The organism is Pseudomonas rustica (assembly GCF_049959085.1).
Taxonomy (GTDB): domain Bacteria; phylum Pseudomonadota; class Gammaproteobacteria; order Pseudomonadales; family Pseudomonadaceae; genus Aquipseudomonas; species Aquipseudomonas rustica.
Map to the genome: position 1 here is coordinate 2,374,851 of NZ_CP188200.1, position 57,671 is coordinate 2,432,521.

The 57,671-nt window shown below is 59.2% G+C and carries 38 protein-coding genes and 1 pseudogene (2 of these 39 cut by a window edge); 26 read left to right on the top strand and 13 right to left on the bottom strand.

The features are described 5' to 3' along the window. Window positions 1-1,116, top strand: partial view of an RHS repeat-associated core domain-containing protein gene (locus ACP3TY_RS11010; RefSeq protein WP_426619959.1) — the final stretch only. It extends 1,860 nt beyond the left edge of the window; the window shows 1,116 of its 2,976 coding nt (coding positions 1,861-2,976); its start codon lies beyond the left edge, outside the window; it ends in the stop codon at window positions 1,114-1,116. A 4-nt stretch (window positions 1,117-1,120) separates the two neighbouring features. On the opposite strand, the gene ACP3TY_RS11015 is transcribed toward ACP3TY_RS11010, so the two are convergent. The 3 genes from ACP3TY_RS11015 to ACP3TY_RS11025 all read right to left on the bottom strand — a co-directional run bounded on the left by ACP3TY_RS11015 (window position 1,121) and on the right by ACP3TY_RS11025 (window position 5,620). Continuing rightward, entirely contained in the window at window positions 1,121-2,791 is a 1,671-nt protein-coding gene (locus tag ACP3TY_RS11015) for an ATP-binding protein (protein WP_426619960.1), read from the bottom strand. Beyond that, window positions 2,788-4,290 carry an ATPase domain-containing protein gene (locus ACP3TY_RS11020; protein WP_426619961.1) on the bottom strand — a complete coding sequence of 501 codons (1,503 nt, stop codon included), beginning with the start codon at window positions 4,288-4,290 and terminating at the stop codon, window positions 2,788-2,790. Before ACP3TY_RS11020 ends, ACP3TY_RS11015 begins: the two co-directional genes overlap by 4 nt. Before the next feature lie 274 nt (window positions 4,291-4,564). Beyond that, window positions 4,565-5,620 carry a tetratricopeptide repeat protein gene (locus ACP3TY_RS11025; protein WP_426619962.1) on the bottom strand — a complete coding sequence of 352 codons (1,056 nt, stop codon included), beginning with the start codon at window positions 5,618-5,620 and terminating at the stop codon, window positions 4,565-4,567. A gap of 161 nt (window positions 5,621-5,781) precedes the next feature. Between ACP3TY_RS11025 and ACP3TY_RS11030 the strand changes: the two genes are divergently transcribed. From ACP3TY_RS11030 to ACP3TY_RS11040, 3 genes are read left to right on the top strand one after another with little or no spacing between them, the layout of a single operon-like run. Beyond that, entirely contained in the window at window positions 5,782-7,929 is a 2,148-nt protein-coding gene (locus ACP3TY_RS11030; protein ID WP_426619963.1) for an FUSC family protein, read from the top strand. Continuing rightward, the gene (locus tag ACP3TY_RS11035) at window positions 7,919-8,119 is read left to right on the top strand and encodes a DUF1656 domain-containing protein (RefSeq protein WP_053119922.1); all 201 of its coding nucleotides are present in this window, start codon (window positions 7,919-7,921) and stop codon (window positions 8,117-8,119) included. Before ACP3TY_RS11030 ends, ACP3TY_RS11035 begins: the two co-directional genes overlap by 11 nt. 4 nt (window positions 8,120-8,123) lie before the next feature. After that, complete coding sequence (locus ACP3TY_RS11040) at window positions 8,124-9,071, top strand: biotin/lipoyl-binding protein (protein WP_426619964.1); 948 nt, start codon at window positions 8,124-8,126, stop codon at window positions 9,069-9,071. Window positions 9,072-9,261: 190 nt separating this feature from the next. On the opposite strand, the gene ACP3TY_RS11045 is transcribed toward ACP3TY_RS11040, so the two are convergent. From ACP3TY_RS11045 to ACP3TY_RS11075, 7 genes are all read right to left on the bottom strand, one after another. Next, window positions 9,262-10,683, bottom strand: a complete 1,422-nt coding sequence (locus tag ACP3TY_RS11045; protein ID WP_053119925.1) for an efflux transporter outer membrane subunit — start codon at window positions 10,681-10,683, stop codon at window positions 9,262-9,264. Further along, a complete protein-coding gene (locus ACP3TY_RS11050; protein WP_053119927.1) occupies window positions 10,680-13,859 on the bottom strand; it encodes an efflux RND transporter permease subunit in 3,180 nt (1,059 codons plus the stop codon). Before ACP3TY_RS11050 ends, ACP3TY_RS11045 begins: the two co-directional genes overlap by 4 nt. 15 nt (window positions 13,860-13,874) lie before the next feature. Beyond that, window positions 13,875-15,128: a multidrug efflux RND transporter periplasmic adaptor subunit MexE gene (mexE, locus tag ACP3TY_RS11055; protein WP_053119928.1), complete on the bottom strand. Its 1,254-nt coding sequence runs from the start codon at window positions 15,126-15,128 to the stop codon at window positions 13,875-13,877. Between the two features lie 230 nt (window positions 15,129-15,358). Further along, the gene (locus ACP3TY_RS11060; protein WP_426620458.1) at window positions 15,359-17,695 is read right to left on the bottom strand and encodes a TonB-dependent siderophore receptor; all 2,337 of its coding nucleotides are present in this window, start codon (window positions 17,693-17,695) and stop codon (window positions 15,359-15,361) included. A gap of 175 nt (window positions 17,696-17,870) precedes the next feature. Then, window positions 17,871-18,836 carry a FecR domain-containing protein gene (locus tag ACP3TY_RS11065; protein ID WP_426619965.1) on the bottom strand — a complete coding sequence of 322 codons (966 nt, stop codon included), beginning with the start codon at window positions 18,834-18,836 and terminating at the stop codon, window positions 17,871-17,873. Then, window positions 18,833-19,354 carry a sigma-70 family RNA polymerase sigma factor gene (locus ACP3TY_RS11070; protein ID WP_159811317.1) on the bottom strand — a complete coding sequence of 174 codons (522 nt, stop codon included), beginning with the start codon at window positions 19,352-19,354 and terminating at the stop codon, window positions 18,833-18,835. Before ACP3TY_RS11070 ends, ACP3TY_RS11065 begins: the two co-directional genes overlap by 4 nt. 166 nt (window positions 19,355-19,520) lie before the next feature. Continuing rightward, the gene (locus ACP3TY_RS11075; RefSeq protein ID WP_053119932.1) at window positions 19,521-20,435 is read right to left on the bottom strand and encodes a LysR family transcriptional regulator; all 915 of its coding nucleotides are present in this window, start codon (window positions 20,433-20,435) and stop codon (window positions 19,521-19,523) included. A 270-nt stretch (window positions 20,436-20,705) separates the two neighbouring features. Between ACP3TY_RS11075 and ACP3TY_RS11080 the strand changes: the two genes are divergently transcribed. The 4 genes from ACP3TY_RS11080 to pgm all read left to right on the top strand — a co-directional run bounded on the left by ACP3TY_RS11080 (window position 20,706) and on the right by pgm (window position 26,940). Continuing rightward, window positions 20,706-21,728: a zinc-dependent alcohol dehydrogenase family protein gene (locus ACP3TY_RS11080; protein WP_053119934.1), complete on the top strand. Its 1,023-nt coding sequence runs from the start codon at window positions 20,706-20,708 to the stop codon at window positions 21,726-21,728. A gap of 545 nt (window positions 21,729-22,273) precedes the next feature. Further along, on the top strand, window positions 22,274-23,737 hold the full coding sequence (locus ACP3TY_RS11085) for a hypothetical protein (protein WP_426619966.1): 1,464 nt from the start codon (window positions 22,274-22,276) through the stop codon (window positions 23,735-23,737). A gap of 49 nt (window positions 23,738-23,786) precedes the next feature. Continuing rightward, window positions 23,787-25,187, top strand: coding sequence for a PLP-dependent aminotransferase family protein (locus tag ACP3TY_RS11090; protein WP_212549456.1), 1,401 nt, complete (start codon window positions 23,787-23,789; stop codon window positions 25,185-25,187). A gap of 106 nt (window positions 25,188-25,293) precedes the next feature. Next, a complete protein-coding gene (gene pgm / locus ACP3TY_RS11095; protein ID WP_282358184.1) occupies window positions 25,294-26,940 on the top strand; it encodes a phosphoglucomutase (alpha-D-glucose-1,6-bisphosphate-dependent) in 1,647 nt (548 codons plus the stop codon). A 286-nt stretch (window positions 26,941-27,226) separates the two neighbouring features. Here pgm and ACP3TY_RS11100 read toward each other — a convergent pair whose 3' ends face one another. Next, window positions 27,227-27,922 carry a pirin family protein gene (locus tag ACP3TY_RS11100; RefSeq protein ID WP_426619967.1) on the bottom strand — a complete coding sequence of 232 codons (696 nt, stop codon included), beginning with the start codon at window positions 27,920-27,922 and terminating at the stop codon, window positions 27,227-27,229. Between the two features lie 235 nt (window positions 27,923-28,157). Between ACP3TY_RS11100 and ACP3TY_RS11105 the strand changes: the two are divergent. Beyond that, a pseudogene (locus ACP3TY_RS11105) lies at window positions 28,158-30,639 on the top strand (UvrD-helicase domain-containing protein). 58 nt (window positions 30,640-30,697) lie between these two features. Here the strand turns inward: ACP3TY_RS11105 and ACP3TY_RS11110 are convergent. Further along, window positions 30,698-30,970 carry a DUF1652 domain-containing protein gene (locus ACP3TY_RS11110; RefSeq protein ID WP_053120469.1) on the bottom strand — a complete coding sequence of 91 codons (273 nt, stop codon included), beginning with the start codon at window positions 30,968-30,970 and terminating at the stop codon, window positions 30,698-30,700. Between the two features lie 264 nt (window positions 30,971-31,234). On the opposite strand from ACP3TY_RS11110, the gene ACP3TY_RS11115 reads away from it, so the two are divergent. The 14 genes from ACP3TY_RS11115 to ACP3TY_RS11180 all read left to right on the top strand — a co-directional run bounded on the left by ACP3TY_RS11115 (window position 31,235) and on the right by ACP3TY_RS11180 (window position 53,048). After that, complete coding sequence (locus tag ACP3TY_RS11115; protein WP_426619968.1) at window positions 31,235-32,050, top strand: helix-turn-helix domain-containing protein; 816 nt, start codon at window positions 31,235-31,237, stop codon at window positions 32,048-32,050. 52 nt (window positions 32,051-32,102) lie between these two features. Further along, complete coding sequence (locus ACP3TY_RS11120; protein ID WP_426619969.1) at window positions 32,103-33,509, top strand: NAD(P)/FAD-dependent oxidoreductase; 1,407 nt, start codon at window positions 32,103-32,105, stop codon at window positions 33,507-33,509. A 42-nt stretch (window positions 33,510-33,551) separates the two neighbouring features. Further along, window positions 33,552-33,896 carry a cupin domain-containing protein gene (locus ACP3TY_RS11125; protein WP_212549460.1) on the top strand — a complete coding sequence of 115 codons (345 nt, stop codon included), beginning with the start codon at window positions 33,552-33,554 and terminating at the stop codon, window positions 33,894-33,896. A 55-nt stretch (window positions 33,897-33,951) separates the two neighbouring features. Continuing rightward, window positions 33,952-35,037 (top strand): polyamine ABC transporter substrate-binding protein, encoded by a 1,086-nt coding sequence (locus ACP3TY_RS11130; RefSeq protein ID WP_053119952.1) that lies wholly within the window; start codon window positions 33,952-33,954, stop codon window positions 35,035-35,037. Window positions 35,038-35,511: 474 nt separating this feature from the next. Then, window positions 35,512-36,978: a serralysin family metalloprotease gene (locus ACP3TY_RS11135; RefSeq protein WP_282357843.1), complete on the top strand. Its 1,467-nt coding sequence runs from the start codon at window positions 35,512-35,514 to the stop codon at window positions 36,976-36,978. Between the two features lie 92 nt (window positions 36,979-37,070). Then, window positions 37,071-37,493: an AprI/Inh family metalloprotease inhibitor gene (locus ACP3TY_RS11140; RefSeq protein ID WP_282357842.1), complete on the top strand. Its 423-nt coding sequence runs from the start codon at window positions 37,071-37,073 to the stop codon at window positions 37,491-37,493. A 203-nt stretch (window positions 37,494-37,696) separates the two neighbouring features. Next, window positions 37,697-39,472 (top strand): type I secretion system permease/ATPase, encoded by a 1,776-nt coding sequence (locus tag ACP3TY_RS11145; protein WP_426619970.1) that lies wholly within the window; start codon window positions 37,697-37,699, stop codon window positions 39,470-39,472. After that, complete coding sequence (locus tag ACP3TY_RS11150) at window positions 39,469-40,818, top strand: HlyD family type I secretion periplasmic adaptor subunit (RefSeq protein WP_426619971.1); 1,350 nt, start codon at window positions 39,469-39,471, stop codon at window positions 40,816-40,818. The genes ACP3TY_RS11145 and ACP3TY_RS11150 overlap by 4 nt, the downstream gene beginning before the upstream one ends. A 2-nt stretch (window positions 40,819-40,820) precedes the next feature. Further along, the gene (locus ACP3TY_RS11155; protein WP_426619972.1) at window positions 40,821-42,191 is read left to right on the top strand and encodes a TolC family outer membrane protein; all 1,371 of its coding nucleotides are present in this window, start codon (window positions 40,821-40,823) and stop codon (window positions 42,189-42,191) included. 283 nt (window positions 42,192-42,474) lie between these two features. Further along, window positions 42,475-45,426 (top strand): autotransporter domain-containing protein, encoded by a 2,952-nt coding sequence (locus ACP3TY_RS11160; RefSeq protein WP_426619973.1) that lies wholly within the window; start codon window positions 42,475-42,477, stop codon window positions 45,424-45,426. A 165-nt stretch (window positions 45,427-45,591) separates the two neighbouring features. Next, entirely contained in the window at window positions 45,592-48,678 is a 3,087-nt protein-coding gene (locus ACP3TY_RS11165) for an autotransporter domain-containing protein (RefSeq protein ID WP_426619974.1), read from the top strand. Window positions 48,679-48,733: 55 nt separating this feature from the next. After that, window positions 48,734-50,422: a polyurethane esterase gene (locus ACP3TY_RS11170; RefSeq protein ID WP_426619975.1), complete on the top strand. Its 1,689-nt coding sequence runs from the start codon at window positions 48,734-48,736 to the stop codon at window positions 50,420-50,422. Between the two features lie 214 nt (window positions 50,423-50,636). Continuing rightward, window positions 50,637-52,490 carry a polyurethane esterase gene (locus tag ACP3TY_RS11175; RefSeq protein WP_426620459.1) on the top strand — a complete coding sequence of 618 codons (1,854 nt, stop codon included), beginning with the start codon at window positions 50,637-50,639 and terminating at the stop codon, window positions 52,488-52,490. A gap of 183 nt (window positions 52,491-52,673) precedes the next feature. Further along, window positions 52,674-53,048: a hypothetical protein gene (locus ACP3TY_RS11180; RefSeq protein WP_426619976.1), complete on the top strand. Its 375-nt coding sequence runs from the start codon at window positions 52,674-52,676 to the stop codon at window positions 53,046-53,048. Window positions 53,049-53,159: 111 nt separating this feature from the next. Here the strand turns inward: ACP3TY_RS11180 and ACP3TY_RS11185 are convergent, their stop codons facing one another. After that, on the bottom strand, window positions 53,160-53,384 hold the full coding sequence (locus ACP3TY_RS11185) for a YgdI/YgdR family lipoprotein (RefSeq protein WP_053119977.1): 225 nt from the start codon (window positions 53,382-53,384) through the stop codon (window positions 53,160-53,162). Window positions 53,385-53,579: 195 nt separating this feature from the next. On the opposite strand from ACP3TY_RS11185, the gene ACP3TY_RS11190 reads away from it, so the two are divergent. The 3 genes from ACP3TY_RS11190 to ACP3TY_RS11200 all read left to right on the top strand — a co-directional run. Further along, window positions 53,580-55,232, top strand: coding sequence for a VRR-NUC domain-containing protein (locus tag ACP3TY_RS11190; RefSeq protein WP_426619977.1), 1,653 nt, complete (start codon window positions 53,580-53,582; stop codon window positions 55,230-55,232). Continuing rightward, window positions 55,229-57,496 (top strand): helicase C-terminal domain-containing protein, encoded by a 2,268-nt coding sequence (locus tag ACP3TY_RS11195; RefSeq protein WP_426619978.1) that lies wholly within the window; start codon window positions 55,229-55,231, stop codon window positions 57,494-57,496. The genes ACP3TY_RS11190 and ACP3TY_RS11195 overlap by 4 nt, the downstream gene beginning before the upstream one ends. Window positions 57,497-57,657: 161 nt before the next feature. After that, window positions 57,658-57,671: the start of a zeta toxin family protein gene (locus tag ACP3TY_RS11200; RefSeq protein ID WP_159811297.1), read on the top strand. It continues 895 nt past the right edge of the window; only the first 14 of its 909 coding nucleotides appear in the window; its start codon is at window positions 57,658-57,660; the stop codon falls past the right edge of the window.

Genomic DNA, 57,671 nt, shown 5'->3' on the forward strand with positions numbered 1-57,671 from the left:
TACATGCCGTGGCGCCAGCGTTGGCTAAGTGTGGATCCGGGAGGTACGCACGACGGGTTGAATCTGTACCGGATGGTGGGGAGCAACCCCATAGGGTTCGTTGATACAAAGGGCCTTAAAAGGACTGAGGTTACGGCAACGGAGGCTACAAAGGCTGTCACAGCAGGAATGCTGCGTGGCGGCGTCAAAGGGGCGGCCGGGTTTGGTGCAAAAACGGTAGTGAAAATGGGCCTTAACGCTACGTTGGGGGAGGCCGCCAGATACCCTTTGATTGCCAAGACAAGCCTCTCAATGGGCTATTCGTCTGCCGCAGCATTCGCACATGTGCTGGATGAGCGTGGTACGACTGGTTTCAGTAAATACTGGAAAGTCGCTGCAATGGGTTCTGCTGGACTTATCATCGGTGGTTTGTCTGGCGCACTGGCTGGCGACCCGGTGGACAGCCTGGGTGACGTCACAAAAGATCTCGCTGTCGCATTCACGGGTAGAGGCATTTCTCGCTTCGGCCCATCTGTCCCGTACGATGCAAACGCTACCTTAGGATCACAAGCCTTCAATATTGTCGCTGACCTCACTGTCAATGCGGCGGAGGGAGCCTGGTTAGGGCCTCTATCAAAAGCAGCGGGTGTTGAAGGGTTTTGGAGATCGGTTGGCAACGGTGTAATCAAAAGTGCCACAGGTGATCTTATTCGTTCTCTGCCGGTCGTCCCGGCAAGCTACAACGAAAGTCGGCACTTCGACCCATTGAAGTTGCCGAGTGCCAAAGAGATTGCGCAAACCGTTTTTCACGATACGGCGATGACCCACTCCTACAATGTCATCAATACCGGGGTGGGCATTATTACCCAGCATTTAGCGGGTGACGGCAACTCGATCGCACGTGCTGCGTGGGATAATCTTCAGCTCGGCAATCAGGCCGACGCTCTCGCCGGTGAAATAGTGCTGTCTGGGGCTGGCTGGAATGACATCAATCCTATTCCCAACGAAACAACTCCGGGCACCAGCACAGAAGCCAATTTGCAAGCTGCAGAAGACAAACGAAATAAGAAAGCGCGAATCAAAAACTACGGCAGAAGCGACCCTTTTAGTTCGCAGCGCTTAAGCACTTCTGTGTGACGGGTCACTGCCGGATCATCTCCCTGACCTTCGCCGTCAGAAGGTCAAAGGTAAACGGCTTGGTGATCATCTGCATCCCTGGATCGAGGAACCCGCCGCGCACGGCCGCGTGTTCCGCATATCCAGTGATAAACAGCACCTTCAACCCCGGCCGATATTGACGACCAATCTCCGCCAACTGCCGACCATTCATGCCCGGCAAGCCGACGTCGCTGATCAGAAGATCAATACGCTGCGCCGAATTCAGAATCGGCACCGCACCGTCGGCATCCCCAGCCTCGACGAAGGCATAACCCAACTCGCTTAAAACCGCGCTGACCAGCACGCGAACGGCCGGGTCGTCTTCGACGATCAGCACCGTTTCACCGTTGATTGCATCCGGCGCTTGCTGAATATCGGTATCGGGTTGTTCCAGCTCTTCACCACGGAAGCGCGGCAGGTAGAGTTTCACCGTGGTGCCTTGATCGATTTCGCTGTCGATCGAGACATGGCCGCGTGACTGCTTGCTGAAGCCGTAAATCATCGACAGACCGAGCCCGGTGCCCTGGCCGATTGGTTTGGTGGTGAAGAACGGATCGAACGCGCGGTTGATCACGCTTTGCGGCATGCCGCTGCCATTGTCGGTGACGCTGAGCATCACGTAATCGCCGGGCTCAAGGTTGCTGTAGGCCTCGGTGAATTCGCGATGCAGCACCTGATTGCTGGTTTCGACGATCAATTTGCCACCCTCGGGCATGGCGTCGCGGGCGTTGATTACCAGGTTGAGCAGGGCGCTTTCCAATTGATTCGGATCGGCCTCGGCGACCCACAATTTGTCGTTCAGGCGCATGTCCAGCTGGATGCTTTCGTTGAGACTGCGTTGCAGCAGCTCGCCCATCGACAGCACAAGGGTATTCATCTGTACGGCTTTGGAATCAAGCGACTGCCGACGAGAGAACGCCAGCAGCCGATGGGTCAGGCCAGCGGCGCGGTTGGCAGAAGTCACGCCAAGATCGATCAGGCTGTCGAGATCATCCAGGCGCCCACGCGCAAGTCGCCGGCGCAGCAACTCAAGGCTACCGATGATCCCGGTGAGCATATTGTTGAAGTCGTGGGCGATGCCGCCCGTGAGCTGGCCGACCGCTTCCATTTTTTGCGACTGGCGCAACGCTTCTTCGTTGTGGCGAAGTTGCGCGGTGCGTTCCTCGACCTGTTGCTCGAGGGTTTCCAGCGTCGATTGCAGACGCCGTTCGCTTTCACTCAGATCGATCAAGCGGTCGCGGGCTTCATATTGTCGTCGTCGACCGCGCAGGGCGGCGGAGACCATACTGATCAGTGTCGCCGGGTGAAACGGGCGTTCAAGGAACGACACGTTTCCCAGCAAGTTGCTGAGTTGGGAGGAGGGGCCTTGTTCCTGCCCACCGTGATGGGTTAGCAACACGATCGGCAGATCCGACCACGCCGGCTGATTTTCCAGGTGTTGGAACAACGCTTCCATTTCCGGGCCGCGCAGGGCTTCGGCTGCAATCAACAACAGCCCTGCGCCGGGCTCCAGTTGCGAACACAGTTCGCCGAGATCCGGGGTGATCAGCCCTTCAAAACCTGCCTCATTGAGGATCATCAGCGCAATTTGGCTGTCGCGACCCACGGGCGCCAGAATCAGCGCCCGTTCGGCCAGCGGCGTAGTCACCGTCACAAGCTATCTTCCTGCAACAGCGGTTTGCTCGCGCCGAGGTAAGTCGGTACGCCACGAAGCACGCCCTGGAAGGCTTCCAGCGGTTCACCAATGGTCATGCCTTGCGTGGAAATGCGGTATTCGCGAATGGTCGATTCGTGGCTGCCGGTGCGTTTCTTGATGATGGAAATCGCCCGCCGGACTTTGCCGAGGGCTTCGAAGTAACGCAACAGAATCACCGTGTCGGCCAGGTAAGTGATGTCGACCGGCGCTTGCATATCGCCGACCAGACCATGTTGGGCGACCGTCATGAACGTCGCCGCGCCTTTGCGGTTAAGGTACAGCAGCAACTCGTGCATGTGCAGCACCAGGGCGTTTTCTTCCGGCATCGCGGCTTGATAGCCGTTGATGCTGTCGATCACCACGGTCTTGATTTCTCCTTCATCGACGCAGCGTCGCACGCGGTGGGAAAACTCGCCCGGCGACAGTTCGGCGGCGTCTACCTGTTCGATCAACAGATTGCCGGTCGCTTGCAGGGCCTTGAGGTCGATGCCGATATTTCTTATGCGCTCGAACAGCAAACCCAGTTCTTCATCGAAAATGAACAACGCAGCTTTCTCGCCACGCGTCACTGCCGCAGCGGCGAAAATCATCGAGATAAGCGATTTACCGGTACCGGCCGGGCCGAGAATCAGTGTGCTGGAACCGGTTTCGATGCCACCGCCGAGCAGGGCGTCCAGCTCTTTGATGCCGCTGGTGAGCTGCAGGCGTGCATATTCTCCACGGTGTTCGGCGGCGACCAGCCTTGGGAATACGTGAACGCCGTCACCCATGATGGTGAAGTCGTGGAAGCCTCCGCGATACTTCTGACCGCGGTATTTGACCACCCGCACGCGGCGGCGCTCGGCGCCATAGTTTGGGGTCAGTTCTTCCAGACGAATCACGCCGTGGGCTACGCTGTGCACGGTTTTGTCGAGGGACTCGGTGGTCAAGTCGTCGAGCAACAGTACGGTAGCGTTGTAGCGCACGAAGTAATGTTTGATTGCCAGAATCTGCCGGCGATAGCGCAAAGAGCTTTGCGCCAGCAAACGGATCTCCGACAGGCTATCGAGCACGACGCGGGTCGGTTTGAAGCGTTCGACCGCTTCGAAAATCTGCTTGGTTGCTTCGCCCAACTCCAAATCGGAGGAGTACAGCAGGCTCTGCTGATGCTCGGCATTGAGCAGGCTTTCCGGTGGCGTCAGCTCAAAAATCTTGATGTTCTCATCCAGCTCCCAGCCGTGGGAGAGCGCACCCTGGCGCAATTCATTCTCGGTTTCCGACAGCGTGATGTACAACGAGCGTTCGCCGGCTTTCGCGCCGGCCATCAGAAAATGCAAAGCGACCGTGGTTTTACCGGTTCCGGGTTCTCCTTCCAGCAGGAAAACATGCCCGCGCGATAAGCCACCGGCCAGGATGTCATCCAGGCCCACAATGCCGGTGGCGGCTTTTGCACTGATCAACTCGTTAGATGTAGACAAAAAATGCCCTCTCATGACTAGGGGAAGCGAGGCAGCTGACTCGATTGAGCTGCCTGATTACTTGACCTTGGGCCGTGATGGCAGTTCCGCTCTTTCTTCTTGAAAGTTTACGGCGAACACGAAAATCTGAGGCAGGCCTTTGTGGCGAGGGGATTTATCCCCGTTGGCGTGCGCAGCAGGCCCTGCTTTTGGTGAAGAGGGGCCGCTGCGCGACCCAACGGGGATAAATCCCCTCGCCACAGGCAGTGGTGAATTCGGTCAGGGTGCTTGAGGTTTAGAGGCCCTGTTGCAAAGCAGGATCATCCGGATTGAGTTGTTCCAGTTGTGCCAGCAAAACCTGCACGTTCTGCAATTGACCGCTTTCTTTCCAGTAATTGATCAGCAACACCCGCGCCTTGCGGTCGGCAGGATGGCGCTGAACGATTTCCTGCAACTGATTCTGCGCGGCTTCCAGTTCTTCGGCACTGTGCAGGGTGGTCGCGAGGTCGTAGCGATAATCCTTGTTGTCGGGTTCAAGTTCGACGGCTTTGGATAAGCCGAGCAAAGCAAATTCGAGCTGATCATGGTGCAGTAACCAGAGGCCGAGAGCATGTTGCAGATACGCCGAATCGGGCTGGGCTTTGAGCTGCTTCGCGAGCAATTGCCGGGCAGCGTCGCTCTGGCCTTGACGGTCGAGCACATCAATCTGCATGACCAGCGCCGGTAAGTTGCCCGGCTCCAGGCGCAAAGTGTTTTCCAGCGCGTCTTGCGCTTGCTTGAGTTCGGCATTGTGCAAGTGCAGGCGCGCCAGTTGCGCGTAGGTCGCAGCGCTCGGTGGTTGCTCCTTGAGGACTTGCTCCCAGCCGTCGATCGCTTGCTCCAGCGGCGCGAAGTACAACCCCAGCTCATCCGGGGTCAAACCGAGCAGGGCATTGATCGCGGCAAAGCGAACGGTTTGATCCTCGTCCTCCAGCAGCGGCCCGAGCAATAGGCTGCGCTGGCCGCCGGGTACCAGGCCCACGACACTTTTGATTGCCGCCAGGCGAACATCGGCCGCTTCGCTCTGCAAATCCGCATCGGCCAGTTTCAATGCCTGCGGGCTTGGGTAATTGGGTAATTCGGCATGCAGCCACACGCGGCGTTTCACCGACAGATCAGGCCGCCCCAATTGCTGATACAACTGCCGCGCCGCCCCCGGCTGACCGGCACGCGCCGCCGACAAAGCTTCGCTGTAGCCATGCTTGATCGCTTCGGGGACAACCGGAGTGGTGCTGCGCAGTGACAACCAGGCGACGATCACCATCAATGCGAGGCCAAGGCTGATGAGCAGGTAGCGGCGGGACTGGGGCATGCAGGTATCCGGAAACGTGCTGACTTGAGCAGAGCGGCAAGCTTCGGTCAGCTCGGCGCGGGAGTCAAACCTTGTCCTTGTGAAACGTCCTACAACACGCGTCGAATGCATTACTCGCCCGGCTTGCGATGCAGTGTCTACGCTTGCAGGAGTTGCTTTTAATGAGTGTGCCCATGCAAGCCCTGTTCAATTATTTCAAAGCGGTGATCCACCCGGGTCAGGCTGTGCTGCTGTTTGGCCTGCGCACCATCGCCGCCGGGTTGCTGACGTTATATCTGGCGTTTTTGTTCGATCTTGACCAGCCGAAGTGGTCAATCATGGCGGTGGTGATTGTCAGCCAGCCGCTGGCGGGGATGGCACTGGCACGCAGTTTTGGCCAGGTGATTGGCACCACGCTGGGTGCGGCGGTGGCAGTGCTGATCATGGCAATCTTCCCTCAGGCACCGCTGCCATTCATTACAACGCTCGCGTTGTGGTTGGCACTGTGTACGGCGGGCGGCACGTTGTTGCGTTACACCAGTTCACAGGCATTCGTACTCAGCGGGTATACAGCGGTGGTGGTGGCGTTGTTGGCGATTCCCGAACCGGACGGGACGTTTCTGCTGGCCGTCACCCGCGTCACTGAAACGTTATTGGCGGTAGCCTGCGTCTGTGTGGTCAGCCTGCTGACGGCGAGGCCCGAAGCGGTGGCCAAGGGTTATTTCGCCAAGGTTGATCAAGTGATCAAACTGGTCGCCGGCCATGCCGCCGCCGTGATTCGCACGGAAGAAAGCGAAGCCGATTTTCAGCGTCGGCAAATGCAGGTGCTCGCTGAAATCAGTGCGCTGGAAGGCCTGCGTCGGCATTTGTACTTCGATGCACCGCGCCTGCGCAGCGCTAACAATCTGGTGCTGTTACTGGGCAATCAACTGATGTTGCTAACGTCGCGGCTGACCGCACTGCGTCACCAGCGGCAATTGCTCACCGAGCGTTGGGAAGGTGATCTACCGCTGGATATCCAGCGATTACGCGCCGATGAACTGGCGTTTCTCGATCAATTGGCGCAGCAGGGCCGTGCCATGCCTGAGGAGGCCCGGCACCACTTCGTCACGTTGCAGCAACAGTTCGACGAAATGGCCTACAAGGCCGAGCAATTGACCGAGGACATGAGCGCCACTTTGCGCTCACTGGCGTGGGCGCTGCGCTGGGAGCAAGCGCGGTTGATGCAACAACTGGAGCAAATTCTTGAACTCAGCGATGCGATCCAGGAAGGGCGCGAGGCCAGTTGCATGTTTCGCGGTCAGCAGAGCCCGCTGCATCTGGATTTCACCCTGACCTCGATGAACGCAATTCGAGCGTTCACCGCTTTGCTGGTGGCCGGGCTGATCTGGATCGAAACGGCGTGGGACGGCGCTCGCGGCGGGATGATTCTGGTCGGCATCCTGTGTTCACTGATGGCGACGTTCCCGCGGCCGCTGATGGCCGCGCAAAGTTATGCGCGTGGCTTGGGCGTGGCGTTGCTGTTGTCGGCGCTCTATCAATTCATGATCGTGCCAGCGATCAGCAACTTCGAAATGCTGGCGTTGGTGCTCGCGCCATTGCTCTATGTGATCGCGGTGGGGTTATCCAGTCCGGCCACGGCGGGCATCGCGATGGGGTTGGGTTTGTCGAGTTTTCTGATGCTCGGCCCGCAGAACGCTGGTACCGGGCAGAACAGCGCAATTCAATGGTTTGAGTTCGCCGGCGCTTACGTCAGCGCGGCGATGCTGGCGCTGATTGTCTACGCGTGGATTTTCCCGTTTCGTCCGGCGTGGCGCCTGCGTCGCCTCTATAACGAAGCACGCGAGCAGGTCTATCAACTGACCAAGCTGCCGGCCACCGATGAACAGCAATTCGCTTTCGAAAGCCGCATGGTCGATCGCCTGACCAGCATGCAGGGTCTGTTGCCGGCGGTGAATGACCGAGCGATGCCGCAACTCTACGAAGTGACGCTGGCGTGTCTGGCGCTGGGGGTGGCGATGCAGCAACTACGGCTGCAAGCACAGAACAACACGCTGGTGACGCCTGCGTTCAGCCAGCATTTGTCTTCAGCGTTGCGCCACACCGGGCGGTTTGTGGCCGCGCGTGATGATGTGCAACTGGCGCCATTGCTGGAACGACTTCACGCATTAGGCGATGAGCTGGACGAATTGCACGTCGCCAGTCACGAACATCTAGGGTCGGTGTTCCGTATGCGTGTGGCGCTGCTGATCGTCGTGTCATTCCTGCAACGTCATGGCGAATATCTGCAAGCAGGAACCGTTGAGGGAGAACCGATCCTTGCCCATTGATTTCGAAGTTGGCGGCGTCTACCTGCCGCCCATTGCCCAGGCGCTGTTACTCGCCATTCCGATATTCCTGCTGCTGGATTGGGTGCTGCGTCGTCTGGGCGTGTTGCGCCTGGTTTGGCACGAGGCCCTGTTCGAAGGCGCGTTGTACGCCTGCGTCTGTGCCACGTTGATTTTGTTGATGGGAGCCTGAAGCCTTGAAAATGTTGTTGGTAAGACTGATGACCGTGGCGGTGGTGATATTGGCGATCGTTCTCGGCTGGTTCGCTTGGGAGTATTACACCCGCGCGCCGTGGACACGGGATGCCCGGGTGAGGGCGGATGTGGTGACATTGTCGGCCGATGTCTCCGGGCGCATCGTCAGTCTGGCAGTGCAGGACAACCAGCACGTTGATAAAGGCCAATTGCTGATGGAGATTGATCCGGCACGCTACAAACTGGCGGTGGAACATGCGCGACGTGAGGTCGAGGTGTCCAAAGCCACGCTGGGCCAATCGAAAGCTTCGATTGTTGCCAGTGAGGCATTGCTCAAACAGCGCCAAAGCGAAGAACGCAGGCGGCGCACGTTGAAACAGGGTTTTGCCATTTCCGGTGAGGAGTGGGAGAAGTCCAGCACCGACGTCGCGGTGGCCCAGGCCGATCTGTTGCGCAATCAGGCCAATCTCGGGCTGGCCGAGGCCAATGTGCAATTGGCGATTGCTGCACTGAGCCAAGCGGAACTGGATTTGCAGCGCACCCGCGTTGAATCCCCGGTCAGCGGTTTCGTCACCAATCTACTGACCCGCCAGGGCGATTACGCCGTGGCCGGTGGCGCGCTGTTGGCGCTGGTCGACAGTGATTCTTTCTACATCAGCGGTTATTTCGAAGAAACCAAACTGCCGAGGATCGAAGAGGGTGACCGGGTCAAAGTGCAGTTGATGAGCGGCGAAACCTTCGGTGGCACGGTGCAGAGCATCGCCTACGCCATTGCCGACCGCGAAAACGCCCCGGGCAGTCGACTGCTGGCCAACATCAACCCGAGTTACACCTGGGTAAAACTCGCGCAACGGGTACCGGTGCGGATCGAGATTGACGCGGATTACGCTGGCAAGAACCGCTTGCGTGCAGGCACAACCGCCACCGTCACGATCCTGGAATCACACTAACCCCTGTAGGAGCTGCCGAAGGCTGCGATCTTTTGATCTTGCCCATCCAAAAGCAACATCAAAAGATCGCAGCCTTCGGCAGCTCCTACATGTTGATTCGGCAGGCACAAAAAAGCCCCGCGACCGAATGATACGCGGGGCAAAAAATTTGGTTGGTTGCGGCCAACCAAAGGAGCTCTTTAACAATCGATTACTTGCTGGCAACAGTCTCCGGTTGCCAGCCACCGCCGAGGGCTTTGTAGATCGCGACAATGCCGCGATACAGATCGACTTCGGCCTGCGCCTGGGTGTCCTCGGCGTTCAGACGTTCACGCTGAGCATCAAGCAGCACGAGGAAGTCGGTAGTGCCTTCGCGATAGCGGATCTCGGCGAGGTCAGCAGCCTTGCGGCTCGACTCACTCTGACGAATCAGCGAGATCAGCCGTTGCTGACGTTTACCGTAATCGCTGAAGGCGTTTTCCGATTCTTCCAGGGCCAGCAGCACTTGCTGCTCGTAAGTCGCCAGTGCGCCTTCGGCTTCGGCATCGGCGCCGCGCAAACGCGCTCGCACGCTGCCAAGGTCGAACGCAGCCCAGGTGATGCTCGGGCCGAGTGCCCAGGCGTTGGCCGCCGAGGAACCGATTTGCGAACCACGCCCGGCCGTCCAGCCGAGGAAACCGCTGAGGCTGACCCGTGGGAACAGATCGGCTTTCGCCACGCCGATGCGCGCTGTGGCCGAAGCCAGGTTGCGTTCTGCGCTGAGAATGTCCGGGCGACGTTGCAGCAGTTCACCCGGATCGCCAATTGGCAGGGCCTTGGCAATCGCCGGCAAGTCTTTTGGGCTGAGGTCGACGGTCAGCTTGTCCGGACGCTCACCCAGCAGGGTGGCGATGCGGTTTTTCTGCCGAACCTGCTCGGCCTGTAATTGCGGCACGCTGGCTTCTACCGAGGCCAGACGCGCATCGGCACGTTCGACGTCGAGCTGATCGCCAACGCCGGCGTCACGCAGGCTGATGGTGATCTTGCGCGACTCCTGCTGGTTGTTCAGGTTGGCCACGGCGATCTTTTCCCGCAACTGAGCGCCGCGCAGTTGACCGTAAGCGTCGACCAGTTCGGCAATCATGGTGACTTGCAGTTGGTACAGATCGGCTTTGGCGGCCTCTTGATCGGCGTCGCTGGCTTCCAGATTGCGCTGGATGCGCCCGAACAGATCGAGCTCCCAGGCCATGTCCAGACCGAGATCATAGCGTTCGCTGTTGACCCGATCGGTGGTCTGGCCGGGGATTTGCCCCTTGGCCAGATCACTGCTGACGCGGCTGGTGATGGTCGGCATTGCATCGTTGCTGGCGTCGTCGCGGATTGCCCGAGCGGCTTTCCAGCGGGCGAACGCCACGCGCAGTTCACGGTTGCCTTGCAGCGATTGGGTCACCAACTGGTTGAGGGTCGGATCGTCGAATTGCTGCCACCAGATGCCTTCGAATTTCGAACGGTCGAAGTTCTTTTGCCCGGCGGCGCCGTCGGTGACGGCCGTGATGTTGGCCGCCTCCGTGGCTGGGGTCTTGTAGTCGGGGCCGACGGCGCAGGCGCTGAGGGCCAGCACCAGCAGGCTCGGCAGGAAGACTTTCAGACTCATTGTTGCGCCTCCAGTTTGAGGGCCTTAGCTGCTTTGCGGGCTTCGCCGCGCTCAACAAAGTTACGGATCAGCACGTAGAACACTGGCGTCAGCAACAGACCGAAGAAGGTCACCCCAAGCATCCCGGAGAACACCGCCACGCCCATGGCATGACGCATCTCGGCACCGGCACCGCTGGAGAACACCAGTGGCACCACACCCATGATGAACGCGAAGGAGGTCATCAGGATCGGCCGCAGACGCAGACGGCAAGCTTCCAGTACTGCGGCGAGCGGGTTGAGGCCTTCTTCCTGTTTATCCTTGGCGAACTCGACGATCAGAATCGCGTTCTTACACGCCAATCCGACCAGTACGATCAAACCGATCTGGGTGAAGATGTTGTTGTCACCGCCCGAGATGATCACGCCGGTGATGGCCGACAGCAGGGTCATCGGTACGATCAGGATCACCGCCAGTGGCAGGCTCCAGCTTTCGTATTGAGCGGCGAGTACGAGGAACGCCAGCAATACGCAGAGCGGGAACACGAACAGCGCGGTGTTGCCAGACAGAATCTGCTGGTAGGTCAGGTCGGTCCACTCGTAGGTCATGCCGTTCGGAAGTTCTTCCTTGAGCAGTTTCTCGATGGCTTTTTCGGCCTGCCCGGAGCTGTAGCCTGGGGCTGCGGCACCGTTGATTTCTGCGGTAATGAAGCCGTTGTAGTGCATCACGCGATCCGGGCCCGAGGTGTCGCTAACCTTGATGAAGGTCGCCAGCGGGATCATTTCGCCTTTGTTGTTACGCACTTTCAGCTGACCGATCTGATCGGATTCGAGGCGGAACTGCTGCTCGGCCTGAACGTTGACCTGATAGGTGCGCCCGAAGCGGTTGAAGTCGTTGGCATACAGCGAACCCAGGTAAATCTGCAGGGTGTCGAAGATGTCGCTGACGGCCACGCCGTGGGTCTTGGCTTTTTCACGGTCGATGGCGGCATCGACCTGCGGCACGTTCACGGTGTAGCTGGTAAACAGGCCTGCCAGTTCCGGCACGTTATGGCTCTTGTTGATGATGTTCATGGTTTCTTTGTACAGCTCGTCGTAGCCCAGGTTGCCCCGGTCTTCGATTTGCAGACGGAAACCACCAATGGTGCCCAGACCTTGTACCGGCGGTGGCGGGAAGATCGCCATGTACGCTTCTTGAATGTTGGCGAACTGGCCGTTCAAGGCCCCGGCGATCGCACCGGCGGACATGCTCGCGTCTTTACGCTCGTCGAACGGTTTCAGAGTCACGAAGACGATGCCGGCGTTCGGACTGTTGGTGAAGCCGTTGATCGACAGGCCCGGGAACGCTACAGCGCTTTCCACGCCTGGTTGTTTCAGCGCGAGGTCGGACATGCGTTTGATCACGTCTTCGGTGCGATCCAGGCTCGAAGCGTCCGGCAGTTGCGCGAAAGCGACGAGGTATTGCTTGTCCTGGCCGGGTACGAACCCGGTCGGGGTGCTGGAGAAGCCGAAGAAGGTCAACACCATCAGGCCTGCGTACAGCAGAAGGGCGATGCCGCTGCTGCGGATAACCCGGCCCACCGTGCCGACGTAGCCATGGCTGGCGCGGTCGAAGAAACGGTTGAACGGACGGAACAGCCAGCCACCGAAGATCTTGTCGAGCACTTTCGAGAAGCGGTCTTTCGGTGCGTCGTGGCTTTTCAGCAACACAGCGGCCAGCGCTGGCGACAGGGTCAGCGAGTTGAACGCCGAGATCACGGTCGAGATGGCAATGGTCAGTGCGAACTGCTTGTAGAACTGCCCGGTGAGGCCGGAAATAAACGCCGCCGGAATGAACACCGCACACAGCACCAGCGCCGTGGCAATGATCGGGCCGGTCACTTCACGCATCGCCCGTTTGGTCGCTTCGACCGGGGTCAGGCCGAGTCCGATGTTCCGCTCGACGTTCTCCACCACCACGATGGCGTCGTCCACCACGATACCGATGGCCAGTACCAGACCGAACAGCGACAGCGCATTCAGCGAGAAGCCAAACAGGTGCATCACCGCAAACGTACCGATCAACGATACCGGCACCGCCACCAACGGAATGATCGAGGCGCGCCAGGTTTGCAGGAACAGAATCACCACCAGAACCACGAGGATCAGTGCTTCGAAGAGGGTGTGAACCACCGCTTCGATCGAGCCGCGCACGAAGATCGTCGGGTCATAAACGATGCTGTAATCCATGCCTTGCGGGAAGCTTTTCTTCAGCTCGTCCATCTTGCCGCGAACTTCGTTCGAGATATCGATGGCGTTGGAACCTGGGCGCTGGAAGATCGGGATCGCCACGGCAGGCTGGTTGTTCAGCAGGGAACGCAGGGCGTATTGGCTGGAACCCAGCTCGACGCGAGCGATGTCTTTCAGGCGAGTGATTTCACCATTGTCGCCAGCGCGAATGATGATGTTCTCGAACTCTTCCTCAGTGACCAGACGGCCCTGAGTGTTGACCGACAGCTGGAAGCTCTGGGCATTCGGGGCAGGGGGCGCGCCCAATTGGCCGGCGGCGACCTGACGGTTCTGCTCGCGAATCGCGGTAACCACATCGGTCGCGGTCAGATTGCGTGAAGCGGTTTTGTTCGGATCGAGCCAGACCCGCAACGAGTAGTCGCCCATACCGAACAGCTGCACGTCACCAACACCGTTCAGACGCGCCAGCTCATCCTTGATGTTGAGGATCGCGTAGTTCGACAGGTAGAGCATGTCGTAGCGTTTGTCCGGCGAGGTCAAGTGCACAACCATGGTCAGGTCGGGCGAGGCCTTGTCGACGGTGATACCGATGCGTGTCACTTCCTCGGGAAGTTTCGGCTCGGTTCGGGTCACCCGGTTTTGCACCTGCACCTGCGCATTGTCTAGGTCAGTGCCCAGGGCGAAGGTGATGGTCAGGGTGATCTTGCCGTCGGCAGTCGACTGCGAGGACATGTACAGCATGTTCTCGACGCCGGTGATGGCTTGCTCCAGGGGAGCCGCCACGGTTTCACCGATGACTTTGGGGTTGGCGCCCGGGAAGTTCGCACGCACCACCACGGTCGGTGGCACGACTTCCGGGTATTCGCTGATGGGCAATTGGAACAGCGAGATCGCACCGGCGATCAGGATCAGCAGCGACAGCACCGCTGCGAAGATCGGCCGTGAAATGAAGAATTGGGAAAAATTCATCGGAGTTGTCGTCCCTTAACCGCGTGGGGTCGTGGCGGCCAGCTTCACAACCGCACCGGACGCACCCTTGGCAGGGGCGACTTTGGGCAGGTTGCTGGCTTCCAGCGCTTGACGTTGTTGAGCGAGTGCCGCGATGGTCTGTTCGCTGGCCATCGGCACCACTTCCGGGGTGACCGGCGAGCCAGGGCGAACCCGTTGCAGACCCTTGACGATGATCGTGTCGTCCTTGTTCAGACCGGTGCGGACGATGCGCAGGCCTTCGATTTTCGGACCGAGTTCGACGGCGCGGTACACGGTGTTGTTGTCCGCATCCATCACCAGCACGAACTTCTTGCCGAGGTCGGTGCCGACCGCTTCGTCGTTGATCAACATCGCGTTGTAGGTGCCGCTGCCGACCAGTTTCAGTCGTGCGTAGAGACCCGGGGTGTAGGTACCGTCGCTGTTGTCGAACACTGCGCGACCACGGATGGTGCCGGTTTTCGGGTTGACCTGGTTGTCGACGAAGTTCATCTGACCGAGGTGCGGGTTGCCGTCTTCATTGGACAGGCCCATGTACACCGGGGTGGTCGCGCCGCGCTGACCGTTGCGAGCGAGTTGGGTGTATTTGAGGAACACACGCTCGTCGGCATCGAAGTAGGCGTAAACGCGATCAGTGGAAACCACGCTGGTCAGCGGCGTGGTGTCGGCGGTCACCAGGTTACCGGCGGTGATCTCGGCACGGCTGACGCGGCCAGTGATCGGCGCGGTCACGCGGGTGAAGCTGAGGTTGAGTTTGGCCAGATCCAGTTGCGCTTGCAGGGCACCGACGGCGGCGCGGGCTTCTTGAGCAGCGCTGGTGCGCGAGTCAGCCAGTTCGGCAGAGATCGCGTTGCTGGCACGCAGACGTTCACCACGGCCAGCTTCGTTTTCACTGCGGGTGGCGTTGGCGCGGGATTGGGCGACAAGGGCTTCGAGGCGGCGAACCTCGGCCTGGAACGGACGCGGATCGATCTGGAACAGCAGGTCGCCTTTCTTGACCAGGGCGCCTTCAGTGAAAGCGACTTCGTCGATCTGGCCGGAGACCCGTGGACGGATTTCAACGGTTTCCGGTGCTTCGAGGCGGCCGGTGAATTCGTCCCATTCGTTGACCGGTTGTTCGATCACCTTGGCCACGCTGACTTTGGCAGCAGGCTGGGTGGCGGCAGTCTCCGGAGTCTTGCCGCAGGCGCTCATCACCAGGATGGCCAGCATGGCCAACGGGAAGCGCAAATGTTTGAGTGACTGTTCCATGGATGCATCCGCCAATGTATTGAAGATGGGCGGATGATGCTCGGCAGGCTGTGATGGCACGAATCGAATGAAGCAAAGGTAACTATCATTCGGAATGATATAAGACCGCAGCGAGCCCTCTAGCATGCACCTTTCGTTAGGGTGCTATCAATATCCTTAATGAAAGTTTCATGCGAGGCGCTGCCGGCGCATGGCGCACCCATAAAGAGGGCGCGCCACTTCAGAGCGGATCAGAAGTTGTACTTGAAGCTCGTCATGATATTGCGCGGTGCGCCGTAAACCCCGTACAGACCGGACTGGCTGTAGTACTCGCGATCAAACACGTTGTTCAGATTCACCGAAGCGCTGAGGTTGTGGCTGATGTCGTACTTGGCCATCAGGTTGGTCACCGCGTAGCTGCCCTGGCTGAACGTATGCAGGTCGGCGCCGACTTTGCTCTGCCAATTCACGCCGCCGCCAATCGTGACTTTGTCCAGCGGGCCGTGCAGGCGATAGCTGGTGAAGGTCTTGAAACTGTTGCGCGGCAGGTTAGTGTTGATGCGCTCGTCGTCGGCGTTGGTGGTCACTGAATACGCGTAGCCGGCGGAGGCCTGCCAGCCTTCGGCCAGTTCACCGTTCAACTCCATCTCGATGCCTTTGGAGGTGGTGTCCTGCTCGGAGCTGTAGACGTTGTCGTGTTGCCAGATCGCCAGGTTGTCCTGCTCCAGTTTGAACACGGCCAGGCTGGAGTTGAGCTTGCCATCGAGGTGCGTGCCCTTGATGCCGATCTCGTAGCCTTTGCCTTCCATCGGGTCGAGCGGTTTGTTGTCTTCGTCGGTGACCCACGAGGCTTGCGGGTTGAAGATCTTGGTGTAGCTGGCGTACAGCGACCAGGTGTCATTGAGGTCGTAAACGATACCGGCGTACGGAATGAACACGCCGTTTTCTTCGCGATTGACTTCGCTTTCTTCGCCGCCATACGGGCGATCCGAGGTGTCGCGTTTCCAGTTGATCACGCGGCTGCCGAGAATCAGGCTCAAGTCATCGCTGACGCTGAAACGCGAGGTCAGGTACGCCGCGTATTGATCTTCGTCGATCGACGATTTGCCACTGACGGCGAAGTCCGGTTTAACCGAGTTGCCGTCCCAGGTGAACAGGTTGTCGATAGCGCCCGCCGGCGAGCCGTTGTAGTCGTAACGCCAACCGCCCCAGCTCGGCGTGCTTTCTTTGTACTGTGAGAGGGTCATGCCGGTAATCAACTGGTGTTCGCGCCCGAACAGACTGAATGGGCCGGTGAGGTACACATCGAGGTTGTCCTGACGCGGCGTGCCCGAGAAACGCACCGGCAGTTGCGACAGACCGCTGCCGTCGGTATTCAGCTCACCCATAGCGAAGTTGAACAGTTCGTCGAACTTGTTTTCGGCGTGGGTCAGTTCGATCTTGCCGCTCCAGCCGTTGCCCAGTTGCTGCTCGATGGAGGTGAAGAAACTGGTCTGTTCGTGATCGTTGTACGACCAGTCCGGCGCGGCATTCAACGATCGTTGCAGGTCAGTGCGCTGGCCGGTGCTGAAACGCGTCGGCAGGCCGGAGCGCAGCGGCGAGTCTATGTCGCTGCGCAGATAACTGAAGCCCATGGTCAGCAGGGTGTCTTCCGTCAGATCAAACTCGGTGATGCCGTAGATCAGCTGCGACTGCTGGTTGTAACGGTCGATCCAGGCTTTCTCGGTTTTGTAATCGGCGACAAAGCGTCCGCGCACATTGCCGGTTTCCGTCAGCGGCCCCGAGACGTCAAAACCGGTGCCGTAGCGATCCCAGTTGCCGGCTTCACCGGTGATGCTGGCCTGCGCTTCGGCAGTCGGGCGCTTGCGGATCAGGTTGATCGTCGCGGACGGGTTGCCCATGCCACTGATCAAACCGGTGGCGCCGCGCACGACTTCGATGCGGTCGTACATCGCCATGCTTTGCGAATAGTTGTCGAGGCGCGTGTTGGTGGGAACGCCGTCGACCTCGTAGTTCTGAATCGCAAAACCGCGCGACCAATAGGAATCGCTTTCCGAACCGAGACCGTCGCGCACCACGGTGATGCCCGGCGTGGCTTCGAGGGCATCGGTCAGGTTGGTCAGGCGCTGGTCATCGAGACGCTGACGGGTCATCACCGTCATCGATTGCGGAGTCTCGCGCGGGGTCAGGTTCAGCCGCGTCGAGCTGCTGGAGGAATACGTGGTGTAGAGCCCGGTGCCTTCAGTGGTCGAACCCGGCGCCTTGCCGGAAATCGACACCGCGCCCAGCTCCAGCGCATCACCGGTGCTGGCCTGCAGCGAATAATTGCCGTTGGCGCCGCGACTGGCTTCAAGCCCGGAACCGGCCAGCAGAATCGCCAGGCCTTGGTCGACGTCGTAACGACCTTTAAGGCCGGATGTGCTGCGCCCATCGGTCAGCGATGTGGAGTAGGACAACAGGATGTGCGCAGTCTGGCCAAAACGCGTCAACGCCGGTGCGAGCGCACCAGCGGGGATATCGAAATCTTCTTGAGTTTGCTCGGCGGCGGCCCAGTTTGGCGCGATCAGCAGTGGTGCGGTCACTGCCATGCAAGCGATGCCTTGAACCACGGCGCCGGCCAGTTTCTGTTTGATCGAAAATTGCCAGCCCTGGCGTTTGCGTGCGGTGAGATTCACGAGTTGCTTCCCCATTGAATTGAATGTCTGGGGTTTAAGTCTCGCGAGAATCGAAATCGGACCACCCAAATGCGAATATTTTTCAGTATCAGGCGGTGCGCGGTTTCAACGTCACCCAGTAGCGAGTGAATTGCTGCACATCGAGCTGCAAAGTGTCAGCGACCGCGAAGATGATTTTCTCGGTGTTGCCGAGGGGGAAGGTGCCGGAAACCCGCAGGTCGGCCAAACGCGGATCACAGGCCAGATGGCCCTGGCGATAACGGCTCAGGTCTTCGAGGAAGTCGGCCAGACGTTGGCCTTGCGCGACCAGCATGCCCTGACTCCAGGCCGGCGTGGTAAGTGCAATGACTTGCCTGCTGAAAATCTCCCCGGCGCTGAAACTGATTTGTTCGCCGGCCTTGAGTGCGATGGGCTGATGCGGCATACGGGAAGGGTTGATCGCCAACGTGCCCTGATAAACGCTGACCTGAGTGAAACCGGCGCGCTGTCTGACGCTGAAGCGCGCGAGTGCGGATTCCAGTCGACCCTGAGCGGTGTCCACCGACAACAATCGGCCATCGGCGCGGGTGACCAGCAGCTCGCCGCGCAGCAACTTGATGCGCCGCGATTCCCGTTCAAAAACCACGTTGATTGCGCTGTCGGTGTTGAGCTGGATTTGCGTGTTATCGGCCAGCGTAAAGCTCTTTTGCTCGCCAACCTGGCTGTAGTAATCCGCGCGCCGGTCTTGCACCAACGCCGTGTCTTTCATGGCCCAGGCACCGGCACCGGCCGCAAACAAAACGCTCAACTGCTTGAGCGCCGAACGCCGTGACAGCGTGGGTCGCAGGGCGGCGTGGGCGAGGGAGCGCTGGTCGGGGCTGCGCAGGTCGCGCATGCGTCGTGCAAACACTTCCGCCCGTTGCCAGGCGTGCTCGTGCACCGGGTGCGCCTGACGCCAGCGCATCCACGCCGCGAGCGTCGCTTCGCTGACCTCGGGCTCCTGCAACTCAAGGTGCCAGTGCATGGCCTGCTCGGCGACGTCGCCGGAAATCGCCAAAGTGTCTGCGCGGTTCATGGCAGGTCGAGGCTGTCATCGAGCATGATGCACATCGCCCCGGCTTTGATGATGTAGCGCTTGACCGTGGTGATTGAAACGTCGAGCCGCGCGGCGATTTCACCGTGACTCAAACCGTCCATTTGCGACAGCAGAAACGCCTCGCGCACCGGGCGCTCAAGACCTTCGAGCGCAGCGTCGAGGGCGATCAGGGTTTCCAGCAGAATGGCCTGAGTTTCCAGGCTCGGCGCGACCTGTTCAGGCATCGCTGCCAGTGCTTCAAGGTAAGCGCGTTCGAGTTTTTGTCGGCGGTAATGATTGCACAGAACACTCTGCGCCACCTTCGCCAGAAAGGTGCGCGGGGCGTGTAGTTCCGGCACTTGTTCCTTGGCCAGCAGGCGCATGAACGTGTCTTGCGCCAGATCCGCCGCACTCTGCGAGCAATTGAGCCGACGCCGTAGCCAGTTCTGTAACCAACCGTGCTGCTGGCGATAGAGCACAGCGACATCGCAGAAACTGGTTTGTGGAGATGGAAGCATCGTAGGAGGGCGCCGGATAAGGATGGTACAAATGATAATCCTTATCATATATATCGGCCGGGTGTGGCGGCAAGAAGTGTGCGTAGGAATTTTCGCAGCAGGGGTTGGCGCAAAGAGGCTAACGCCGCTGAGGTGTCAGCGACGACGTCACCATCGACGGTGGGTTCTAGAGGCTGTCCGGATCGCCAAAGAACATCTGAATCCGCGACCTCAACCAACGCTCGCCCGGATCATTATCCTGCGATCCACGCCAAGCCATGTGCAGCTCAAACGTGCGCGTCGGCAACGGCGGATCTTCCGCACGAACCCCACCAGCCGCCGTCAGCGCTTCCGCGGTGTAATCCGGCACGGTCGCGACGATGTCAGTGCCCGCGAGCAACGTGCTGAGCCCGTTGAACTGCGGCACGGCCAGCACCACATGCCGTTTGCGGCCAAGCTTTTCCAGCTCTTCATCAATAAAGCCGCTGAGGTCGCCGGCAAACGACACCAGCGCATGCGGCCGCGCACAATAATCATCCAGACTTAACGGCCCCGGCACGGTATCGGCGCGCAGCAATTTAGGCGCGCTGCGACGCAAAACCTTGCGTTTGGCGTTGGCCGGCAGGTCGGTGGTGTAGCTGACGCCAATGGAGATTTCGCCGGAAGCCAACAGGCCCGGCATCAATATGTAGTTGACGCGACGAATCACCAGCACGATGCCTGGGGCTTCAGCGCGAAGGCGTTTAAGCAGCATCGGCAGCAGGGCGAACTCGACGTCATCGGATAAACCGATGCGGAACACCGAGGTGCTGGTCGCCGGATCGAATTCCGCGGCACGGCTGACGGCCGTGGAAATCGAATCGAGGGCAGGCGAGAGCAGGGCGAAGATTTCCACCGCGCGGGCAGACGGTTCCATGCTGCGCCCGGTGCGTACAAATAACGGGTCATCGAACAGGCTACGCAGGCGCGAGAGCGCCGCACTGATCGCCGGTTGACCGAGAAACAGCTTTTCCGCCGCCCGGGTCACGCTGCGTTCGTGCATCAATGTTTCGAATACGATCAACAGGTTCAGGTCGACACGACGCAGGTCATTACGATTCATCTGGAGTCCTGGCAGAGTCATCAAGCTTGACGAGAGCGGCCATATGAGAACAATGGCCGGCATGAATCTTACGGGGAAAGGCTGGTACTCTGCACCGGTAAATTCAGCTTTACCGAGCCGGTGGCAGTGATTTTTTGCTGGATTGTGCCAATGCCGCCCATACTGCGGAATCAATGACAGGCATGTCGACTATTAATAGCCACTGATAGTCTTGGGTTAAAAGCCCAGATAGAGTTCATGGCATTAGAGGTTACTTTGACGAGGTTTGCGATGTCCCGCACGATCCGTTTTCACAAGTTTGGTCCCGCCGAGGTGCTCAAATGCGAAGAGCATGCGGCCGCTCAGCCAGGTCCTGGCGAAGTGCAGGTACGTGTCGAAGCGATCGGCATCAGCTGGTATGACACGCTCTGGCGTCAGAACCTGGCCTCGTCTCAGGCACGTTTGCCTGCAGGCCTCGGTCACGAGATGGCCGGTGTGGTCACCGCCGTCGGCGACGGTGTCGATGATCTGTCGGTAGGCGACAAGGTGGCCAGTTTTCCGGCCGAGAGCGCCAACGATTATCCGGTTTACGGCGAGCAGATCTTGCTGCCGCGTACCGCGCTGACCCGTTATCCAGACGTCCTCAGCCCGATCGAAGCCAGCGTGCATTACACGCCGCTGCTGATTGCCTATTTTGCCTACGCCGATCTGGCGCGGGTCAAGCCGGGGCAATTCGCCTTGGTCACTGACGCCAGCCACTGTGCCGGGCCGTCCTTTGTACAACTGGGCAAAGCTTTGGGTGTACGCGTGATTGCCGCGACCAAGACCGCGGAAGAGCGTGAATACCTGCTGTCGCTGGGTGCCGAGAAAGTCATCGTCACCGAGGAAGAAGATCTGCTGATGCGGATCAACAAGATCACCGACAACCGCGGCGTTGACGTAGTTTTCGATGGCCTGGGTGGCCCACAGATGTCGTTGCTCGGTGACGTTCTCGCCCCGCGTGGCAGCCTGGTGTTGTACGGTCTGCAAGGTGGCAACCAGACGCCATTCCCGGCGTGTGCAGCGTTCCAGAAGAACATTCAGTTCTTTGTGCACTGCATCGGCAACTTCACTGGCAAGCCGGAGCTGGGCATCACGCAGGATTCGGTGGCGCTGCAACGTGCCTTGCGTGACATCAACCAGTTGACCGCTGATCGTGTGCTGCTGCCGCTCAAGACTCGGGTGTTCCCGTTCGATGAGTTTGTCGAAGCACACCGCTACATGGATGAATGCCCGTGTCGCGAACGGGTCGCCCTGCAGGTCGAACCGGCGTAACACTGCTGAACAGAGTCCGTGGCCCCACGGACTCTTTGCGTTTATCCCCCAAAAAGAGACTGCCTGCGCGTGATGCGTGTAGGGCCATTCAGCAACTGAACTGGTTTTTGCTCTCGATCTGTATCTTCTAATCGCTATATAAGCCCTGATAATTGAATGATTACTTTCATCTCAAGGAATGAGCCATGGCTGTGCATTCTATTTGCCCTGTGCAATATCAAACGGCTACTTCTGCTGGTCGTGTCAATTTCTGTTTAATTGTTGTAGGGCTATTCCGAAGTTGCGTCCTTTTTTCTTGTGCTCAATTGTCGTGGGCTGTTGTGGGAAGTTTCCTAGGAATATTTTCCACAAAAAAATACCGTTATTTAACAATCGGTTGAAGCCCATGGTGTGGGCGTTGATGGGGTCTTAACTGTTCAAGTGTTTCAAATAACTACGATTGCGTAAGTGTTAGCATTTGAGCGTCTATTACTTATTGATGAATTGTTGTGCGACCGAGCATTCAGTCTGCGCAGCATGAAACTATTGATACCGGGTAAATACCGATGAGCACGATCCATGATCAGGCAATGAATTATGTCTACCAGCAAGTTCTGCAGCGTTTGCTGAGCTTCTTCTCACGCGCAGAACGTACGGCGTTGCAGCTATTCATGCAGCGACTGCTGGTGGCCGCTGACGGCATGGAAAACATCGGTCATTTCAAGGTGCTGGTCGTCCAGTCGGGCTCCCGGGACAGCTGTTACACGCTGGCCCTGCTGCGGGCCGCGCAGTTGAGCCTGGCCAGTCGTTCACCGGCGACATTCCAGTTGCGCGTGGCCAACCTGCGCTGGAACGGCACAAGTCCTTTCGCCTTGCAGAATATGCACCGTAGCTACAGCGCACTGTTTCTGTATGACGATCCTCGGGTTGAGCTGTTGATGGTGGATCATCGCGAGGTGCTGCCGTTCGATTATCAGACGCCCGCCAGCGAGGACAGTCGTGAAGCCAATCGTGTCAATCTGTTGATGGTCGGCCATCGCCGCACATGGGATGAGCCCCTTGAACTGTGGGACGACGCTTACCTGGCTACGGCGGAGTTCTACAGCCAGATCGCCCGCTGGAACAATGGCGTCGATGCGATGATTGGTGCCGAAACACCGCGCCGACAACAGCAGTTTCTCGAGGGGCTAAATCGCGCTGCGCTCAAGGCCGAGATCGGTGGTTTGCCTGCTGAACACGGTGGATTTGACGCTTTATTCCCGTTGCTCGACGGCCTTGGCCCAGATTTCTACCGCCATTTTCATGCGGACGGTGAGCACCTGTCATGGCGTCCGGAGGGCAAGTTTGAGGCCTGTCGCCGCACCAGTTTTATCGCTATCAACGACATGATTGTCGGAAAACTTGAAGAGCGCTGGCCTTTGCTCAGTGATTTTCTCGGGTTCCAGGCCGACGATCTTGCGCTGTATCACAGCGACAACGACTACGTTGAGCCGCTGCTTGCCGCGCATCTTCAGGGTTTGCAGGCGTGCGTGATCGAAGGGCGGACGTACGAGGCCGGCATCAGCGAATATTTGCAGGAAAGCCTGTTGACGATGCGCCTCAAACAGGTGCCCGAACCGGTGTGTGAGCAGTTGCTGGCCAATTTCGGCAACTTGCTCGACCTCGAACAGCGGCGCATTCAAGCGGCCAATCACCTGCAAGCGACGTTCGCAATCAGTGAAACCCAACTCACGTGCCTGTTGTTTGCGCCGTTCATTGATCATGGCGCCGGGCTCGAGCGGTTTCTGCGCAAGTGCCACCCCGGCATGCTGGTGGCATTGCCTGACCTGCACCGCGCCATGCAGGGCTCGAGTGCGCCGGAACAGGTCATGAAGTGGATGACCGATGTCAGCGGATTGCCGGTCAAACTGATCAGCCGTTTGTACGCTATGGGGCCGATTCACATGCCGCAATCGACTGAAGCATCAGGCTCACGCGCCGATGCCAGCGAGGCGGATGTCGTAGCGGGTGACCGGTCGGCGGAAGGTTGAAATTGAGCCTTTTGGCACAAATTGCGCCAATGCCTATAGATGAGGGCTCATGAAGGTCTTGCGTGAAAACGATTTTGCTTACCAAGCGGTGTACCGCTACCTGACGTCGGTGATTAACGAGTCCGACGCCGCTGGCGCCATGCGATTGCCGTCGTTGCGCCAATTGGCGGATCGCTTGAAGGTGTCGATCTCGACCATTCAATACGCGTATTCGCTGTTGGAGAAGGAAGGACGGGTTTACTCGATAGCCAAGTCTGGTTATTACGCAAAAGCCCGCTCGCTCCTGGTGCCGCCGGCCAATGGCAGCGATCTGCTAGAGGCTGTCTATGTCAACGCCCGGCGCCCGGGCATGTGCGTGTTGAGCACCGACGATCCGGCGTCACTGCAGCCGCTGGACAGTCCTTTGCTGATGCTGGAAAGGGAGTTGCTGCGGCAATACCCGCGCCAGCCACAATTGTTGCTGCAACCTTGTGGTGAACTGGAATTGCGCACGGTTCTGGCGGCGCGCTACACCACTTCATCGACTCATTGCTGGCACGCCGATGACGTCTACATCGGCGCTGATCTACGCGCCGTGCTGGAAATACTCATCGCCGTGCTGGAATTGCGCCAGGCCACGGTTCTGGTCGAGTCACCCTGTGACTGGGTGATCCTTCGTCTTTTCGAGGCGGCCGAGGTACGCGTCATCGAGTTGCCGTTACAGATCGATGGCGCACTGGATGCTCAATGGCTGGCGTCGTTGCTCAAGACTGAACCTGTGCGACTGATTTTATTGTCTTCGGCATTGAATCTGCCGCATGGCAGCGCCGCGCCGACGGCCAATCGGCAATTGATTGCAAAATTACTCGCGGAGCAGGGCACCTGGGTATTGGAAAATGACTGTTGCAGTGAGCTGGCAGACGAGCACGATGGCCAGCGGTTACGCGACTGGCTGGATCCCGAACGCTTGCTGGTGTTTTCCGCTTTCGACAAGATCATCGGCACCGAAGCCCCGTACGGTTTCGTCCTGTCACGTCAGTGGCGAAGCGAATTGCAACGGCATTTTCTGCTGCGCTCGTTCCGCTTGTCGGTCACTCGGCAAAAAGCCATCGCGCGGTTGTATGCGAGTGGGCGTATCGATCAGCATTTGCTGGTGTTGCGACGGTTACTCAAGGAACGCCGAACCCACCTGATTCAGCTGTTGCGCGAGCGTTTGGGCGATGCCTTGCAGATAGTCGAGCCACAGGGCGGGGCGACGGTGTGGGTTCGGTCGCTGCGGACGGTGAACATGAGCGAGGTGTTTCATGACTTGCTCAGGCAACAGGTCGTGATTGCCCCCGGCGAGTTGTTCAGCCTGCATCGACAGCACGCGCAGCACTTGCGCTTGAGCGCGATCAGTCACAGCGATCATGATCTGGCCAGCGTGGTCGGGCTTGTCGGTGACGCCTTGCGCCTTGCGCCTGCCGAGTGACGTTAGAAAACTTCTGCGATGTGCCGGATACATCCCATCGCACTGTGGTCAAACTGCCAGTAAACTGCGCTGTATTTCCTGAACCACTCGATCTCAGAGGTTTTGCATGACACTCAGTCCTTTTGCGGGCAAACCGGCACCGGCAGAATTGTTGGTCGATATCCCGCGACTGGTAACGGCCTATTACACCGGCCAGCCTGATGCATCGATTTCCACCCAGCGTGTTGCCTTCGGCACGTCCGGGCACCGGGGCAGTTCCTTTGATTTGAGTTTCAATGAATGGCACGTTCTGGCCATCAGCCAGGCAATCTGCCTGTACCGCGAAGCCCAGGGCATCACCGGCCCGCTGTTTGTCGGCATCGACACTCACGCATTGTCGACCCCGGCCGGGGCGAGCGCGCTGGAAGTACTGGCCGCCAACGGCGTGACCGTCATGATCGCCGAAGGTGATGAATACACACCAACGCCGGCGATCTCCCACGCGATTCTTTGCTACAACCGTGGCCGTACCACTGGCCTGGCGGACGGCGTGGTTATTACGCCATCGCACAACCCGCCACAAAGCGGCGGCTACAAATACAACCCAACCAACGGCGGCCCGGCCGATACCCACATCACCAAGTGGATCGAGTCCAAGGCCAACGAGTTGCTGGCGAACAAACTGGCGGGCGTGAAGCGCATCAGCTACGAGCAAGCGCTCAAGGCCAGCACCACGCACCGCCATGATTACCTCAACACCTACGTCGCCGACCTGATCAACGTCATCGACTTCGACGCCATTCGTGACGCCAAACTGCGTCTGGGCGTGGATCCGTTGGGTGGAGCAGGGGTGCGCTATTGGTCGGCGATTGCCGAGCACTATCGTCTGGATCTGGAAGTGGTCAACAAAGAAGTTGATGCGACCTTCCGTTTCATGACCGTCGACTGGGATGGTCAGATTCGCATGGACCCATCGTCCAGCCATGCGATGCAAGGTCTGATCGGTCTGAAGGAGCGTTTCGATGTGGCTTTCGCCTGCGATCCGGATCATGACCGCCACGGCATCGTCACGCCGTCCGGTGGTTTGCTGGCGCCGAACAATTACCTCGCCGTGTCCATCGATTACCTGTTCCAGAACCGTCCGCAATGGCGCGCCGATGCTGGCGTGGGTAAAACCGTGGTGAGCAGTGGCTTGATCGATCGCGTGGCCAAGCGTCTGGGTCGTCGTCTGTACGAAGTGCCAGTCGGCTTCAAATGGTTCGCCGACGGTCTGTTCGACGGCTCGCTGGGTTTTGGCGGTGAAGAGAGCGCCGGTGCATCGTTCCTGCGTAAGGATGGCGGCGTTTGGAGCACTGACAAGGACGGTCTGATCCCGGCCCTGTTGGCAGCGGAAATGACTGCCCGTACCGGTCGCGACCCGAGTCAGGCTTACCGTGCATTGACCGATGAACTGGGCGAACCGTTCTCGGTGCGCGTAGACGCCAAGGCAAATCCGGAACAAAAGGCTTTGCTGAGCAAGTTGTCGCCGACGCAAGTGACCTCGACTGAACTGGCTGGCGAGAAGATTCAGAGCATTCTGAGTCATGCGCCGGGCAATGATCAGGCGATCGGTGGTTTGAAAGTGATGACCGAGAACGGCTGGTTCGCGGCGCGTCCGTCGGGCACTGAGGACATCTACAAGATCTACGCTGAAAGCTTTATTGGCGACGATCACCTCAAGCAACTGGTGGCAGAGGCGCAGACGCTGGTGGATGGGGCGATTTCCACGAAATAGTGGCAATCACCACAACGCCTGTTGTGGTGTTTTAACTGTGGTGTAGTGATTTAACTGGGTGTAGCGATTTAAATGTGGCGAGGGGATTTATCCCCGTTGGGTTGCGAAGCGACCCTCGCTTTTTAAATTGCTGGGGGCTGCTGCGCAGCCCAACGGGGATAAATCCCCTCGCCACAGATAAATCCCCTCACCACAGATGAATCCCTTGCCACAAAGTATTTCAAGCAGAGAGCGCATGTAAAAAAAGGGGTGACCCCATTGGTCACCCCTTTTTCATGCCTGCCACTTAAGCCAGATCAACCAGCACAATCTCGCTGTCTTCAATCGCCGTGACCGTCAACACTCGCTCTTGCGCAACCGCCACACCGTCCCGCGCTTCTGCCCGCAAACCATTGACCTCAATCACGCCAGTCGCGGGTACCAGATATGCCCGGCGCCCTTCATCCAGACGATACTCCGCCGTTTCCCCAGCCTTGATATTCGCTGCTACCAAACGCGCATCGGCGCGAATCCGCAGGCTCTGATCATCGCCGTCCTTACCGCTCGCCAGCGTCACGAAGCCTTCACGCAGGCCTTTCGGGAACGGCTTGGCACCCCACGACGGCGGTGCGCCAGTCTCGGTCGGCAAAATCCAGATCTGAAAGATCTTGGTGTCACGCGCCTCCAGGTTGTACTCGCTGTGCGCAATACCGGTGCCAGCGCTCATCACCTGCACGTCGCCAGCCTCGGTGCGGCCCTTGTTGCCCAGATTGTCCTGGTGGGTAATTGCACCTTCACGCACATAGGTGATGATTTCCATGTCGCGATGCGGGTGCTGCGGGAAGCCTGTGCCAGCGGCGATCACGTCGTCGTTCCACACCCGCAGGTTGCCCCAGTTCATGCGTTGCGGATCGTAGTATTCGGCGAACGAAAAATGGTGATGGGCATCCAACCAGCCGTGATGGGCGCCGCCCAGCGAGCTGAAGGGTCTGAGTTCGAGCATGATCGTCTCCTGAAAACGAGGTTTATGACGGCCATCATCCATCAGCCAAACATCGATAAAAAGCGTAAAAACTGCGGCATTACCATCGAATCAGTCGATAGAAAATAGCGTTGAAATGATTAAGCACAACCTTCAATTAATCGCCTAAACCAATGACCTGCAAGCATTTCGCTAGAACTCGACGGCAAATGCAGACACCATAGAGTCAACAGCCTCACACCCTGGAGTCGTCAGCGTGGCGCAACACACCCCCGATCTACCTCCCGAACTTCGTCCTCTGGCCGAGATGCCTTGGTTAAAGCGTTTGGCCGCGCGTTTCTTCGGCCACGGCCTGACCCATTTACGCGCTCAACACCGCGCGTCGTGGCTGCATGGCCAGGCCGACGGCTTTCGCAGCGGGCACACCGCTGGCGTTGAATACGGTTTTAACGAAGGCAAGCTTGAAGGGTTGGAGGAAGGCCGTCAGGTTCTGCTGATTCGCGACAGCCGCAACACCGAGCATCGACCGCCGAGCATCGACAACCACTTGTTCGATGATTGGCGTTTGCCACTAACCGCCGAACTGAAGAAACGCATCAAAGCCGATGTCGCTCGGTTGCTTCCCGAAAAGGCGCAACCGAGTGCCGCGCAATGGAAGATGATCTTCAGCGAAACGCCGTCCACTTCAGTGGTTGCCGGCGCCGGGGCAGGCAAGTCGACCACGCTGGTGCTGCGCATTCTGCTGCTCACGCACTATCTGGGTTTTGAGCTGGATTCGATGACCGTGGTGACCTTCACCCGTGAGTCGCGCAAAGACTTCATCAATAAGCTGATGGAAATGTTCGCGCTCTGGGATCAGGCCTTGAGCCCGAAACAGGCGCGCGAACTGGTGCGCACCTTTCACTCGCGCATTTTGCCGATGGTGCGCAGCCTGCCGGGGTTCGAACGCCTGCAAGCCTTCGAAAACCTCAGCAATCGCCCGCAGGGCAGCGATGAAGAGGTCGACAGCAACCCTTTCGACCTGCGCATCAACGACGCCCAGCGTCAGCAGCTCAATGCCTGTTATCACCGCCTGTTTACTCGCGATGAACATTTCCGCGAATTGATACAGCCGCTGTCTCGCGCGGCGTTGCAGCTTAAAGAGCTGGAACGCGATCACCCGGACGTGCAGAGACGCGTGGCGGTAACCGAGCTGGCGGCCAAGCGCGACGAAGAACTCTGCGACGCCATCGAGGATCTATGGTTTCGCGCGGGCGCCTGGCCGATTAAAGGCATCGAACCGAACCGCCAAACCTTCGACATCAATGGCGCTAAATTCCATACCCATGGCTACATCCCAAGCCTCGACGCGTGGGTGGTACTGGGCTTTGATCCGCGCGAAAACGCCCAGATTTGTCGGCCAAACGCCAAGCTCTCTATCCGCGCTGAATGGGCGGTTAAGCGCACCCTGTTTCAAGCTTTCTGTCGTAAACCATTGATATGGATAGATTCCTACGAGTCATCGAGGCGCGTATTGGCCACGTTGGCCGGTGATGCCAGCGCGGGTCCGGGCTTTGATTACAAGGTCAAAGGCGAACTCGCTTCCGCGCCGCTACTCGATTGTTTCGTCGCCGCCGCAGGCTTTATCGAGAACCTGGGACTGGACGTGCCGGACGCCGTAGGCCGTAGGCCGCATGAGTTTCGCCAAGGAAGACCCGGACCGGTTCTTTTTCGAGGCCTTGAGCCTGTTCTGGCGTGCGCTGGAAGATCATCTGCTGGATCAGAAACCGCCGGTGATGACCTACAACCGCATGTTTGCGCTGTTCAGCGAACACTCGCCGGAGAACCTCAAGTTGCTCAGCGATGAGCTGCTGCGACCGATGTCGCACCTGATGATCGACGAGTTTCAGGACGTCTCGCCACAGATCGTCTCGTGGATTCGCGCGAGTCTCACGGAGATTCGCAGCCGAGGCCCGGCCATGCATGTCGGACGTGGTGCGCAACGCTCGTCGTTGCTGTGTGTGGGTGATGACTGGCAGTCGATCTATGGCTGGCGGGGCAGTTCGCCGAGTTATTTCATGGAGTTCAACAAGGAATTCCCGTCGCCGAGCACCACGCGGGTCATGCTCAGCGACAACTATCGCAGCCACCAGCACATCATCGACGCCGCCGAGCACATCGTTCGCGCAGCGCCGGCGATCCCCGGCAAGAAAGCCAAGTCCAGCGGCGAGCCCAAACCACTACAACCGGTTAATGTGCTGGAGCGAGATGACCAAGGTCTTGGTCAGCGCCTCGCCGAACACTACCGTCAGGGCGATTCGATCTTGATGCTCTATCGAAAAAGCAGCGATAAGTTATTGATAGAGCAGCACATTCAGTCTGTAGTTAATGTGGATTCGAGCTTGCCATATGAAGCTCGGCGCCTGAAACAACTGACCTATCACAGCGCCAAAGGCTTGCAGGCCGATGCGGTGTTTTTGCTCGGCGATTGTCAGCACTTGACCAGTTCGCCGTACAAGAATCAGGTTTACCGCATGGCCGGTCTAGGCAAAAGCGGCGACAGCGAGCCTTACGACAGCGCGCAAAAAGACGAAATCCTGCGCCTGGCTTATGTCGGCATCACCCGTGCCGTCAGCCATTGCTATTGGTACGTCGAACCACAGGAAAGCCAAGCGGTGAATATGCCGCGAGCGTCCGAGCGGGTGGCCAAAGGCAAGGCGTTCTTTGTCGATCACCGCGCAGAAAGCCAAACCGCCTGAAACCTTCGCCCACAAAAAAGCCCGCTTAACGGCGGGCTTTTCTTTGTTAATCAAAAGCTTATGCATAACTCCTGAGGGATTCAGGCGGTATGAAAGCTTCAAGCTCATCCTCCACCGCTTCAATCATCCGCTCGACATCCGCAGCATTCATCACCGTTGCACACGGGATGCCGGCGATGGCGATCAGGGTTTCGCCGCTGGCGCGATCAAACAGACGCGCGACCATGCTGCCCGGCGCGTCCATCGTGGCCTCGAAACCCATGGGATGAAAATGCCAGCGCATCAGCTGGCAAGCGTTGGGGAACGTGACTTTGCTTGACCCTTTATTCATGTTGTTGCCCGCCTTCATCATCGAGCGTTTCCTTTTGCTCATGGTAGGTGGGAAGAGCCTTCATTGGCTCAACCAGTGTCAGGACTTAAAAGTAGCATCCGGATGTGAATTTTCTGTGAGATTTTTCAGTTCATTTGGCGATTGCGACCGGTTTTTTGATGTGCGTCACGCCAAATGCACTTATCGCCAAATGGCCACTATCGATTGGCCATTGCTGCCCGAGGCGAAGTTGGGCAAGCTCGGTTTCTTTTCGCCGAGCCTTTTATGCACGCCGACGACGACGGCCCACAACATACCGAGGCCACGGCCGCCACGGTCATGCGCTATCACCTGAGCTGGAAACACCGCGATCTGGACGCCGTCATGGCGCTGTATCACCCGGACATCGAATACAACGACTTCTTTCAGAATCGCGTGCTCGGCCTCGACGACCTGCGCGAGTACGTGCGTGTCAGCATGCCGCGAGAATCCGACGAAGCGCTCGAGCATTGCGACCGCATTCGCGTCGACGGCAACACCGCGTTCATTCAATACGAAGTGACATTGCGCGGCGGCGACGGTTTGGTGTCGTTCCGCTCCAGTGAAGCGATCACGGTCAAGGACGGACTGATCTGGCGCGTCAACGAATACGCCTCACTGGTGCGTGCACAGGCAGGTGGGACTTCGGCGTCGAATCAGCGCCCGGCGGTCAGTCGTCTGGGCTTGTCGCCACGGCAACTCAGCTTCATGGCCGAAGATCTGCAGCAATACTTCGAAAAGCAGCAACCGTATCTCGATCCCGCACTCGACCTGCAGCGAGTGGCGAAGGAGTGCGGGTACAGCCGCAATCAGATTTCTTACCTGCTCAATCAGGTGTTGGGGCAAAGCTTCTATCGCTACGTAAACCAGGCGCGGTTGCAGCATTTGTTGCGCTCGCTGGATGGCGCCACGCCCCCAGTGCGCATTGATGAGCTGGCCTTCGCCGCCGGCTTCAACTCGGTGTCGGCGTTCTACAGCTGTTTCCGTCAGCACACTGGCCAGTCACCGAAGGCCTACGTCAAACAAATTTCTTTGCGGGCACGCGCGCAAGACAACGCTTAAGCCCACGCACTAGGATCGACGCCATCGAAGGTTTTCAGTGGCGGAGTCTTGCATGCCGACGTGGCGCACTATCAGTTTGTGGATGGATCAACTCGACGAGCCGCTGACCGCGCGGCCCGAGTTGACGCAGGATCTCGACGTTGACGTGGCGATTATCGGCGCGGGGTACACCGGGCTGTGGACGGCGTACTACCTGAAGAAACTCGCCCCCGGTCTGGACATTGCCATCGTTGAGGCGCAGACCGCCGGGTTTGGCGCGTCCGGTCGCAATGGCGGTTGGTTGATGGGCAATCTGCTCGGTGAAGATCGCTTGCTCGCCGGACTGTCACCGGAACAGCGCCGCGCCTCGTTTGATCTGCTGCACAGCATTCCCGATGAAGTTGAAGTCGTCCTCGAACGTGAAGGCATCGACTGCGATTATCGCAAGGGCGGCGTGTTGTATTGCGCTGCACGTTACCCGGAGCAGGAAGCCACGCTGCGTGAATACCTGGCGAAACTGCACGCCCAAGGCCTGAACGACAATGACTACCGCTGGCTCAGCCCCGAGCAATTGGCGCAGCAGATTCGCGTGGCCAAGCCTTACGGCGGCATTTACGCGCCGCACGTGGCGACCATTCACCCGGCGAAACTGGTGCGTGGTCTCGCGCGGACCGTGCAAAGCATGGGCGTGAAGATCTACGAAAACAGTCCGGTCACGCATTGGCAGTCCGGCAGCTTGCGCACCGCCAAGGCCAGCGTGCGCAGTCGCTGGATCGTCCCGGCCGTTGAAGGTTATTCGGTGACCTTGCCGCCGCTCGGCCGTTATCAATTGCCGGTGCAAAGCCTGATTGTCGCCACCGAACCGTTGTCCGCCGCCACGTGGGATGAGATTGGCCTCAATCGCGGCCAGGCTTTCAGCGAATTCAGCCGTCAGGTCACTTACGGCCAGCGCAGTGCCGACAACCGCCTGATCTTCGGTGCCCGTGGCGGTTATCAATTCGCCGGCAAGCTGCGCCACAACTTCGATCTGACCCGCGATGAGGTCGAACTGCGCCGTTATCTGTTCGGCGAACTGTTCCCGCAACTGAAAAACGTGCAAATCACTCACGCCTGGGGCGGCAACCTCGGCATGTCGCGGCACTTCAAGCCGCACATGCTCTGCGATCGCGCCAACGGCATCGCGCTGTCCGGCGGTTATGGCGGTGAGGGCGTCGGTGCGAGCAACCTCGGCGGCCGCACCCTGGCGGACCTGATTCTTGAACGCGACAGCGAACTGGTGCATCAGCCGTGGGTACTGCCGGACGGCGGCATTCATGCGCTGCGCGCCTGGGAACCGGAGCCGTGCCGCTGGCTCGGTTACAACGCGATCATCAAAAGCTTCGTCCATGAAGACCAGACCCTGGCCAATCCGGCGACCGCGCCATGGCGGCGCAAACTCGCCAGCCAGGTGGCCGGTTTCATGGAAGGTTTCATGCACTAAACGTCGATTGATTTTAAGAACGCCCAAAAGACAGGTCAGACCATGAGCATTACCCAGTTCAAAAACACCGCGACATTGCACCTCGACGAATCCAACCCGGTGGCCGTTCCTCTCGGCGAACCGATCGCCATCGCCTCAACCACCAGCGTCGAGCGCGACGACGGCGTCGAAACCGGCGTCTGGGAATGCACCCCGGGCCGCTGGCGCCGGCAGATCACCGCGCAGGAGTTCTGCCATTTCATCTCCGGGCGTTGCACGTTCACCCCGGACGGTGGCGGCGAAACCCTGCACATACAAGGTGGCGACGCACTGATGTTGCCGGCCAACACGCTCGGTATCTGGGACATCGAAGAGACCGTGCGCAAGACCTATGTACTGATTTTCTGATCGTTTGATCCCTTTGATTGCCTGCCAACAAAAAAACCTACACAGGAATCGACCCATGATCCGCAAGACCCTCGCTCTGGCACCGCTGATGCTGGCCGTTTCCCTCGCTCAGGCGGCGGACACGGTCAAGGTATACAACTGGTCCGACTACATCGCGCCAGACACCACCAAGAATTTCCAAAAAGAAACCGGCGTTGGCGTTACCTATGACGTCTACGACAGTAACGAAACCCTCGACGGCAAGTTGATGACCGGCAAATCCGGCTACGACGTGGTGTTTCCGTCCAACCACTTCATGGCGCGGCAGATTCAGGGCGGGGCGCTGAAGAAACTCGACAAGAGCCAGTTGCCGAACTGGAAAAACCTCAACCCGGTGCTGCTCAAGGCGTTGCAGGTCAACGACCCGAACAACGAACACGGCTTCCCGTATTTGTGGGGCAGCACCGGCATCGGCTACAACATCGCCAAGGTCAAAGCCGTGCTGGGCGACGATGCACCGGTGGATTCCTGGGATCTGATCTTCAAACCCGAGAACATGGAAAAACTGCAGAAGTGCGGGGTAGCGATTCTCGACAACGGCCCGGAATTGCTCCCGGCAGCGCTCAATTATTTGGGCCTGCCGCACCACAGCAAAAATCCCGAAGACTACAAAAAGGCTGAAGCACTGCTGATGAAAGTGCGGCCGTACGTCAGCTACTTCCACTCCTCGAAATACACCAGCGACCTGGCCAACGGCGATATCTGCGTGGCAGTCGGCTTCTCCGGCGACATCCTGCAAGCGGAAAACCGCGCCAAGGAAGCCAAGAATGGCGTCGACATCGGTTACAACATTCCCAAGGAAGGCGCAGCGATCTGGTTCGACATGGTCGCCATGCCAGTCGACGCCCCGGACGAAAAGGCCGGGTATGCATTCATGAACTACCTGCTGCGCCCGGACGTCATGGCCGGCATCAGCAACTACGTGCACTACGCCAACGGCAACGAACAGGCCGACAGCCTGATCGACCCGGCGATCAAAAACGACACCAAGGTGTATCCGAGCCCGGAGATGATGGGCAAGTTGTTCGCACTGGAGGCGATGCCGCTGAATATCGACCGGATTCGTACGCGGGTCTGGAACAAGATTCGCACGGGTAGCTGATTCCAGACGTGCACAACCGCCTGTAGGAGCTGTCGAGTGAAACGAGGCTGCGATCTTTTGATTTTGTTGTTAAAGACAAGATCAACAGATCGCAGCCTCGTTTCACTCGTCAGCTCCTAAGTTAAATCGTCGACAGTTTCGTTGATATCAATACACTGGCACTGCGCTGTGAAAGTGCGGAAAAGTGAGACGCAGCTAACAGAACACAACTTACCGATATTTAATAATTAAATATAAAATCGTCAGACAATTAGGCGAAAGCCCGCAACTTTAAACATTCTTTAGACCTCGCGCGCTTTGTTTACGGCAGTTTTCAGAAACACTCAGATTTCATTCCAAAAAAATCCTTTACGGCAGATTTCAAATTGTGTCAGTTTTCTTTCGCCCTCAATGGGGCGAGTGATAGGACGATCTCGCCAGGGATCGCCGCTATCGGACAAAAACTGTTCCATTGCTAAACAAGGAAGTGTGTTTATGTCGAAAGTTAAAACCAATGCTATTGATGCTGCCGAACAGGCTTTCCAGCCGGTTGGTGCCGTTCAGCCACTGGCAGCTGCCAGTTCGGCCTGGAATCAGATCAATAGTTTCAGCCATCAATACGATCGTGGCGGCAACCTCACGGTCAATGGCAAACCCTCCTTCTCCGTCGACCAGGCCGCCACCCAGTTGCTGCGCGACGGTGCTGCCTACCAGGACAAGGACGGCAGTGGCAAGATCGAACTCACCTACACGTTCCTGACTTCTGCTTCGTCGAGCACGATGAACAAACACGGGATCAGCGGGTTCAGCCAGTTCAGCACCCAACAAAAAGCCCAGGCAGCGCTCGCCATGCAATCCTGGGCTGACGTGGCCAACGTGACCTTCACTGAGAAAGCCTCGGGCGGTGACGGCCACATGACCTTCGGTAATTACAGCGGTGGCCAGGATGGTGCGGCAGCGTTCGCCTATCTGCCAGGCACCGGCGCCGGTTACGACGGTACATCGTGGTACCTGATCAACAGTGGCTACACGCAAAACAAGAACCCGGATCTGAACAACTACGGCCGTCAGACCCTGACCCACGAGATCGGCCACAGCCTCGGCCTGGCTCACCCGGGCGACTACAACGCCGGCAATGGCAACCCGACTTACAACGACGCTTCCTACGGGCAAGACACCCGCGGCTACAGCCTCATGAGTTACTGGAGCGAGAGCAACACCAACCAGAACTTCAGCAAGGGCGGCGTCGAAGCCTATGCGTCTGGCCCGCTGATGGACGATATCGCGGCCATCCAGAAACTCTACGGTGCCAACACCAACATCCGTACCGGTGACACCACCTACGGCTTCAACTCCAACGCCGGTCGCGATTTCCTCAGCGCCTCGTCGTCGAGTGACAAGCTGGTGTTCTCGGTGTGGGATGCGGGCGGCAAGGACACCCTGGACTTCTCTGGTTTTACCCAGAACCAGAAGATCAACCTCAATGATGCCTCGTTCTCTGACGTTGGCGGCATGGTCGGTAACGTGTCCATTGCCAAAGGCGCGATCATCGAGAACGCCATTGGCGGTTCGGGCAACGATCTGCTGATCGGCAACAGCGTGGCCAACGAGTTGAAGGGCGGTGCCGGCAACGACATCATCTGGGGCGCCGGTGGTGCCGACAAACTGTGGGGCGGCGCCGGTTCGGACACCTTTGTGTTCGCAGCCAGTTCGGATTCCAAACCGGGTGCGGTGGATCAGATCCTCGATTTTGTCAGCGGTCTCGACAAAATCGACCTGACCGGGATCACCAACGGTGCAGGCCTGCACTTCGTCAGCAGCTTCACCGGCGCGGTGGGCGATGCCGTACTGACCTCGTCGGGCGGCAACAGCTTGCTGTCGGTGGATTTCTCCGGGCATGGCGTGGCTGACTTCATCGTCAGCACGGTTGGCCAGGCAGCGACCAGCGACATCGTGGCGTGATGTAGCCGGGGAAAGCGGCGTGTGAGCGTCGCTTTCTTTACTTGCATCGAATGATTCAGTGGGCAAGGCTACGTGCCGGAGCGAATATTCCCATGGTCAGTAAGGCTTTTACCTATAAGGCAGTGTCGTGGTTTACGGCAGCGCTCCTTATGATTTCTGGAGAAACAAGCATGGCAAGCAGCCTCAGACTCGAAGAACCCTCGGCATTTGCCGGCCATTGGCAGGCAACATTATCGGCTCGCGAAGATGCAGCGGATGCGCAAAAGCTCCAGGACAAACCGTCAAACACGTGTGGTGTTGAACTGGCGGCGAACAAAACCCTGAGTTCCACGTGTCTGGGCGCATGGCTGGAAGAAACTCCGGTGGGCTGGTTTCCCGATCCCGATGGCTTGTCGATCACCGGCAAAGAAGGTTCAAGGATTCAGTTTTTCAGTCGACAACGTAATGGGCTATATCAGACGACTTTAAAGTCGGGCCTGATCATTACGCTCGAACGTGCGGCGCAACAGCCGTAACTATCAAATTTACGACAGCGTTTTTATACAAAGCGCCACGGGCGGGCTATCAGCAACGCCTCGATGAACAACTGCGCCGTAATATTCGCCGGTAGTTGTTATGAAAGTGTAAGCGGTCACTTAAACAGTACACCTCGGTGAAGTGCCAATAATTAATAAAAGTCCTGCCAACGAGTGGCGGGAATATTTTCCAGGAAGAATCAATGAAGATGGCGAAGGCCCCAGCCACCGCTCCCTTATTCAAGGCATTGGCTGACTATAAAAGCATTCTGATCAGCGTCGGCTGCTTTACCGCGCTGATTAACGTGCTGATGTTGGTGCCCTCCATCTACATGCTCCAGGTCTATGACCGGGTGCTGTCGTCGCAGAACGAAACCACACTCGCGATGTTGTCGCTGATGGTCGTCGGCTTCTTTGCCTTTATCGGTCTGCTAGAGGTGGTGCGCAGTTTTATCGTGATCCGCATCGGCAGCCAGTTGGAGCGCCGTTTCAACCTGCGTGTCTATCAAGCCGCGTTCGAGCGCAACCTGTTCAAGGGCGAGGGCAACGCCGGGCAGTCGCTGGGCGATCTGACGCACATTCGCCAATTTGTCACCGGGCCCGCGCTGTTCGCGTTCTTTGATGCGCCGTGGTTCCCGGTCTATCTGTTGGTGATTTACCTGTTCAACGTCTGGCTCGGCGTACTCGCCACCGCCGGCGCGCTGCTGTTGATCGCATTGGCCTGCCTCAACGAATACATGACCAAAACGCCGTTGGGCGAAGCGGCCGGCTTCTCGCAGAAATCCAGCCAATTGGCGACCAGCCACCTGCACAACGCTGAAACAATTCAAGCCATGGGCATGCTCGGTGCGCTGCGCAAGCGCTGGTTTGGCGTGCACTCGCGGTTCCTCGGTTTGCAGAATCAGGCCAGCGACACCGGTGCGGTGATCAGTTCGCTGAGCAAAACCCTGCGTCTGTGCCTGCAATCGCTGGTGCTCGGCCTCGGCGCATTGCTGGTGATAAAGGGCGACATGACGGCGGGGATGATGATCGCCGGCTCGATCTTGATGGGCCGCGTGCTGAGCCCGATCGACCAGTTGATCGCCGTGTGGAAACAGTGGAGCGGGGCGAAACTGGCGTACCGTCGTCTCGATGCCTTGTTGCAAGCTTTCCCGCCAAGCGACGATGCCATGGCGCTGCCGGCACCGAAAGGCCAGATCACCTTCGAGCAGGTCAGCGCTGGCCCGCCGGGTCAACGCGCGGCGACGCTGCACTTGGTTAATTTCAATCTGGCGGCCGGCGAAGTATTGGGCGTGCTCGGTGCTTCCGGCTCGGGCAAGTCGACATTGGCCCGAGTATTGGTTGGCGTGTGGCCGACCCTTGGCGGAACCGTGCGCCTGGACGGCGCGGATATTCATCGCTGGAACCGCGATCAACTCGGCCCTTACATCGGTTACCTGCCGCAGGACATCGAGCTGTTCAGCGGCAGCATCGCTGAAAACATTGCGCGCTTTAGCGAGGCCGATCCGCAGAAAGTGGTGGCCGCCGCGCAACAGGCGGGCGTGCACGAAATGATTCTGCGTCTGCCACAAGGTTACGACACGCAGTTGGGCGAGGACGGCAGCGGTCTGTCCGGCGGTCAGAAACAACGTGTGGCACTGGCGCGAGCGATGTACGGCAACCCGAGCCTGGTGGTGCTGGATGAACCCAATTCCAATCTCGACACCGTCGGCGAAGCCGCGTTGGCCAGCGCCATTGCGCAACTCAAATCCCAAGGCATCACCGTGGTGCTGGTGACGCATCGTTCTTCGGTGCTGGCTCAGGCCGACAAATTATTGGTGCTCAATGACGGTCGTTTACAGGCCTTCGGCCCAAGTCATGACGTGCTCAAGGCACTGTCCGGCCAGCAAGAACAACAACGGGAAAAAGCTGCACAGGCACCGGGCGGGCTCAGCATGAGCCGGCAGTATCAGCCCACGACAAGGAATTCGGGTGTATGAGCAGCGCCAGCATGAACACTGAAAACGAAGCGAACATGGAACACGCCTACCTCAACGAGCGTCCGGAACGCGATGCGAAGTTCTTCGCGCGCCTGGGCTGGATTCTGGCGATTGTCGGCGCAGGCAGCTTCTTTACCTGGGCGGCGTTGGCGCCGCTGGATCAAGGCATTCCGGTGCAGGGCACGGTGGTCGTCTCGGGTAAACGCAAAGCCGTGCAGTCGATGAGCAGCGGCGTGGTCAGCCGGATTCTGGTGCGCGAAGGCGAGATCGTGAAGCAGGGGCAGCCGCTGTTTCGTCTCGATCAGACGCAGGTGGCGGCTGACGTGCAATCGCTGCAAGCGCAGTACCGCATGGCGTGGGCGAGCCTGGCGCGCTGGCAGGCCGAGCGCGACAACCTCAAACAAGTGACCTTTCCGGCTGAACTGAGCAACGATCCGGATCCGCGTCTGGCGCTGGTGCTTGAGGGCCAACGTCAACTGTTCAGCAGCCGCCGCGAAGCGTTCTACCGTGAGCAGGCCGGACTGCGCGCAAGCATCGAAGGCGCCACCGCGCAACTGGCAGGCATGCGTCGCGCACGCACCGACCTCAATGCGCAAGCCGCGTCGCTGCAACAGCAATTGAGCAACCTGCAGCCACTGGCCGACAACGGCTACATTCCGCGCAACCGCTTGATGGAATATCAGCGTCAACTCTCGCAAGTGCAGCAGCAACTGGCCGAGAACACCGGCGAAAGCGGCCGCGTCGAGCAGGGCATCCTTGAATCGCGCCTGAAGCTGCAACAGCACGGCGAGGAATATCAGAAAGAAGTCCGCACACAACTGGCCGACGCGCAGCTCAAAAGTGTGACGCTGTCCGAGCAACTGACCTCTGCCGGTTTCGACCTGCAACACAGCGAAATCATCGCCACCGCCGATGGTGTGGCGGTCAATCTCGGGGTGCACACCGAAGGCGCCGTTGTACGCCAAGGCGAAACCTTGCTGGAAATCGTCCCGCAAGGCACCACGCTGGAAGTGGAAGGGCACTTGCCGATCAACCTGATCGACAAAGTCGGCACGCACTTGCCGGTGGACATCTTGTTTACCGCGTTCAACCAGAGCAAAACCCCGCGTGTACCGGGCGAAGTCAGCCTGATTTCCGCTGACCAAATGATCGATGAGAAAACCGGCGCGCCGTACTACGTGCTGCGTACCCGCGTCAGCGATCAGGCCATGGAGAAACTCAACGGTCTGGTGATCAAGCCCGGCATGCCCGCAGAAATGTTCGTGCGTACCGGCGAACGTTCGCTGCTCAACTACCTGTTCAAACCGTTGCTCGACCGGGCCAACTCCGCGTTGACCGAGGAATAAGGATGTTCGGCTGTATGAATAAGCTTTCGATGCTGACGGCAGCGTTCGCGCTGTTGGCCGGCAACAATGCAGTGGCGGCGATGGGGCCGTTCGAGATCTACGAACAGGCGTTGCGAAATGATCCGGTGTTCCTCGGCGCGATCAAGGAGCGCGACGCCGGCCTGGAAAACCGTGCGATTGGCCGCGCCGGCCTGTTGCCCCGCGTCGGTTACAACTACAACAAGGGCCGCAACTCGTCGAAGGCTACCTCGCTCGACGAACGCGCGCGCAACCGCACCGATGACCGCAATTACAGCAGTTACGGCTCGACCCTGACCGTGCAACAACCGTTGCTCGATTACGAGGCCTACGCCGCGTATCGCAAGGGCGTCGCGCAATCGTTGTTTGCCGATGAAAACTTCCGCGGCAAGAGTCAGGAACTGTTGGTGCGGGTGCTGGATAACTACACCAAAGCCTTGTTCGCTCAGGATCAGATCGACATCGCCCAGGCGAAGAAAAAAGCCTACGAGCAGCAGTTCCAGCAGAACGAACACATGTTCCGCCAAGGCGAAGGTACGCGTACCGACATTCTTGAAGCCGAGTCGCGCTATGAGCTGGCGACCGCCGAAGAGATCGAGGCGCGCAACGAACAGGATGCTGCACTGCGTGAACTCGGTGCGTTGGTGGGTGTTGCGGTGGTGAACATCGATGAGCTGGCGCCGCTGGATCAGAACTTCCAGACCTTCGCGCTGATGCCGGCCAACTACGACACCTGGCACGAAATGGCGATCAGCAATAACCCGAATCTGGCGTCGCAGCGTCAGGCCGTGGAAGTTGCGCGGTATGAAGTAGAGCGCAACCGCGCCGGCCACCTGCCGAAGGTCAACGCCTATGCCTCGATGCGCCAGAACGAATCGGAAAGCGGCAACACCTACAACCAGCGCTACGAGACCAACACCATTGGTTTCGAAGTCAGCGTGCCGTTGTATGCCGGTGGCGGCGTGTCGGCCTCGACGCGGCAGGCCAGCCGCAGCATGGAACAGGCCGAGTATGAGCTGGATGGCAAAACCCGCGAGACGTTGATCGAGCTGCGCCGGCAGTTCAGTGCGTGCTTGTCGGGGGTGAGCAAGTTGCGTGCGTATTCGAAGGCATTGTCCTCGGCGGAAGCGCTGGTGGTCTCGACCAAGCAGAGCATTCTTGGCGGTGAACGCACCAACCTCGACGCACTGAACGCCGAGCAACAATTGTTCACCACCCGCCGCGATCTGGCGCAGGCGCGCTACGACTATCTGATGGCGTGGACGAAATTGCATTACTACGCGGGGACGCTGAACGAGCAGGATCTGGCGCGGGTAGATGAGGCTTTTGTGGTCGCGCAACAGCCCTCACCCTAACCCTCTCCCATAGGGAGAGGGGACTCATTGGGGGATGTTCAAGAAATACGGCGACCTGAGATTGCTTTACCGAATCCATAGTCGACGGGTTGTTTCAGGCCGGCGAATGAAGCAAGGCCATCTCGGTCGGCTCCCTCTCCCTCGGGAGAGGGCTGGGGTGAGGGGCAGCAACACCGCAATTCTCTGTAGGAGCTGCCGAAGGCTGCGATCTTTTAAGCTCAAGATCAAAAGATCGCAGCCTGCGGCAGCTCCTACATAACAACAAAAAAAGTGAGGAGTGAACATGGACGTACGCATCAAACCGGCATCAGTCGGCACCCTGTTGCTGGTGATTTCTACCGCGCAAGCCCAGGCCCAATACCTGGAAGCCGGCCAACCCGGCGACGCCGCCAGTTGGCGCACCAGCGAATTCCAACGCGACTGGGGCCTTGCGCGCATGCAGGCCGATCAAGCCTACGCCGCCGGTATCACCGGCCAAGGCGTAAAAATCGGCGCCCTCGATTCCGGTTTCGACTCAAGCCATCCCGAGTTCGCCACTGACCGCTATCACCCGGTGCAAGCCAACGGCAGTTACCTAAACGGCACCCCATTCAACGTCGACGGCACACTCAACCCGAACAACGATTCCCACGGCACCCACGTCGTCGGCACCATGGGCGCCTCGCGCGATGGCACTGGCATGCACGGCGTCGCGTACAACGCGCAAATCTACGTCGGCAACACCAACGCCAACGACAGTTTCCTCTTCGGCCCGAAACCGGATCCGCGTTATTTCAAAGCTGTTTACGACGCCTTGGCCGACGCCGGTGTGCGCGCGATCAACAACAGCTGGGGCAGTCAGCCGCCAGACGTCAGCTACCGCACGCTCGCCGATCTGCACGCCGCATACGCCCAGCACTGGAATCAGGGCACCTGGCTCGATGCCGCTGCCGACGTCTCTCGGCGCGGAGTGATCAACGTGTTCAGCGCCGGCAACAGCGGCTACCCGAATGCCAGCGTGCGTTCGGCGCTGCCGTACTTTCAGCCGGATCTTGAAGGCCACTGGCTGGCGGTTTCCGGGCTCGATCAAAGCAATCAGCAGAAGTACAACCAGTGCGGCCTGGCCAAATACTGGTGCATCACCACGCCGGGGGCGAAGATCGACAGCACCATTCCCGGCGGCGGTTATGCGATCAAGTCCGGCACCTCGATGTCGGCGCCGCACGCGACCGGTGCATTGGCGCTGGTGATGGAACGTTACCCGTACATGAACAACCAGCAAGCGCTGGAAACGCTGCTGACCACCGCCACGCAACTGGATGGCTCCGTCACCGACGCGCCGACCGAGCGAGTCGGCTGGGGCGTGGCCAACCTTGATCGGGCGATGCGCGGGCCGGGGCAATTGCTCGGTGCGTTCGACGCGAATCTGGGGGCAGGGCAGCGCGATGTCTGGAGCAATGACATCTCCGATAAAGCGTTGATCCAGCGTCAGAGTGAAGACCTCGCCGAGCACAACGCCTGGCAGCAAACCTTGCAGGACAAGGGCTGGCAGAACGGCGTGGCGGCGGGCGCCAGTCAGCAGGATCAGACCGATTACGCCGTGGGCATGGCGCGTGATGCTGCAGCGGCGAACCGCATTTATCAGGGCAGCCTGATCAAATCTGGCGGCGGCCAATTGATCCTTAGCGGCGACAATACCTATCGCGGTGCGACCACGGTCAATGGCGGCTTGCTGACGGTCAACGGTTCGCTGACCTCGGCGGTAACCGTCAACGACAGCGGCACCCTCGGCGGTTCCGGGCGGATCAATGCCTTGACCGCCAACAGCGGCGCTCGCGTGGCGCCGGGCAATTCCATTGGCACGTTGAACGTAGCGGGGAACGTCACGCTCGCGCCAGGTTCGACCTACGCGGTGGAATTGTCACCCACCAGCAGCGACCGCATCGTCGCCGGCGGCACAGCCACAGTCAGCGGCGCCACCGTCAGCCTCGCGCTGGAAAACAGTCCGACGCTGCTCAGCGCCACAGAAACCCGCAGCCTGCTCGGTCGCCAATACGACATCCTGCAAGCGGCCGGCGGCGTTCAAGGCCAATTCGCGGCAGTCGTGCCGACCTACCTGTTTATCGGTGGCAGTCTCGACTACGCCGCCAACGCGATTCAACTGAATATCGAACGCAACGCAACGACGTTCGCCAGCGTCGGCCAAACGCCGAATCAGCGTTCTGTCGCGGCGGCTGTTGAAAGCCTTGGCGCCGGCAGCTCGGTGTATGAAAGCCTGCTGCTATCGCCATCGGCGGCCTCAGCGCAACAAGCGTTCCAACAATTGAGCGGTGAAATCTACCCGGCTCTCGGTTCAGTGTTGATCAACGACAGCCGCCAATTGCGCGATGCGGTGGGCGAGCGTCTGCACGCTGCGTCGGCCACGCAAAACAACGGCTGGATCAAAGCCCTCGGCGCGTGGGGCACAACCGATTCCAGCCATGACACGGCGGGTTACAGCACCTCGATTGGCGGCTTGCTCGCCGGTGTCGACGGTGCGCTGGACGAGCAGACGCGCATCGGTCTGGTCACCGGTTACAGCGACAGTTCGCTGAGCATGGGCTCGGGCACGCACTCGTCGGCCAAGGTCGACAGCTACCACCTCGGCGCCTACGCCGGCCACGAAATCGGCGCCTGGCGCTTGAGCACCGGCGCGGCCTACAGCTGGCATCGCGCCGATGTGAAACGCGATCTGCAATACGGCGATGTCAGCGCCAAACAGAAAGCCAAAGTCGACGCGGCCACCACCCAGGTGTTCGGTGAGGCGGCGTATCGACTGCACCTGCAACCGTTGGCGTTGGAACCGTTCGCCAATCTGGCTTACGTGCATCTGGACACCGAAGGCTTCAAAGAGAAGGGCGATGCGGCGGCGCTGAAAAGCTCTGGCGATCAGCGTGATGCGGTGTTGAGCACGCTCGGTGTGCGCGCGATCAAGACGTTCAACCTGTCGGCGCAGCAGACCCTCGACGTCAGCGGGCACCTCGGCTGGCAGCACAGCTTGAGTGACATCGATGCTGAGCAGCACCTGCGTTTTGCCAGCGGTGGCACGCCGTATTCGGTGGAGAGTTCGGCGCTGGTGCGTGATGCCGCACTGGTCGGCGTGCAGGCGAGTCTGGCGCTGAGCCGCGATGTGCGGGTGAACCTCGACTACAACGGACAACTGGCCAGTCGCGAGAAAAGCCATGGCGTCGGGTTGAGCCTGAACTGGCAGTTCTAAAAGATCGACGCACACCTGATCGTTCCCACGCTCTGCGTGGGAATGCCTCTAGGGACGCTCCGCGTCCAGTGACGCGGAGCGTCACGGGCTGCATCCCCACGCGGAGCGTGGGAACGATCACAACGATACGGATTTTTTCGCAACATCACTAAGGAAGGTCGCTGGATGAATAACAACAATACACCCGCGCAATCGGGTGGCCGTTTTGCCTTGAAAACCCTGAATCTCGCGGTGCTGTGCGCACTCACCACCTGGGGCAGCGCACACGCCGCGCCTTACGTGGAAAGCGCTCGCGCGGGCGATCCGTCCAGTTGGCGCAGCGCTGAATTCAAGGCCGATTGGGGCCTGGGCGCGATCGGTGCCGATCACGCTTACGCTGCTGGCTACACCGGCAAAGGCGTGAAACTGGGGATCTTTGACCAGCCGGTGTACGCCGCGCACCCGGAGTTTTCCGGCAGCAACAAAGTCGTGACGCTGGTCACCAGCGGCATCCGCGAATACACCGACCCGTACATCCCGGTGAAGGCCGGCGATGCGTTCCGTTATGACGGTTCGCCCTCGGTCGGTTCCGACGGCAAACTCGGTGCCCACGGCACCCACGTCGGCGGTATTGCGGCGGGCAGTCGTGACGGCGGGCCAATGCACGGTGTCGCGTTCGCCGCGCAAATCATCAGCGCCGACAACGGTGATCCGGGCCCTGAAGACGGCATCGTTCGCGGCAATGACGGCGCGGTGTACAAGGCCGGTTGGGATGCACTGATCGCCAGCGGCGCGCGGATCATCAACAACAGCTGGGGCATCGGCATCACCGACCGTTTCGACCTCGGCGGCCGCGACCCGGCGTACCCGCATTTCACCGTCAACGACGCGCAAGTGCAGTTCAACGAAATCCGCACATTGCTCGGCACCAAACCCGGCGGCGCGTATGACGGCGCCATCGCCGCCGCGCGCAGTGGCATCGTCACCATTTTCGCTGCCGGCAACGACTACAACCTCAACAACCCCGACGCCATCGCCGGCCTCGGCTATTTCGTGCCTGAGATCGCGCCGAACTGGATCACCGTCGCCGCGCTGCAACAGAACCCGGATCTGGCCAGCGCCAATCCGTACGTCATCAGTACGTTCTCGTCGCGTTGCGGCTACACCGCGAGTTTCTGCGTGTCAGCGCCGGGCACGAAAATCTTCAGCTCGATCATCGAAGGCACCAACGCCGATAACTTGACCACCAGCTATAAAAATTACAACGGCACCTCGATGGCCGCGCCGCACGTCGCCGGTTCCATGGCGGTGCTGATGGAGCGTTTCCCGTACATGACCGGCGATCAGGTCGCGACGGTACTGCGCACCACCGCCACCGACCTAGGCGCACCGGGCATCGACGCCTTGTACGGCTGGGGCATGATCAACCTGCGCAAGGGTATCGACGGCCCGTCGATGTTCGTCACCGAGCAGGACATCCCCGAGGAATTCCGCGTCAACGGCGCCTACGGTTCCGGTCAGTTTGTCGCGGATTTGCCGGGCATCGGCGCGATCATCGACAAGGGCAAACCGACCGAGCGCGTTTGCAACGACATCACCTGCGGCCTCGACACCTGGCGCAACGACATCTCCGGTCACGGCGGCCTGACCAAGCAAGGCATCGGCACCCTGGTGCTGACCGGCAACAACAGCTACAGCGGCCCAACTCTGGTCAATCAGGGCCGACTGGCAATCAACGGTTCGCTGGCCTCCGAAGTCACCGTGAACGACAGCGGCATCCTCGGTGGCAACGGTCGCATCGGCGCCCTGACCGCGAAAAGCGGCGGCACCGTGGCGCCGGGCAATTCCATCGGCACGCTGAACGTGGCGGGTGACGTGACCTTCGAACGCGGTTCGACCTATGCGGTAGAAGTCTCGCCGACCAGCAGCGACCGCATCGTTGCCGGCGGCGCCGCGCAAATCAACGGCGCGACCGTCGCACTGTCGCTGGAAAACAGCCCGAACTTGCTGAGCACCAGCGAAGTGAAAAGCCTGCTCGGCACGCAATACAACATCCTCCAGGCAGCGGGCGGCGTGTCCGGCCAGTTCGGCCAAGTGTTGCCGAACTATGCGTTCCTCGGCGGTACGCTGGACTATTCGGCAAACGGCGTACAGCTGGAGGTTGGCCGCAATGGCGCGTCGTTCGCCAGCGTCGGTCTGACGCCGAATCAGCGTTCAGTCGCGGCGGCGGCGGATCGTCTCGGTGCCGGCAATGCGCTGTTCGAAACCCTGCTGCTGTCGCCTAACGCAGCGTCGGCGCAACAGGCTTTCCAACAGTTGTCCGGCGAGATTCATCCGGCCATCGGCACCTTGCTGATCAACGACAGCCGTTACCTGCGCGAAGCGGTTGGCGAGCGTCTGCGTGAGCGCGATCTGTTCAACGCCGACGCCCCGAAAAGCGAGGGCAGCAACGCCTGGGTCAAGGTGTTGGGATCGTGGGGCACCAGTGATGGCGGCAACAAGTACGCCGATTCCACTAGCTCGATCGGTGGCTTGCTCGCCGGTGTCGATGGCTTGATTGCTGAAGATACCCGTCTCGGTTTCGTTACCGGTTATAGCGACAGCTCTTTGAGCATGGGCAGCGGCACGCATTCGTCGGCCTCGGTCGACAGCTACCACTTGGGTGCGTATCTGGGGCATGAAATCGATGCCCTGCGCCTGACCGTTGGCGGCGCTTACAGCTGGCACCGCATCGATGCGAAGCGTGATCTGCAAATCGGCGATGTCAGCGGCAAGCAGAAAACCAAACGCGATGCGACCACTGCGCAATTGTTCACAGAAGCCGCTTACGATCTGGGCTTGCAGCCGATGAACCTGGAACCGTTCGCCAATCTGTCGTACGTGCATCTCAACACTGACAGCTTCACCGAGAAGGGTGACGCGGCGGCGTTGAAGGGCGGTGAAGACAATCGCGACGTGGTGCTGTCGACCCTCGGCGTGCGCGCCAAGCGCAGCTTCGCCCTGTCGGATCAGCATCAACTGGAACTGGGTGCGAGCCTTGGCTGGCAGCACAACCTGAGCAGCGTTGACGCTGACAGCCATCTGGCGTTCGCCAACGGCAACAGTGCGTTCAACGTGCAGAGCGTGTCGATGGATCGTGATGCCGCGGTGGTCGGCGTGCGTGCGGGGCTGGCGCTCAATCGCGATGTGCGGGTGAATCTGGATTACAACGGGCTGATCGGTTCGAACGAGAAAGACCACGGTGTCGGCCTCACGCTCGACTGGCAGTTCTAAAGCGTACCGGCAGCCTTGCAAAAGGCTGCCGGTTTAAAGGAAGAGAGAGCACAACATGGGATTGTTCGATTACAAAAAGGCCGATGGCAAAGCGTTGTACAGCGACGCCATCGCCCTGACGTTGTACGCCTACACCCCGACCGGCAAGCCTTTGCCGGCAACCGCTTGGGCGCCGGTCACCGCGACGGCGCTGGGTTATCAGGGCAAGGTCGGGCCGCAAGGCACATTCTTCGGTGAACAGGATGGCTTCACCAGCGCCGAAGCGGAAGTGCTCGGCAAGTACGACGCGGCCGGCAAATTGATCGGCCTCGGTATTGCCTTTCGTGGCACCGGCGGGCTGGGTTACAGCGACACCTTCGGCGACATGAAAAACAATCTGCTGGCCGCTGTCGGGCCGTCGGATTATGCGAGCAACTACGCGAAAAACGCTTTTGACAATCTGCTCAAGGCTGTCGCGACGTTCGCCATTGCCAACGGCATCGCTGCCAAGGACGTGCTGTTCAGCGGTCACAGCCTCGGCGGCCTCGGGGTCAACAGCGTCGCCGAGTTAAGCGCGAACAATTGGGGTGGGTTCTTCAAGGACGCCAACTACATCGCGTTTGCCTCGCCGACCCAGAGCAGCACCGGCAATAACGTGCTGAACATCGGCTACGAGAATGATCCGGTATTCCGCGTGCTCGACGGCACTACGTTCAGCACGGCCTCGATGGGCAAACACGACAAACCGCACGATTCGACCACCGACAACATCGTCAACTTCAACGACAACTACGCATCAACCGCGCAGAACCTGGTGCCGTTCAGCATCATCAATCCGCTCAGCTGGTCGGCGCACGGCTCACTGGGTTATGCCGATGGCTTGAATCGAGTGATCGATTCGACGTTCTACAACCTGACGCATAAAGACTCGACGATCATCATTTCCAATCTGGAGGAATCTTCGCGGGTCAAAACCTGGGTTGAGGACTTGGGCCGCAGCGGTGAACCGCACACTGGCAGCACTTTCATCATCGGCACGCAAAGCAATGACTGGTTGAAGGGTGGGGCGGGCAACGACTTCCTTGAAGGCTTGGGCGGTGATGATCGTTTCCGCGATGACGGCGGCTTCAATATTCTGCTTGGCGGTCAAGGCCACAACACGTTCGAGCTGCAGAAACCATTGCAAAACTTCAGCTTCGCCAATGATGGCGACGGCACGCTGTACGTGCGCGACGCCTACGGCGGCATCAGCATGACCCGCGACATCGGCGCGCTGGTGAGCAAGGAATCGGGTTCGTGGTGGGGCAGCAAGGAAATCACCTGGGGCGTCACGGCCAAGGGGCTGAGCAATGGCAGCGAACTGACCCAGTACAACCATTCACTGAACGGCGATGGTTACGGCAATGCGCTACACGCCACGGCGGACGGTGATTGGCTGTTTGGCTTGGGCGGCGATGACACGCTGATCAGCGACAAGGGCCACGTGACCTTCGTCGGTGGCGCCGGCAACGATGTGATGAATGCGATAGGTGGCAACAACACCTTCCTGTTCAGCGGTGCGTTTGGTTTTGATGCGATCAATGGCTATCAGGGCAGCGACAAACTGGTTTTCATGGGCGTCGAGGGCGCGGGGCAGGGTTATGACTACAAACAGCACGCGTCGCAGAGCGGCGGCGATACCGTGCTGAAGGTTGGCGACTTTGCCGTGACGTTGGTTGGGGTGGGAGTGGCTAACCTGTCGGACTCGGCGTTCGTCTTCGCCTAGACCCCGATGAATCCCTGTAGGAGCTGCCGAAGGCTGCGATCTTTTGATCTTAAAAACAAAATCAAAAGATCGCAGCCTTCGGCAGCTCCTACAGGGGGAGTGTGTGCGCATGTATTAAGAAGTGCTGTATCGAAATGCTCCGGGGCGGCCTGCGAGGGGCGCTCTGGCTGTGAGCTATCTCTGAACAATTCCAACAAAAAGAGAGGCAATGGCAATGGGTGTGTATGACTACAAAAACTTTGGCACAGCCGATTCCAAGGCGCTGTTCAGCGACGCCATGGCGATCACGCTGTATTCCTATCACAACCTCGATAACGGGTTTGCTGCCGGTTATCAACACAATGGCTTCGGCCTCGGCCTGCCGGCCACATTAGTCACGGCGCTGATTGGCGGCACCGATTCACAAGGCGTCATCCCCGGCATTCCGTGGAACCCCGACTCGGAAAAAGCCGCCCTCGACGCGGTCAAACAGGCCGGTTGGACACCGATCACCGCCTCGCAATTGGGCTACGACGGCAAGACCGATGCGCGTGGCACCTTCTTCGGCGAGAAGGCCGGCTACACCAGCGCTCAGGTAGAAATCCTCGGCAAGTACGACGCCCAAGGCCATCTCACCGAACTGGGCATTGCCTTTCGCGGCACCAGCGGGCCACGGGAAATCCTCATTGGCGATTCGATCGGCGACGCGATCAACGATCTGCTCGCGGCATTCGGCCCCAAGGATTACGCGAAAAACTACGTCGGCGAAGCCTTCGGCAATCTGCTCAATAACGTCGCGGCATTCGCCAAGGCCAACGGCCTCAGCGGCAACGACGTACTGGTCAGCGGCCACAGCCTCGGCGGCCTCGCGGTCAACAGCATGGCCGATTTGAGCGGTGGCAAATGGGGCAGTTTCTTCGCCGATTCCAACTACATCGCTTACGCCTCGCCGACCCAGAGCAGCACCGACAAAGTGCTCAATGTCGGCTACGAAAACGACCCGGTGTTCCGCGCCCTCGACGGCTCGACCTTCACCGGCGCCTCGGTCGGCGTGCATGACGCGCAGCACGCATCGACCACCGACAACATCGTCAGCTTCAACGATCACTACGCCTCGACCGCGTGGAATCTGCTGCCATTCTCGATCCTGAATATTCCGACGTGGATCTCACACCTGCCGACCGCGTATGGCGATGGCATGAACCGGGTGATCGAGTCGAAGTTCTACGACCTGACCAGCCGCGACTCGACGATCATCGTCGCCAACCTGTCCGACCCGGCACGCGCCAATACTTGGGTGCAGGATCTCAATCGCAATGCTGAAACCCACAAGGGCAGCACCTTCATCATCGGCAGTGACGGTAATGACCTGATCCAGGGCGGCAGCGGCAACGACTACCTGGAGGGACGCGCCGGCAACGACACGTTCCGTGACAGCGGTGGTTACAACGTCATCCTCGGCGGGCAGGGCAACAATTCACTGGATCTGCAGAACTCGGTGAAGAACTTCGACTTCGCCAACGACGGCGTGGGCAATCTGTACGTTCGCGATGCACAAGGCGGGATCAGCATAACTCGCGACATCGGCACGATTCTGAGCAAGGAACCGGGGTTTCTCTGGGGCGTGTTCAAGGATGATGTGGTCAACAGCGTCACGGTCAACGGCCTGACAGCGGGCAACACCGTTACCGCTTACGAGCCGAGCGTGAAAGGCACCAGTGGCGTCGATACGCTCAAGGCACATGTGAGTGGCGACTGGTTGTTCGGGCTGGATGGCAACGATCATCTGATTGGCGGTACGGGCAACGATGTATTTGTCGGCGGCGCCGGTAATGACCTGATGGAATCGGGGGGCGGGGCGGATACGTTCCTGTTCAACGGCGCGTTCGGGCAGGATCGGGTGGTGGGTTATTCGTCGAATGACAAACTGGTGTTTCTCGGTGTACAGGGTGTTTTGCCGGCGGATGACTTCCGTGCGCATGCCTCCAGTGTCGGGCAGGACACGGTGCTGACGTTTGGCAACGACTCGGTGACGTTGGTGGGCGTGGCGCTGAATAGCCTGAATGCCGACGGTATCGTGATCGCCTGATTCGTTAGGGCTATCCCAAAACCTGTGGCGAGGGGATTTATCCCCTCGCCACAATGAATGGTGCATGTGACTGATCAGCCTGTTTCTGACTCAAACCCCTGCAAAAACAGGAAATGCGGCCTAAAGCCAGCACGTGCACACACGTTTCTTAGCTAGCCGCCATTGAGTACAGGAGATTCAAACGTGAAAGGTTTCAAGGGGTGTATCGGTTTCGTCGGGCTGGCGCTGTGTTCGGCTAACGTCTGCGCCGATCTGCCTCAAAGCTCGATTCTGAGCCGCTACGGCATCACCACCGACCAACTGCCGAACCCGGTGAAGACTGCCGAGGACAAACCGGTCGAAGAAAAAAGCCGCTTTCAGCTCCAGCCCGAACAACCGTTCGTGACGATCCGTCTGGGTGACGGCAAGCAGCCGCCAACCACCGGCAATCTGAGCATCGACCGCATGGCGCAACAGGATTTGGAGCGTTGCCAGCGTTTGCAGGGCGAAGTGGTCAAGCGCGGCGGGACGTACATGAGTTGCGACAACAGCATCCCCGGCATGGCAACTCCCGAGTAATGATCGTTCCCACGCTCTGCGTGGGAATGCATCCCGGGACGCTCTCCCTTCCAAAGCCGAACGCGGAGCGTCCGTTGCGGCATTCCCACGCCGAGCGTGGGAACGAGAGTGTTAGTCCTCCTTGCGCACGGTCGCCACTTCATCGGCGCGCACTTTCACCTTCGCCCCGGAAATATCCTCGAACTCGTAGAAGCCATCCTTGGTTTCGGTCTTCGGCATGTCCTTGGTCAAATACTGGGTGCCGTTCTGCAACGTGACCACGGTCTGGGTTGAGCAACCGCCCAATGCCAACAGGGCGGCAACCGCCAATGGAAGGCCCAGCGTCTTGATGTTCATAGCCACCTCAAACTCCTCATGCGATGTATTACCGATCATTGTCGGTGTTCTAACGCGGTTGGTGTCATGGCACCGTGAAAAGTTCGATGTTCACCGATAAAAAATGCCATTGATCTTTTTCCGTTTGCACGGGGTAGGGCTGAGCTGGTATCTGTACGCATAACCAGTACTCGCTCGCCATGGCCCTGAATTCCCGTGACTGCCAATCCCCTCGACGATCCGTTTTATTACCTCAACAACTTCCGGCAAGTGCTTGATTGGCTTGAGCTTCGCTACGCCGATGTGATGAGCGAAGCGGAGCACGCCTTTATCCGCGACTTCAATGCGCTGCCGCGAGCGTCGCAGGGTCTGCTGGTGCGGATGGTGATGCGCAAGGGCATTCATTTTCGCGCGGGAAAACTGACTTACGCCGAAATCGGCGACATCGCTACAGCCGCACAGCCGTTATTGGCGCGCGGCTGGCTCGACGAGCAGGCACCGTTGGCGATCGCAGAGCTCTTTGATGTGTTGCTCAAGGCTGAAATCCTGCAGGCTTTCGGTGACTTTATTGATCGACCCAAGGGCCGCAAGGATGAATGGCTGCCTTTGCTGGCAGAACAGTTCGATACGCCGCGAACCCTGCGCGACTGGGCGCCGTCTCTGAATGATCGCCTGTTCAGCCTGACCATCATGGATCTGTGCGATCGCCTGCGCCTGATGTTCTTCGGCAACCTTTATCAGGATTGGTCGGAATTCGTCCTGGCTGATCTCGGCATCTTTACTTACGAAAAAGTCGAATTCTGCGCTGATTCCCGAGGCCTGCGCAGCCGCGCGGACGTCGACGCCTGCCTGTTCCTGCACAATTGCCAGTTGCGTTTCGAAGCTGGTGAACCGCTGGAAACTATCTTTGAACAGGTCAGCGCGCTGCACTTCGACAACCCGTGGTTGCAACGGCGGCGCGGCAAAGTGCTGTTTCAGATTGGCCAGTATTGCGAGCGCATCACCGAGTTTGCCCTAGCCCTGAGTATCTACCGTGACTGCGCCTATCCCGGTGCGCGGCTGCGGATGATCCGCGTGCTGGAGCGCCGCGCCGAATACGCGCTGGCGCTGGAGTTGGCAATGTTGGCCGAACAAGCCCCGGAGAGTGCCGCCGAGCAACAAGGCCTGCAACGCATCATGCCGAGGTTGCGACGCAAACTCGGCGGCCCGCCGCTCAAGCGCGCAACGGCAAAACCCGTGGAACGTCTGGATTTGCACCTGCCACGCAACGATCCGGCATTGTCGGTGGAGTTTTACGTGCAGGCGCATCTGCACGACGACGAGGGCCCGGTGCATTACGTCGAGAACAGTCTGATCAACTCGCTGTTCGGCTTGCTCTGCTGGCCGGCGATTTTCGCGCCGTTGCCCGGGGCGTTTTTTCACCCGTTCCAGCGCGGCCCGGTCGATCTGCTCAATGAAGATTTCCAGCAACGTCGCACCGAACTGTTCCAGGCCTGCTTCGCCGAGCTCGATGATGGCCGTTATGCCGACACCATTCGTCAACGGTTCGTGGATAAATGGGGCGTGCAGTCGCCGTTCGTGTCCTGGGGCGCGCTGAACGAGGACTTGCTGGAACAGGCGCTGGCCTGCTTGCCCGCGGAGCACCTCAAACACTGGTTCAATCGTTTGCTGCTCGACATCAAGGCCAATCGCGCCGGCATGCCCGACCTGATCCAGTTCTGGCCGCAGCACAAAACCTATCGAATGATTGAAGTCAAAGGCCCCGGCGACCGCTTGCAGGACAACCAGTTGCGCTGGCTGGAGTTCTGCCACCAGCACCAGATGCCGGTTGCCGTGTGTTACGTGCAATGGGCGGAGCAGAGCGCTTGAGCTACAGCATTGCCGTGCGGGCACTGTGCGAGTTCACCGCCAAGACCGGCGACCTCGACTTGCGCTTCACGCCGTCACCCACCGCGCTGGAAGGCATCGCCGGCCACCGCACCGTAGCCTCGCGACGCAGCGACAATTACCAAAGTGAAGTGGCGCTGGAAGGCGAATTCCTGCAGTTGAAGGTCAAGGGCAGGGCGGACGGCTACGACCCGGCGCAGAACTGCTTGGAAGAAGTCAAAACCTATCGTGGCGACCTGAGTAAACAACCGGCCAACCACCGCCAGTTGCACTGGGCGCAGGCGAAAATCTACGGCTGGTTGATGTGCCGCAAACTGGATTTGCAGGAGATCAATCTGGCGCTGGTGTATTTCGACATCGTCAGCGAAAAGGAAACCTGTCTTGTTGAGGCGTTCAGCGTCGACACCTTGCGCGAGTTCTTTGAGCAGCAATGCCGCTTGTTTCTGTACTGGGCTGAGCAGGAAATGGCGCACCGCGAGGCGCGCAATCTGGCGGCGCAGCAGTTGCGCTTTCCCCATGCGGATTTTCGTCCAGGTCAACGGCATCTGGCCGAATCGGTGTTCAAGGCAGTCAGCACCGGGCGTTGCCTGATGGCCCAAGCACCCACCGGCATTGGCAAAACCCTCGGTACATTGTTCCCGATGCTCAAGGCGCTGGCGCCGCAGCAACTGGACAAAGTGTTCTTCCTGACAGCTAAAACCCCCGGGCGCAAACTCGCGCTGGACGCCAGTCAGGTGTTGTTCGATCAATCGCCGACGTTGCCGTTACGTGTGCTGGAAATGGTCGCCCGGGACAAAGCTTGCGAACACCCGGACAAAGCCTGTCACGGCGAATCCTGCCCGTTGGCGCAAGGCTTTTATGATCGTCTGCCCGCCGCCCGCGAGGCCGCCAGCCGCATCAATCTGCTTGATCAAGCCGCCATGCGTGAAGTCGCCGCGCAACATTCGGTATGCCCGTATTACTTGAGCCAGGAAATGGCCCGCTGGGTGGACGTGGTCGTCGCCGACTACAACTATTACTTCGACTTCAGCGCGCTGCTGTTCGGTCTCGCCCAGCTCAATCAATGGAAAGTCGCGGTATTGGCCGATGAGGCGCACAACCTGGTCGAGCGTGGCCGGCAGATGTACAGCGCCAGCCTCGATCAATTCGTCTTGGGCAGCGTGCGCAAAACCGCCCCCGAAGCGCTGAAAAAATCGCTGCAAAGGGTCAACCGTGAATGGAACGCGCTGCATGCGCCGCAACTGGCGGCGTATCAGGCCTACGACAAAGCTCCGGAAAAATTGCTGCAAGCGATCTCTCTGTGTTGCGCGGCGATCGGTGATTACCTCAACGATCACCCGCAAGGGCTCGACAGCGCGTTGCAGAACTTCTATTTCGATTTACTGCAGTTTGGCCGGGTGGCCGAACTGTACGACGAGCATTACCTGTTCGACATCAGCAAGCGCGACCTCGACCGCAAACGGCCGCTGTCACAGCTGTGTTTGCGTAACGTGGTGCCTGCTGCGTTCATTGGCCCGCGCCTGAAGTCTGCGCGCAGCAGCGTGTTGTTCTCCGCGACCCTCAGCCCACGGCGTTATTACGCCGACCTGCTCGGCACGCCGGCCGATACGGTGTGGATCGACGTTGAATCACCGTTCAGCGCCGAGCAATTGCAGGTGCAGATCATCAGTCGCATCTCGACCCGTTTCAATCACCGGCAGGCTTCGCTGGAACCCATCGTCGAACTGATCGCGCGGCAGTTCAGCGAGCGCCCGGGCAACTATCTGGCATTTTTCAGCAGCTTCGATTATCTGCAACAGGTGGCAACGTTACTCGCCGAACGGCACCCGCAGATCACCCTGTGGCAGCAATCGCGGGGCATGGCCGAAGGGCAGCGGCAGGCGTTTCTTGATCAGTTCACCGCTGACAGCCAAGGCGTTGGTTTTGCGGTGTTGGGGGGAGCATTTGGCGAGGGCATCGACCTGCCGGGCGCGCGGTTGATCGGTGCGTTCATTGCGACGCTGGGGCTGGCGCAGCTCAACCCGGTCAACGAACAATTGAAACTGCGCATGGCAGCGATTTTCGGCGCCGGTTATGACTACACCTATCTGTTCCCGGGGGTGCAGAAGGTGGTGCAGGCGGCAGGCCGGGTGATCCGCACTCGCCAGGATCGCGGTATGGTGATGTTGATCGACGACCGTTTTGCCGAGAGCCGGATCAAGCAGCTACTGCCGAAATGGTGGGCACTACAGCATTCGCCTGGCTGATTGTTTTGGAGGCCGTTTCTGATAGCGCTGTAGGAAATTTTTCCTTTTAAAAGCAGTGACATATCCCGTATTGAAGCCGTGTTTGATGGTTTCGCAAAAGCAGACTTTATTGATAAGACCGCTCAAGCGGTTCAGCCCATTATCGATAAGGACATCGACCCATGACCGTTAACGC

Coding starts and splice junctions, on each gene's coding strand:
- ACP3TY_RS11025 (WP_426619962.1), bottom strand. CDS start 5,620: ATGCCCCAGTCCCGCCGCTACCTGCTCATCAGCCTTGGCCTCGCATTG.
- ACP3TY_RS11030 (WP_426619963.1), top strand. CDS start 5,782: ATGAGTGTGCCCATGCAAGCCCTGTTCAATTATTTCAAAGCGGTGATC.
- ACP3TY_RS11045 (WP_053119925.1), bottom strand. CDS start 10,683: ATGAGTCTGAAAGTCTTCCTGCCGAGCCTGCTGGTGCTGGCCCTCAGC.
- ACP3TY_RS11050 (WP_053119927.1), bottom strand. CDS start 13,859: ATGAATTTTTCCCAATTCTTCATTTCACGGCCGATCTTCGCAGCGGTG.
- mexE (WP_053119928.1), bottom strand. CDS start 15,128: ATGGAACAGTCACTCAAACATTTGCGCTTCCCGTTGGCCATGCTGGCC.
- ACP3TY_RS11060 (WP_426620458.1), bottom strand. CDS start 17,695: ATGGCAGTGACCGCACCACTGCTGATCGCGCCAAACTGGGCCGCCGCC.
- ACP3TY_RS11065 (WP_426619965.1), bottom strand. CDS start 18,836: ATGAACCGCGCAGACACTTTGGCGATTTCCGGCGACGTCGCCGAGCAG.
- ACP3TY_RS11070 (WP_159811317.1), bottom strand. CDS start 19,354: ATGCTTCCATCTCCACAAACCAGTTTCTGCGATGTCGCTGTGCTCTAT.
- ACP3TY_RS11075 (WP_053119932.1), bottom strand. CDS start 20,435: ATGAATCGTAATGACCTGCGTCGTGTCGACCTGAACCTGTTGATCGTA.
- ACP3TY_RS11080 (WP_053119934.1), top strand. CDS start 20,706: ATGTCCCGCACGATCCGTTTTCACAAGTTTGGTCCCGCCGAGGTGCTC.
- ACP3TY_RS11085 (WP_426619966.1), top strand. CDS start 22,274: ATGAGCACGATCCATGATCAGGCAATGAATTATGTCTACCAGCAAGTT.
- ACP3TY_RS11090 (WP_212549456.1), top strand. CDS start 23,787: ATGAAGGTCTTGCGTGAAAACGATTTTGCTTACCAAGCGGTGTACCGC.
- pgm (WP_282358184.1), top strand. CDS start 25,294: ATGACACTCAGTCCTTTTGCGGGCAAACCGGCACCGGCAGAATTGTTG.
- ACP3TY_RS11100 (WP_426619967.1), bottom strand. CDS start 27,922: ATGCTCGAACTCAGACCCTTCAGCTCGCTGGGCGGCGCCCATCACGGC.
- ACP3TY_RS11110 (WP_053120469.1), bottom strand. CDS start 30,970: ATGAATAAAGGGTCAAGCAAAGTCACGTTCCCCAACGCTTGCCAGCTG.
- ACP3TY_RS11115 (WP_426619968.1), top strand. CDS start 31,235: ATGCACGCCGACGACGACGGCCCACAACATACCGAGGCCACGGCCGCC.
- ACP3TY_RS11120 (WP_426619969.1), top strand. CDS start 32,103: ATGCCGACGTGGCGCACTATCAGTTTGTGGATGGATCAACTCGACGAG.
- ACP3TY_RS11125 (WP_212549460.1), top strand. CDS start 33,552: ATGAGCATTACCCAGTTCAAAAACACCGCGACATTGCACCTCGACGAA.
- ACP3TY_RS11130 (WP_053119952.1), top strand. CDS start 33,952: ATGATCCGCAAGACCCTCGCTCTGGCACCGCTGATGCTGGCCGTTTCC.
- ACP3TY_RS11135 (WP_282357843.1), top strand. CDS start 35,512: ATGTCGAAAGTTAAAACCAATGCTATTGATGCTGCCGAACAGGCTTTC.
- ACP3TY_RS11140 (WP_282357842.1), top strand. CDS start 37,071: ATGGTCAGTAAGGCTTTTACCTATAAGGCAGTGTCGTGGTTTACGGCA.
- ACP3TY_RS11145 (WP_426619970.1), top strand. CDS start 37,697: ATGAAGATGGCGAAGGCCCCAGCCACCGCTCCCTTATTCAAGGCATTG.
- ACP3TY_RS11150 (WP_426619971.1), top strand. CDS start 39,469: ATGAGCAGCGCCAGCATGAACACTGAAAACGAAGCGAACATGGAACAC.
- ACP3TY_RS11155 (WP_426619972.1), top strand. CDS start 40,821: ATGTTCGGCTGTATGAATAAGCTTTCGATGCTGACGGCAGCGTTCGCG.
- ACP3TY_RS11160 (WP_426619973.1), top strand. CDS start 42,475: ATGGACGTACGCATCAAACCGGCATCAGTCGGCACCCTGTTGCTGGTG.
- ACP3TY_RS11165 (WP_426619974.1), top strand. CDS start 45,592: ATGAATAACAACAATACACCCGCGCAATCGGGTGGCCGTTTTGCCTTG.
- ACP3TY_RS11170 (WP_426619975.1), top strand. CDS start 48,734: ATGGGATTGTTCGATTACAAAAAGGCCGATGGCAAAGCGTTGTACAGC.
- ACP3TY_RS11175 (WP_426620459.1), top strand. CDS start 50,637: ATGGGTGTGTATGACTACAAAAACTTTGGCACAGCCGATTCCAAGGCG.
- ACP3TY_RS11185 (WP_053119977.1), bottom strand. CDS start 53,384: ATGAACATCAAGACGCTGGGCCTTCCATTGGCGGTTGCCGCCCTGTTG.